The following is a 57,671-nucleotide window of genomic DNA, read 5'->3' on the forward strand; positions in this document are numbered from 1 at the left end:
ACGATCTGTTCGATCGCCCTATCCCCTAAGCCTTGCTGTATAAACCTTTTAGCTAATTATTCAGCAAGCCCTAATTAAGTTTGACAGCAAGGATGCTAATACTACTTCGCCGGATATTGCTTGCGATGCTTTGATTACTGTGGTAAAGTCAAGCATTGATGAGCTGCTGCTGCCTGTGGATGTTGGCGGAAGGGATGTGGTTATGGCAGAAAGGTTTGTACCTGTTGATGTTTGTCTCAGCCATAGCTGAGGGTAGCGTTTTTCTAAGTCTTTAACTTTGGCTGCTGCACCCCAGCGGAGATAAGAATAGCGGGCATTTTGCAGGTAGGTATTGGCAATCAATGTCTTATTTTTAGATAAGTAAAATTTGGCAGCTAGTTCGTAGGAGAGGGCTTCTTCGTTGATGTATTCGTTTTCTCCAGCGGTGGCAATCGCACGATCGTACCAGTCCATTGCTTCAAAGTTTTCCCCTTTAATGCGGCACAATTCTGCTTCTATTAGTTCTACTTTCTGCAAGTAATTCATCGGTGCGTGAGTTGCCAATACTTTCAGTTTATCCAGATTGACGGCTACTTCTTCTAAAATTTGTTCGCGATCGCTCTGGCTGACATCAAAGTAAACTGCAAGTCGCACCAGAGAATCATAGAAATAAAAGAGGGGCGCAACAAGCGAACCAACCACTCCAGCTAAATATGGCGCTGCTAAGTCAGCATATTTTACAGCTTCAGCAAATTCTCCAAAGAGATAACAGAGAAGCGTTTTTTGCAAGTAAATAATAAAAACTGCACTACGATTGTTTTTTTGCAGCATCATAGGCAACTGCGTGTCTTCATTATATGCTTCCCCCATTAGCTTGCAAGGATTCTCCGAGCGATCGATTAAATTGAGAACTACCTGCCGGATTACTTCATTGCCGGTCAAATCAAATTCTTGCTTGAGTTGGCGTATTATGCCATGGTAGGCAGCTATTTCTCTTTCCAATTCTGTGAGTTCTTTGCCAACAAAATAGCTATGCCAGCAGTACACACTGGCATTGTGGCAGGCATTTCCTATGTCTCCGGTTTCCAAACCGATTGCCCAACCATCATGCGACAGCTTTAAAGTTTTCCTAACCGATTCTTTGTAATGTTTGACAAAAGCATTAACGCAGTGAAGCGTGTGTGCTTTAACTGTGCCGGCGTTAATTCGCTCCAGCAAATTTAAAGCCAGTTCGCCAAATCGATAGCCAGATTCTATGTCGTTGAAAATCGCGCTAAAAAGCATTCCACAACGGGCATAAGCGGGCAAAGAATCAGGATTATTGCCATATTCCAGGGATAAATTTACCAGTTTAAAAATCAATAAAGGCTGGAGTTTGGGGAAGGAAAAATAGGCAACATCAAGAGTGCTGGATATCACCTGCATGGCTGCTAATTTGTCCGGGGCTGTCATCAGTGGTAAATCGATTAAATCTTCGATTTCTCTGCCTGTTAGCGCTGCCTGAGTTGCTTGCAGCGCCGCCTCAATATCTGTCGTATTGGGCTGTTTGGGAAAATGTATATCTAACAGTTCTAGCACTGATAAAGCTGTGTCTAATGCTTGCTGGAACTGGCTTTGGGCTAACTGAGAGCGAATTTTTACTTGATAGACTTTTACTTTATCGAGCACTGTTTTGGCTTGTTGCAGCACGGAAGTTGCTAATTCCTCCATCTGCTCGAAATCGGTACTGATGTAAGCGGCTTCTGCTGCTTCTTCGTAGAGATTCAGCGTTAAGTCGTATTGGGTTTGCCAACTGTCTGCACTTAATAATTTCCTGCCCGCCACGAAGTAATCTAGTGCTGATTTATAAGCAGCGGAAACTTTGGCTTTTTTGCCTGCTAAAAGGTTGAGCGCTGCCAGTTCATTGCGCTGTGGCTGCGTGGCAATTAATTCGCTGCCAAAGTTGAGGTGATTGACGATATCAAATATTTTCTGTTGTCGCTGTTCCGGCGCAGTATTTTCCAACAAAAGTTGTCCGACTCGATAGTGGACAACTTGCTTTTCTGGTTCGGGAATTAGAGAATAGGCGGCTTGCTGGACGCGATCGTGCAAAAATTTGTAATAAACAGTTAAATCTTCTGAACTTTGCTCTAATTCTAGAAATCTGTAATCATTCCCCACGGGAATAATTAAATTTTGCCTAACTGCTTCCAAAAGTTTCTCGTTAGTTGCTTTTACTGAATTTTCACTAACAATCGCCAACATTTTTACGTCAAATTGGTTGCCAATGCAAGCAGCAAATATTAAAATTTGCTGTGTTGCCTGGGACAGTTTTTGAATTTTTCCTGCCATCAGTTCGACTACATTGTCAGTAATTCCCTTGGCTTGAATTTGCTCTAAATCCCACTGCCAGTCTCCCTTTGCCCCCTCAATCTTCGGAGAGGTGGGTCCAAATTTCAACAGTTTCTCAGCATAAAGTGATTTGAGAAACTCGTTAATAAAAAAGGGATTGCCTTGAGTTTTTTGCAGGACTAACTCTGCTAAGGGCAGGGCTTTTTCGAGATGGCATTTAAGAGTATCTGCAATTAAATAATAATTGACATAATTTAACTTTAAAGGTAAGAGGGAAATTGAATTAATTACGCATCCAGTTTTCTGAATCTCATTAATTGTTAACATCAGCGGATGGGCGGCAGTGACTTCATTATCCCGATAAGCACCAATCAGAAACAGATATTGCATATCTGGGTCGGTGATTATCAATTGAAGCATCTGCAAACTTGCGGAGTCTGCCCACTGCAAATCGTCGAGAAACATGACTAAGGGATGTTCAGGCTTGCAAAATACGCGGATGAAGTTATGCAATACTAAATTAAACCGATTTTGGGATTCAGCGGAAGGAAGTTCGGATAATTCTGGCTGCTTGCCCACTATTAATTCTAATTCGGGAATTACATCAATAACGACTTGAGCGTTAACTCCAACTGCTGTTAATATTTTTTCGCGCCACTGTTGGAGTTTGACTTCTGTTTCTGCGAGCAATTGCTGCACTAATTCTTGAAAAGCTTTAATGACGGCGCTGTAAGGAATATTTCGCTGAAACTGGTCAAATTTCCCGGCGATGAAATAACCTTTTTTTCGGGTAATGGGTTTGTAAATTTCTTGTACTAATGCTGATTTGCCAATGCCGGAATATCCGAATACTAACATCATTTCGGAATGTGGTCGGCTGTTGGGGGATGGCTGAGTGTCTGAGGTTAGACTTTCTGCTTCTTCCTGCAAGCTACCTGCAACTCGCTCAAATGCCGCCAGCAGGCTTTCTATTTCTGTTTCTCGGCCGTAAAGTTTTTGAGAAATTTGAAACTTATCTGAAATATCGTGCTGACCAATAGGAAAGTCTTCTATCTTGCCTTGATTTTGCAGTTGAGTGAGACATAACTCTAAATCTGCTTGAATTCCCCAAGCGCTTCGATATCGCTCTTCTGCGGTTTTTGCTAACAGTTTCATTACGATATCTGAAACAGGTTTAGGAATCTCTGGATGGACTTCTTGGGGCGGAAGGGGTTGTTTAGCGATGTGACAGTGTACTAATTCGATCGCGTCATTACCTTCAAAAGGCAGTTGATTGGTTAGCAGTTCGTAAAAAGTTGCACCTAGGGAATAAAAATCAGCGCGGTAATCGATGCCGCGATTCATTCTTCCGGTTTGTTCGGGTGCTATATAAGCTAAAGTTCCCTCTAAAACGTTGGGACTTATTAGGGTAGGATTTTCTATAGACAAGACTGTCGAAATGCCGAAGTCAATAATTTTGACTTCCCCGGTTTTGGGGTTGATAATTATATTAGATGGGTTAATGTCTTTGTGGATAATATTAGCGCTGTGAATCTCACCCAACATCTCGACAGTTTTGATAGCGATGGGGAGAAATTCCGCTAAGGTTATCTGACGTTGCTGCCGCCATAAACTTAAAGATTCAGCGCCCTCATCCTCGAAGACGATGGCAAGAGAATTATGATATTTTTCTAAGCTGTAAGCTTTAACAAAGCCTGAGAAATTCAGAGTTTGACTGATTTGGTATTCCTGCTGGTATCTCAGCAGTTGTGCTGGCGTTGGCAATTCTTCTTTCAGCAGCTTGAGGATGATCGGTAGGGGTTCGGCGTAGCCGTCGCGTAGCGAATCGCGATCGCGAATTCCGCGATAAACTAAGGAATTTTCGCTTTCATAGATTTGGGTTAAAATCTGATATCCGGGAATGCCAAGCATAGTTTAAATTGTCCGTTTTGAGCTTTTGCGCTTTCTGTGCAGCAGTTGCAACCCCATCTTGCCATTATTGCTCATATATGAATGCAGTGGGAGATCGATCGCTACCACTGCATAAAAAACGACTGCTTGCAAAATCGGGATGCTTCCTAGTGCGAGAGATTCAAAAGTAGCGAGAGAAGAGCTTTGGATATTTTCGGAGATGTCTATTGTTAAAAAAGTTGATAGGCAATGGATCTTACTCCTGACTTCTGACTCTTGACTCAGGACGAATGCTAGATATACAAATATTTCTGCCTTCTCCCCATGATGTAGGGTGCGCGCTGCACACCTTACACCTGTGGAATCACCTATAACCTAATGATGGCAACTTAATTTCAACTACAAATACTTCTGCAAGAGCAAACCCATTTTCTCCTTAGTTGCGGCAGGCACTTGATCCAGCCGAGTCAGAATTGCATATTTCAAAGCTGAATGCGATTCGGAAACGGGGGGATTTTCTGTTAACCTCCGGACTGTTTCTTGAATGGCTTTTTGGGCATTTGCTGCATTGCGGTGCAAGTTGGCAACTACCATTTCTACAGTTACGCTGTCGTGATCTTCGTGCCAGCAGTCGTAGTCTGTGACTAATGCTAAAGTTGCGTAGGCAATTTCTGCTTCTCTGGCTAATTTTGCTTCGGGCAAATTTGTCATTCCGATGACTGTCGCCCCCCAACTGCGGTAAAGGTGGGATTCAGCTTTTGTGGAAAATGCGGGGCCTTCCATGCAGACGTAGGTGCCGCCCCGGTGCAGGGTAACGTCGGGGAGGTTCAAGGATTCGATCGCACTTGCCAATACTTTAGCCAATTCGCCGCAAACCGGATCGCCGAATGTGATGTGACCGACTATTCCTTCGCCAAAAAAGGTAGAAACTCGATTTTTTGTGCGATCTATAAATTGATCGGGCACTACCATATCTAAAGGTTTCGCCTCAGCTTTCAGAGAACCAACCGCCGACGCTGAGATTAAATACTCAACTCCCAAACTCTTCATTGCATAAATATTTGCGCGATACGGCACTTCGGAGGGCAAAAAAGTGTGGTTGCGGCCGTGTCTAGCCAGAAATGCTACTGGCGTACCGTCCAATGTTCCCACAATTGCGGCATCCGATGGCGCTCCAAAAGGTGTATCAATTTTCACCTCTTCAATATCCTTGAGGGCCTCCATTTTATACAAACCGCTGCCGCCGATTATTCCGATTTTTGCTTGTGCCATTTTTACCCTCTGCTTGAGTTTTACCACCGTGATTCTATCGGGCCATCGTTAAGTTGGCGTAAAGATAATTGAAGATTTCGTGACCACAGTCACCCCACATACACTATTTTGTCACCTATGATATGTGATCTGAATCACTAAATAGCTTCACAAAATCTTTAAAAATAAAGGTACATAGTTCTGTTATTTATTTTTAGCGTGTTAAGACCATGACAGTCAGCTCTGCTAATGTCCCCAAAATCTCGATCGAGGCGATCGTCCAGCGTATTTTTGCTTTTCGTCAAATTACCCCCCTTGACAGACGGCTGCTGAAATCAGCCATGCTAGCCCAGAAAGGTCTGAACGAAAAAGACCACTCTCACATCAACCGAGTGTGTCAGGGCATCCGAAACGGATTGATTTTAGTTGTAGAATAAATTTGCAGCACAATCTCTTGCTAACTCAAGAAGCTGTTTTAAAATTTGTGTTTGAGTCTGTATCGGCGGGAAATGAGTTCGGGCGGTGTTTTACTATTTTTAGGTGCGCGAACCCTCGACATGACAAATAATATTATTTACATCTTAAATTATCGCTCAAAATTCAATAGCCAAAAGCCTGTATAAGTCATGCCACTATCATCGGGCTGGACTAACAAAAAATGTAATCCTTTACTTAATTGCTTGCGCTGTTGGTAAATTTGGGCCGCGGCTTTCACCTCGCTATCTTCAAAAGTAGCCACAACCCACCTATCTACTAACCCAGCTTCTAATATCAATCCGTCTGGTTCTCCAGCAATATAATTCAAAGCGAAAGGTTTGGCATCCTGAAGCCATCTAGCCAACCGCATAGACTGGCGTCCGCCGTCAATTACAACTCCCGGTACGGGTACTGTTGAGGCCAAGCCCAAATTCAGCGGTAACAGAAATTCTGGCATTTCCAAAATTGGCAGGGGACGCCCTTGGAAAGCCTCTTCAATGTCGCCGGCGGGTAGGGAAGCAAAACGCCAGCCATCGCCCCAGAGGTTTTCGGGTAAGGGTACGGGCGGCGGCGAGTCGAGGGCGATCGCGCTGTAAGTTTCACCTGTATAATTAGGCATACTCAAATATTCTTTGGCGCGTTGTTGCAGCAGCAATTTCAGACTCGCAGTGCGCCGAGTCGCTTCCACCTTGACACCCAAAACTTTGCCCGCAGCTTCGATTAAGCCCAGAGACTGAGGCCTAAATACTTGAATCAAGTCGGGCAAATTCTGAGTTTGAGTTTGCTGCTGCAACTGCGAAGCTAGCCAATTAGAATTTGCGTCCCCTTGGCGGCAAACAGCGCTAAATTGAAAACTGCCTTCCGAGTCGCAAATTAAGAGTTCCCAGAGTGGTTTACCCGCCTCATTTTGGAGAGGACGGCGGTAAAAATCGGCTTGCCAAATACGCATAAATAATTAAAATTAAAAATATACAACTCGATCATTTTAATATAGTTTGGCGCACTGCGATACAATACCGAACTATGAAAAAAGAACTTCGAGCGATATGTTCTCAGTTCACAGTTGAGTTTTATTTGCATATCTAACACCAGTTAAAAAAAACTGCAACTGTAAGTCAGTGATCCAAACCGTCGTAAGCTGCTACGCATCTAAACTAAATTATATTTTTGGGCGGGCGGGACGCCCACCTCACAAGAATTTACTCGAATTTAATTGTCAAATTTAGATGCGCCTCAGCTTAGTAATCAGTAATTCCCAATTTCCAATTTTAAAATCTAAAATCTAAAATCTAAAATAGAATAACGGCTCGCTTAGCCATCCTCCATTAGCAATTAGCCATGCCCAAATTTATTTAATATGGCGAACCAAATACATATCCAATTCGCCCTTATCTTTAGCATAAATTTTTCCTCTGTATTCGCATTCAAAAAAATCTTTAACTAATTCAAACGTGTCGTGAGAGATATTGATATTTCCAGGTACGCCGGAAGATTCCATCCGAGATGCAGTATTAACTGTATCTCCCCAGACATCATAGGAAAACTTTTTATTGCCAATGACCCCAGCAAGTATTGGGCCTGAATGAATGCCAATGCGGATATCCCAATAAGGGATATTTTGTTGAGCTTTCTGTATTTTTCGCAGAGCCATGAACTGTCGAATTTCTATCGCAGCAAGTACAGCGTCAAAGGCGTGTGTTGGGCGAGGCGTAGGAATTCCCGCCGCGCACATATAGCTGTCGCCAATAGTTTTCAATTTTTCCATAGAGTATTTATCCATCACGCGATCGAAATAAGAAAAACAATAATCTAGTTCGTCAACCAACTCTCGCGGCGTCATTTTTTCAGATAACTGAGTAAAGCCTTTAAAGTCAGTAAATAAAACCGATACGTTATCATAATAAAGTGGTTCCACTTTGCCGTTATTTTTGAGTTCCTCGGCAATTTCAACCGGGAGTACGTTCAACAGTAGCTGATCGGATTTGTGCTTTTCGGCATCGAGATCGGAATAGAGCTTATTTATCTCTTTAAAACGTTCAGCATTGCGGATGGCTGAGGATAGTTGTAAAGCCAAAAGATAGCCAATTCGTAAATCTTCTTGAGTGTAAGCTCTCGACTTGGTTGTTGCAAAATTAATTGTCCCTAAAACCTTACCTTCGCTTTCCAAAGGAAGGATAATTTGCGAAGCGTAGGGGGATAAAATAGCAGTAGCACCCGCTTCTTGAATTAATTGAGGTTGACGTGTTGTGAAAGCCTTGTGAATAGGGCCACCCTCTGGGAGGGATCCAATATCTACAGGAATATGCCGGCCAAATAAGGTCATGCAAGTGTTAGTGCTGTGCAGGCAAACGCTACAGTGTTCAAAGTCGAGTAGCCATTTGGCTTGCTTGCCTAGTACCCGCAAAATCTGGTTGAGATCGAGGGTGCGGTTAATGGCAGTGGCAACTTCGTTGACAGCGGAAATGCGGATGGAAAGCGCTTGAGCTTCTGCTAACAAACGGCGGGCTGTCAACAGAAGTTCTTCTCGATCTTGATCTTCTAGCCGATCGCCCATAATATGGGTATAAAATATAGATTACAAAGCATCTATTTCGAGGGCTATTGCATCAGTATATCGGTTGACAAAGCTAAACAAGTCTGCTGTCGCAATAATCTCAAAGATTTCTGAATCATCAAGTCCTAAATCCCGCAGGTTTTGGTAATCAGTCTCTGTCATTTCCAGGGGTTTTGTAGCAGCCAGCAAGCCAAAGGTAATTACGGCTTTATCACGTTTTGGCAAAGGGCAGTTCGCAAAGTCAGAAACTAAGGTTCGCAATAGTTCTTCGCTCATCCCCAAGGCTGACAATCCGTGCAGGTGAACTTGGAGAGCGTACTCGCTATTATTTGATTGGGAAATAGCGACGCCGACCATTTCTTTAAGCGTGCGGGGTAAGTCTCCTTGCAGGATTGTCCCCCGGAATTTTTTCCAATTTGCTTCTAATATGTCAGGGTTGATTGCCATTGACTTGAACAGGTTGGGGACGATGCCAAACCCCAAGTCTGTCAAGATTTCTTCGTACACTGCTTTGGCTTTAGGATCGGTAAGTTGCTCGTATTCTATAAGTGGAAAGTGTGTCATTGTTGTGTTGAATTTTACGGCTGTTAATTGGGTTTGGAATTTACGTGTTTGTTATGTAACGCCCCTCAAAGGGCGACCTTACGACCTATCTTGGCTTTAGTCGGATTGATAATAAAATGCACCGCTGTCAGCAAACCGCGAATCATGAAAATGAGCTAGCAACAAATCTGATTCTTGAGGCTCGATTAAACCTGTAATTATAGCAGTAACAGGAGCCCATAAAATTCTGTTGCGATCGGGTTCTACGGCTAATTTTAGATTCTCCTAATGGTTGTTGTCAAGTATCGGCAATTCATCTGGCGCGACGGCGTGAAATCTTACCACAACTCTTGAATTAGAAATTGCTGTTCCGTCCGCTAATTTTTAGGCAAAAAACACTGTTCGATCGATCGATCCAGCTCCACAAATGCCCTGAATCTTATGATCCGGCGCGCGCACAGGGGAAAAAACAAAATGCAGTGCGATCGAGTTTATTGCATTAATCAGATGCTCGATCGATAATCCATGCCTCAGACAAGCTAGGCTAACGCCTGCGACTGGAGTTATCATGGGTAAACTGTAAACTTCTATCATTGTCGCTGCATTTGCTATGAACCCTGCCCTGACTCAATTTGGCGCTCAGATGTCCCACCTCACGGGAGTTCGGGCAATTATGAAAGATATTATTGAAACACTCAGAGCCGGCAGCGGGCAGGAGTTTATCAATTTGAGCGCCGGAAATCCGGTGATTTTGCCGGAAGTCGAGCAGTTGTGGCGCGACTGCACAGCGGAACTTTTGGCGAGCCCGGAATACGGCGAGGTGGTTTGTCGCTACGGTTCCAGTCAAGGTTATCAGCCATTTATCAATGCGGTATTGGCGGATTTCAACCAGCGTTACGGACTGAATTTGACCGATCGCAATATCCTAATTACTCCCGGCAGTCAATCGATTTACTTCTACGCAGCCAACGCTTTCGGCGGCTACACTACCAGCAAACAGCTTAAAAATATTGTTTTACCGCTGAGCCCAGACTACACGGGTTACGGCGGCGTTAGCTTGATTCCCGAAGCGGTAGTCGCCTGCAAACCCACCCTCGATATTGATGCAGCCGCCCACAGGTTCAAATACCGCCCGGATTTCAGCCAACTGTCGATCGACCAAAGCACCGGTTGCGTCATTTTTTCTCGTCCCTGCAACCCCACCGGCAACGTTCTCACCGACGACGAAGTTAAGAAAATTGCCGATTTAGCGGCCGCTTTCGACGTGCCGGTGTTCGTTGATTCCGCCTACGGCCCTCCGTTCCCGGCTTTGAATTTTACCGAAATGACGCCGATTTTTGGCGGCAATATCGTGCACTGTATGAGTTTGTCGAAAGCCGGATTGCCGGGAGAAAGAATCGGAATTGCGATCGGCGATGAAAAACTCATTCAAATATTAGAATGTTTTCAGACCAATATGTGCATTCATTCGCCAAGATACGGACAGGCGATCGCAACTCGTGCCATTACGTCCGGTGCTCTTGCCGATATTTCCATCAACGTAATTCGTCCGTACTATCAAAGTAAATTTGCGATCGTAGAAAGCACTCTAGAACAAGCAATGCCGAAAGATTTGCCGTGGTTTTTGCACCGGGGCGAAGGAGCAATTTTTGCGTGGTTGTGGCTGAAAGATTTGCCAATGACTGATTGGGAACTGTATCAAGAGTTGAAGAAAGTGGGTGTAATTGTCGTGCCTGGAAGTTCTTTCTTCCCCGGTTTGCGGGAAGATTGGCAGCACAAACATGAGTGTTTACGCATTAGTTTGACTGCAACAAATGATGAGATTGAAACTGCCATGAAACGGTTGGCTCAAATGGTAGAAAAGCTTTATCAGTCTTGATTTCTTATACCAAACCCGCAGAAATCCACCTCCTTTCTGGTTCGGCGGTGGAAATCGCTCTACAAGTCAAACTCTCCTCCGCCTCCGCATACAAGCGAGATCGAGGGGGTATTTAAGTTTGATTTGATATGATTTCTCAGTCTCGCGTAGGTGGAGTTAGTTTGTGTCGTTTGAGGTCAAAAGCGATTTCAATCGCCGACTACGATCGAGGAGTTTTTCACAATTAAACCACCCGATAAACAAAACTCAGAGTTGCCCAAACATTCACATCCAAAGCCCAATCATCGGTCGATATCCCCACTTTCTGCACCCCCGGAATGCTAGCGGCGTGCAAATCTTCGAGTACCGCCCGCGCCACATTTAAAGGATTCAACAACACTCGAATTGGCAGGGCATCCCTCGTTTGCTGCATTTCGGCTTCTATTGCAGCCAGAGTTTGAGCCAAAGGACTCTCACTAAATATAATCATAATTTCTGCAAGTCCGATCGGTCCAGATACCGCCCACCCGATCGCCCCAGCCGCCGGCACGGTCAAATTCTCCCCAGGAGCGATCGCCCGCGACATTCCCCCCACAGCCTCTTTGCCCTCAGTGCCGAGCACGGACAGCCGTCCCGCGCTGTCCGTGCAAAACACCGCAAAGTAAACCGGGCGAGCGCTGTCGTTATACAATCTGTACCGAACTCGGCTGCCTTCGGGCAAACTTAGTATATGAGCGCTTGCGGATTTCTCACTTTCCCCGCTCAGCGGTTCCAGCCGATAATCACCGCCGCCTCGCACCGGCTCTCGCTGCGCCACAGCCCGCGCTTGCGGTGCGAGAGTTGCCAATTCCGCCCGCACCTTCAGGCGCGAAGAACCCTCATTAACTGTCAGCCGCAGCAACTTCCCCGCCTGCAGCGCTTTCAACTGCGGAGTCAAGCGCTGCACCGCCACCTTGACTGCTTCTCCCCCGTCGCCCTTAGTATCGGGAATCAGCATTTGAGCCAAAGAAAATAAACCGTAACGGCTTTGAGGCAAAGCAGGCTCGTGAGGCGAGACTGTTTCGGCTAAAGTCGTTTCCGGGACTCTGCCGAACCGACAGTCAGCCAATTGCTCGCTGCCTACCGCCGAAACTTGCGGCACAGTCGCAAAGGCGCTGGTAGCGTCTACCCGCTCGATGCGTTCCAAACCCGAGTCCAAAGCTACTGTCAAACCGATGTTTCGCGGCAATACCCGAATTTCTTCCTTCACGAGTTCGCCGACTGTTAGTTGGCCGTCTGTTCGATCGAACCCGTCTACAACTTGGGCTTTAGCAGAGAGGCCCGTGCGTCCCCGCAGCAAAAGCTTCGCGCCCTCGGAGGAATCCACTGCAAACACAGAACCCCCTGACCACTCCAAAACCCCCGGCGACAACCCGCCCAGCCACAACTGCACAGTTTTGCCCCCCTCTTCCACTGCCGTCACAGCGCCGTCAGATGCAGGGGAATTCAAGATTAAATTTGAAAAATTCACCGCCGGCGCGGTTGTTAAATTGTGATTGAGAATTTGCGGTTGCTGCGATAACCCCGCCATTTGCTCGACATTACCCGTCGCGCGGCCGAAACTGACGCTGAAGCTGCTAGCGGGAGTTGCCCACCACAAAGTTTGGGTGAGGGCGTAGGTAAACAAACCTGCGGTAAATCCGTTCCACTCTTGTTCGGCGGCGAGTGCGGAATTCGCGCCCGCGGCAAGTAAGGCGGCGTCCGGACGGAGATTTGGGCGGGAGCCGAGGTCTTGGGCAAACGTTAATTCTGCGAGGCTAGGCTCGCCGATGGTGGGGCGGGGGCGGGACCGAATGCGAAAGTTGCCGTTTTTGGGGAAACCCGGATAGGTGTAGCTGGTGTCGAGGATGGCGATCGCATTTTCTGTCGCGAGCGATCGCATCAACAGCAACAGCGTTTCCTCTAAAATATCGTTTACCGCCCGGTTTGCTAACAACGGCAAAACATCATCCGCCGGCACCAAACTGTTTTGCATTTTTCCGGGAGACTCGCCCAAACTGACTCGGCTACCGCAGCCGCTAAAGTGAAAAACTACCACGTCACCGGGTTTGGCTTGTTGAGTCAAGTGAGTGACAAAAGCCGTCTCGATATTCTCCCTCGTAGCTTTAGCGTCAGTCAAAGTCAAAATGTCCGACGGCACAAACCCAAACCGATATATCAGGAGTTCCCGCTGCAATTCCACATCCGTGACGCAGCCGTGCAGGGGCGAGTCTGGATATTTGTCAACGCCAACCAACAAAGCCAATTTCCTGGCTGTCGGCTGCGCTAAGGCTTGGAGGTAGCGATCGCCCAACGGCAGCCACAGGGCCTCGCTGATTCCGATGGCGGCCAGCACCCGGCCAGCTTGCTGCAAAAATTCCCGCCGCTTGAGTCCCATTTTTAAATAGCTTTGAATTTTAAGTTTTGAATTTTAAGTTAAATTCCCCTCAATAATTTTAGGGGAATTAATTAGATTGTGAGTGTTTAGTATTAAGGGAGTTTTTAAGTTTTAACTTTTGAGCTTTAAGTTAAAAATTTCCCATTTAAAACTCAAAACTCAAAATTAAAAACTATGCAGAATGTCGCCCCCACCAAAGTTCAAGATTTAAATCTCGTAATTGAAAATATTCATTGCCTTGGCTAATTCTGCGGCGACTTCCGGTCTGGAAAACTGCGGCGGCGGCAATTTTCCAGCGCGCAGCATTTCCCGAACTTTGGTTCCAGACAAATGCACCCGTTGTTCGGGAGTGCTGGGACTTGTTTTAGTTGTAGCCATTTGTTCCGTCAGCGTGCAATAGAAAGCGTGCTCGAATTTCATCGGCACAATTCCCAATTCTCCCGGCTCAAATTCATCAAAAATATGTTGGGCATCGTAAGTGCCGTAATAATCGCCAACTCCCGCGTGATCGCGCCCCACGATAAAGTGAGTGCAGCCGTAGTTTTTGCGGATTAAAGCATGAAAAATTGCTTCTCGCGGCCCGGCGTAGCGCATCGCCGCCGGATTAATTGCCAAAATTACGCGATCTTTTGGATAATATTTTTCTAGCAGAATTTCGTAGCAGCGCATCCGCACGTCAGCGGCGATGTCGTCATCCTTAGTCGTCCCGACTAGCGGGTGCAGGAACAAGCCGTCTACTGTTTCTAAGGCGCATTTTTGAATGTATTCGTGTGCCCGGTGGATGGGGTTTCGGGTTTGGAAACCGACTATGGTTTTCCATCCTTTTTCTGTGAACAGCATTCTCGATTTCGCCGGGTCAATTTGGTATTGGGGAAAGCGGACATCTAGTTCGCGTTCCAGCAGCCAAATGTCGCCTGCGAGGTTAACGGGTCCTGATTTGTCTACTACTTGGACGCCCGGGTGTTTGAGGTCGTCGGTGCGGTAGACGTTGAGGGCTTCTTCTTCTTTACTGTAGTGATATTTTTCTGCAAGTTCCAAGAGCCCGACAAATTTGCCCGCCGGCGAGTCGAGGCGCACTAAAGTTCCTGCTTTCAGGGGGGCGGCGACTTCTTCTGTTACCGAGAGGGTGATGGGAACCGACCACGGAAGGCCGTTGGAGAGGCGCATTTGTTTAACGACCGATCGATAATCAGCTTCGTTCATGAACCCTTTGAGGGGACTCAGGGCGCCGATGGCGATCATTTGCAGGTCGGAGATCGATCGATCCGAAAGCTGGACTCGCGGCAAAACTTCTGCTTTGTCGAAAAATTCTTGTCTTTGGTCTAGTGTGGCAATGCGGTGGACCAGGGTGCCGCCGTGAGGGGCAATGCGGTCTGAATGCTGGCTCATGTCGATTTGAATTTGTGGGTTTTAGCTGCCAGAGTACATAGTATCAAGCGGTGGCTGCAATTCTACATTTTTTAATTGTTCTGGACTTGTGCAGAACGCTGCTTTTGTGGCGCTGTAATTCTTTAACTGTAAACTCGCGCGCTCAAACTCTAAACTTTCCCGTCAATCGATTTTAGATTTTAGATTTTAGATTTTAGATTAAAGCATTGACCCCACGGATAAATTCGGGGGCGTGTTTATCGAATACAGGTTTTTTATTTCTCCACGGATGAATCCGGGGGCTTGTATCCTGGATGCTTTCGGTCAAGTCTGGACTTGAAATTCTTCGGGATCTATTCCCCAATTTACCCAGCTAATCGCTTCTTTAGCAGATCGCACTTTTGGCGGCACTCGCAAAGCGTGAAGGTGTCCCGTACTCGGACAAGTCATCTTTAACAAATAAATTGGCTCTATGTCTATATTATTCTTAATTTTCAACAAAGTATATTCTTGCCAAGTATCCAATTCAGTTGCTTGCAATTCTTGACAAATTCTCGGATAGCCGATCGCCTGAATCAAAACTCGCCGCACTTCGGCATTCTGTTCTGTTAACAGCCATGAAGCTTGCCAAGACTGCGACGGAACTTGACCAATTATTTCCGGCAGTCGGACGCCGCGATAAGAGTATACACTGAACTTGTCAGCAAATTCAACCGCTGGTTGACCTTCTGCGTGGAGCAAATATTCGCTATCAAAATGAAGTTGGATCGGGCGATCGCACACAAAGCACTTTTTCTCGAACGGGTAAATCCAGCCGCAGTTTTCCACCAAGGATTTAAAGGCTGAGTATAAAGGGCGATCGTAGTCCAAATTTAACACGCCAATACAAAAATCCACCCAACTTCCGTGACAGGCTGACAGTTCTGAAACTATGCTGTTATTACGATCAGCTTGATCGATCAGGAATCTCTGAAATCTCCCGCCCAACTTCCTTACTAATTTGACGTAAACTTCGTCTTTAACATGAAGGTGCAGTTGATTCATCAGTTGAGTATACAGCGGATTATAGAGTTTGCTGTAAATTTGATTTTCCAGTTCCCTGTCGAGTTGACTTCGTAATATATCGTACAATTCATTATGAATTTTGTTTCTGATTTCGCTGCCCATTCCTAGACCAGAATCGCGTATCCTTAGCCGTTCAACAGCTTGCAAAGCTATGTAAGGGCTGTCACAGAAAATAATTTCCGGTTCAGGACAGCCGATGATGTTGTACGCGGTGTTGATGGCGGCTGTCGCTTGCGGGCGATCGACTGGTTTGATCGAAAGTCCAATTTGTCGCCACTTCTCGCGATAAATCGGAATTAGCGCTATTTGTTTTGGAGTAATTGCGACCATTTGTAGACCTAGATTATTTGATTTGCGGTCAAAAATTTTCGCGATCGCATCCGGTAAAAAATATTATTAAGTTTGCAAAAATAACAGAATTTTCCCTACAAACCTATTTTATTAAAGTTGTCAAATTATTGGTATAAATTAACGATTGTTTGCAACACACCTAAAATCATAGGAACATTATCGACACAATAAACATCAGCATCAATAATTAAATTATTTCCATCTAATTTAAGAAACCGCCAGACAACGCCAGTAGTTACGCAGCCAAATACGGCAGGTATGGAATTGTGTTCGCGTTCGTTAAATAGCTGAGCCGCTACCATTTGTGCTGCACACTGTGGCAGACAAGATTCTATTTTTGGGCCTTTCGTTTCTCTCAATGCAAAAACCGGAACTTTAATTTCAAAATCAAACGGCACGGAAGATAATAGAAAGTCGCATTCCCCATTCAATCCCTGCTCAACATCTACATCAAACGACCAACCAGAAAAAATAGAAAATTGTCTGTTGTTCCTTTCCCTAAATTCTAACAAAAGAGGAGAAATAATCCGTTCGGAACGTTCTTTTGCAGTTGTAACCGCAGTGTTAGAACTAATTTCGAGGGTTCTCCAAAGCCATTCGGATGGTTCTACAGGAACAATCTTGGCATTCAAAATAGGACTGAGTGACGGTTCCAATCCAAATCGCTCTTTTAATTGTTGGAAAGTAAAGGATTTGTAAGGCATATTTTTCAGATAAGTCGCTGAAACTCTAGATTACTTGGAGATAGAAAACGAGTTAATAAACGCTCAAATCCCTTGTAGAGCAACCGTTGCAGAATTTTGTAAACCTCTCTTTTCTTCCTTCTTCTCTCTTCCGTCGGACTTCAAGATCAATCCGTTAGTTAAATCCGTTACATAATCCGTTGCCGAACTTCCTTCTAAACATTTAACCACTCAAGGAGTACCCTGGGCGCCGGCAACAAAATCATTAACAAAAGCCCGATCGCCAACAACCCCAAAAAATCCCGCCGGTCGTCCAATTCGCTAACATCATTCAGCGCAGGTTCGTCGTTTAGTGGCGTGAAAAACAAAATAATCGCCCACAGCAGCAAACCCTGTTCCAAAAAAGAAAGCAGCAACATACAAAGTCTAGCAAATTGCCCGATCGCCATACTCGCTCGCTGGCCAAACATCGCGTGCACGATGTGCCCGCCGTCGAGTTGTCCCACCGGCATCAAATTAAACGCCGTCACGATCAAACCCAAATAACCCGCCACCGCTACCGGATGCAAATCGATCGCAGTTTCCGCATTGAAAGCGCCGCCCAAGGTTAACTTGCTCAACAAAGTCATCAACAGCGAAAAACTGGGTTTGAAAGACTCAAAATTTAACATTCCCGACTTGTCAGACAGCGGTACAATAGTCGAATGATTCAAACCCCAAATTAATAATGGCACTGTCGCAACTAAACCCGCCAGGGGGCCGGCAATGCTAACATCAAATAAAGCTCGGCGGTTGGGAATTGGACTCCGTATTTGAATGAAAGCCCCAAAAGTTCCTAAGAAAAAAGGAATCGGGATAAAATAAGGCAAAGTCGTGCGAATTTTGTAGAATCGGGCAGCTAAATAGTGACCGGATTCGTGAATTGCTAAAATTGTAATTAGAGCCAGCGAGTAAGACAAACCCTGGAGCAATATTGACGGGTTGGACTGCAAAGCTTGTTCAGTAACTCCGGCAAGTCGCGCCCCGACAAGTGTAGTCGTAAACACCGTGATCAGCAGCAAAGCTAATGCGAAAAATGGCCGGGTTACAGATTCGGTTTTCACAGGAGTTTCCCCTGATTGGTGGCTGGGATTGGGAACTATAGCAAAAAAAGGTTGACCGCTCAAGCTGTTTTGAAATACTACTAAAAAGCGATCGCCAAACAGCCTCTCCACATTCTCCCGAATCGCCTGATAAGCCGCCTCCGGGTTCGTCCGCAACTGTCCGCGACAAATTACAGCCTGCGGCCGAAATTCCAAATCTCGCAAAAAGTAAATTGACCAAGGAAAACAATCGCGCAAACTCGCTTCTTCCGCTGCATCGATCGGGCGCACGGGTGGTTTTGGCTTTACAGGTTCAGTCGCAGAGTTTGCTACCTGCTCTGCTGTTTCGGCGGTAATTTTCTTGCGCCCCAACTGTACCAAAAACCAATACAAAAAAGGGCAAACCAAAAAAGGTATAATTACCAACTCCGGCGGTACAGTTTTGCTGGTACCGTAAACTAAAATCCAACCACTCCAAATCAGCGCGGGCGCCATCATTACCAGCCACAGCAGCCATATCGGAGTTCTGGTGATGCGGCTGGTGCCGTTCTGCAACAAGTAGTACGATATCAGCCCCAATACGAACAACCATAGTAAAAAGAACATAATATTTATCCCATTCCCTTCTGAAATACTTCCTTGAAACAACAGACTTTAGTCTCCAAACAACCCAGGCCCGTGCTCGACAATATTCTTGCTTTCCCGCCTAACCGGGAAACTCTGGGTGCAACAGCCTATTTCATTGTAGAAAACCAAACTAACATCCTGGTGGATTGTCCCGCTTGGGATGAGATTAACCAAACATTTTTGCGGGAACACGGTGGCGTGCGACTGCTGTTTCTCACCCACCGCGGCGCTATCGCCAAGGCGCGGGAGATTCAGGAAGCCACGGGGTGCGAGATCCTGATTCAAGAGCAGGAAGCTTATTTACTGCCGGGTTTGAAGGTGACGGTTTTTGAGCGAGAATTTGTTGTGAGCGATCGAATGAAAGCATTTTGGACTCCTGGCCATTCTCCTGGTTCCTCTTGCCTTTATCATAGTGGCAGCGGTGGAGTGCTGTTTTCGGGTAGGCACTTGCTCCCCAACCGAGAAGCCGCCCCAGTACCGCTGTGGACGCCAAAAACTTTTCACTGGCCTAGGCAAATTAACAGCGTGAAGTCAATTATCGATCGATTTTCGCCAGAAACTTTACAGTATATTTGTCCCGGTGCAAATACTGGTTTTTTGCGGGGAAAAGGATCGATCGATCGAGCTTTTGAGCAATTAGCCAATCTGGATTTAGCTGTTTGTTTGCAGTCAAAACCTGAACCCTAAATGTATGCTGCAACATCAAAAAACGATCTGACGCGCTAATTATAGCGGTAAGGTGCGCCCTTACGCACCCTACATTATTCTTCAGTCTCTTAGAGAGGAAGTTCGTTGGTGAAGTAGCGGTTTCAACCGCCGATTCTTACCTTGGAAAAAACTGTGGAAAAAACCGAAAAACAAAAAATGCTCGCCGGCGAATTGTATTTAGCTGCTGATGAGCAATTAATTTTAGAGCGCCAACGAGCTCGCCGCCTCGCCAGAACTTACAATTCTACCCGCGAAGACGAACCAGACAAACGGTTAGAAATTCTCGCAGAATTGTTCGGTGCAGTTGGCCCCAAAGTTGAAATCGAGCCACCTTTCTACTGCGACTACGGCAGCAATATTTATGCGGGAAACGGATTGTACATGAATTTTGGTTGCGTGATTCTCGACTGCAATCGAGTTAACATTGGCGAAAATTTACTGTGTGGACCCAACGTACAAATTTACACCGCTCTTCACCCCACAGACCCGGAAATAAGGCTTTCTGGCCAAGAACTCGCCGCTGAAATTAATATTGGCAATAATGTTTGGATTGGCGGCGGCAGTATTATTTGTCCAGGAGTCACTATTGGCGACAATAGCACGATCGGCGCAGGCAGTGTTGTTGTCAAAGATATTCCCGCAAACGTCGTGGCGGCGGGGAATCCTTGCCGAATCATCCGGCATCTACCTTGATGTGGTACGATCGACACAATCGTGCGATCGGCTCTTTGGAGCTTAAGCCAAAAATTTTAGGTATTAGAACAGCCGGTTTGAGATTTTTCACGTAAAATCCCCGAAAAAACCCGTGGAATAAATCTAAAATCTCAAATCTCAAATCGCTTAATTTCTCGTTCCTGGTTTCCACACTACCAAGCTTTTCTTATGACGACTGCAACAGTTTATCCCAACGCTCCCGATCTCTGCACCGACGACTACATAGCAGTCGGTGTAGCTACCTGCTTCATCAAAGAAGAAGGCGAAGTTTTTGAAGTGCAAGTAATCGAAGCTATTCCCTCAGCAGCTTTGGAAGCAATTTTGAAGGGAATTCCCACATCTTATTTAATGATTTGCGGGACGACTTTGGGAGCAGTTCTCGACGGCGAAACACCCAAAATGTTGCCAGACTTCCCGACATCAGCTCAGTTTAGCGAAGAATTTGCCTTTCGGGCGATCGCTGCTGCCCGCACTTACAAAATCCGCCCCCAAGCTCAACTTCACATTCCCTTGGGAACAGTTCGCAACGACTTTACTTATTCCTTAGAACGCAAAAGAGTGCTCAACTCCGAGCGCGTCATTCGCACGGAAGACAATGTGAAACAGCACGAACACACTCACAAGGTTCTTTAAACAAATCGCGCAACTGGGGCAATTTAACAGTGCCTCAGCCAGCGGATGCACCGAAAATACTTTTGATTGTTGAGAGATAAATTAAAGATTTAACAAGTTTTTCCTTCATTAATAATGAACGAAAAATTTTTAATATTTCGTTATTAAGCAATACTGCGGACACTTTTTGATTACCAACTGTATAATAAGGGTTTCAAGACAATTCGGAAATAGAACTATCAACGGAATATCTAAGGTTTCAGAGTAGGAAATAAAAGCAGTCTGGACTATTGATTAAGACACACACCAAACATCTCAACCTAAAAAGTCTACTGCTCACATCACCTAAATAACATCAATTATTAACGACTGTAAAAAAGAATTAAGTAGTTGATGATTTTTTTTTATTGCTCAAAAATGTGGTATGATATTATTCCTGTTTAACAAAGTGATATCAAATCGGTAGCCTCGGAATTAATATTACCCACCGCTTTCGACACGGCAGTGCCGTGTCCCTACAATTAATCAGGGTATGGAAACGGCACGGCCCCGTGTCCTTTAGATCGTAAGGAGTGCAACCGCAAACGATAGGAGCCGCTCGGCGGGAAAAAATTAAAAAATCCCCGCAATTATTGAATGCTAGTAGTTTAAGACTACTGGCAGGCGGGCGAGTAGATCGTAGGTGAGCTAAGAATTTCAATCTCACAAATTGGTCAAACCATGCGAAGCTTTGCGAGAGTAAAGTGGTGGAAATTAACTCGACTATTGTCAGCGAGATTAAAGGGCGAATACCATCTTGGGTACCAAACTGCGCTCTTAATTTTGGGGGTAACTATTCTGGCAGCTAGCATCACTGGTTGTATTAGCTATCAAAGCGTTCGCCGCTTGATTCTCACCAAAAGCGAGCGAAATGCTTTGTTAGAAGTTAGGGATCGCGCCAACAAGATCGATCGCTGGCTCGGCACTAGAAAGGCTGAGATCGAAATCCTCGCCCACACTCCTCCCGTTCGTTCGATGAATTGGTCAGTTGCAGGGCCTTATTTAAAATCGGAAGTAAATCGACTGCAAGAATTCCAGCACTTCGCATTAATTGATCCCGACGGTTCTTATTTCACCACAAAAGTCGGCAGAGCGTTGATTACTGTGAGCGACCGCCAACACTTCAAAAAGGCAATGGCTGGGGAAGTCTATGTTTCCGATCCTACCATTTCTCGCACGCTCAAAGGACAAAGTATTGTTCCCATTTCGGCTCCGGTGTGGTCAAATTCGGCAAATTCTCTTGAGAAAAAAGCACAAAAGCCGATCGGAGTAATGAACGGCGTCATTAGCATTGACCGCATTGCCCAAGTAGTAAGAAAGCTGGAATATGCCCCCGGAACTTACGCTTTTGTTCTCAATTCTCAAGGAGTGCCGATTGTGCATCCCGACGCTGGATTAATCGGAAATATCGACAATTCGGCTCCCAGTCTTTTAGAGTCCGCAGATGCTAATTTGGCAAATGTAGCCAGGGAGATGGTTTATCAAAAAACGGGCATTGTGCTGACTCAAATCAACGACGCCAGAGTTTATGTTGCCTATCTTCCTTTAGAACAAGCTGAATGGTCGATCGCCCTCGTAATTCCCCGCGACAATCTCGAAAAAGAACTTTTTCCTTTCAAGATACTAGCAGTAGCCGCCGGCGTACTTGCCGCCGCAGCTATTTTCTCCGCAATTGTGGCGCTCAAGCTGTTTGCCCTAAATTGCATTCGCAGATGCACAGAAGCCCTTCTCCACCGCTTGACCGGCCGCATTCGGGCTTGCTTGCACCTCGATCGCATCCTCCAAACTACAGTAGACGAACTCGGTACTTTACTGAAGCTCGATCGAGCAATTTTCGCATGGTACGATCCCCGACAAGATACTTTAGAATTTGGCTGGGAATATTGCCGGGAAGGTTTGCCGGGGCGCTTGGGAATCTTTGGTGTTCCAGGAGGGCCCTCTGGAGATTTAGCTGCACGGCTTCACCGCTGCGAAACGATTCTGCTACATAAAACCGCCGCGCCTGATGCCACAGCATCTGAGGAACACGCCTATATCGAACTCACAAATAGTCACTACGCAGCATTACCCGTATTAACTCAGACTAATCGGCTGGGATATCTGTTCGCCTGTGCAAATCGGCGGTTTGCAACTCCCGACGAGGTGGAAGTTTTGGAAGCAATTGCCGACTCGCTGGCGATCGCAATTTCCCAATCCCAACTCCACGGGCAAATTCAAGAAGAACTCAAACTTTTGGAAGAAGTATTAGCCAAACTCAGAATCACCGAAGAGCATTTAGTACAAAGTGAAAAAATTACAATGGTGGGTCAACTAGCCGCCGAAGTTGCCCAGGAAATTAATAACCCCATTAACTTTATTTACGGCCGCCTGATTCACCTCAACGATTATATCAAATAGTTGCTCCATATAATTCGCCTCTATCGCGAACAATATCCCGAACCAGGGAGGCGAATTGCCAAAAAAATAGAGACAGGCGACCTAGATTTTATCAGCCAAGAGTTGCCGAACATTCTCAATTTTTTGAAAATAGGAGCCGATGGCATTCGCCAGATAGTCCTAGCTTTGAGGAAATTTTCACTTCCTGACGAAGCCAACAAAGAACACGCCAACGTTAATGAGAGCCTCGACAATATTTTGCTGTTGCTGGCTCACAGACTGGAACAAAAAATATTAGTAGTCAAGGAGTACAACAACCTGCCGTCAATTTTGTGTTATTCCAGTCAACTGAGTCTGGTATTCGCGACTCTCACGATCAATGCTATAGATGCAGTTAAAACGATTGAAAACTCGGCTCAAATTATTACAATCAAAACCGATATTGTCGAGGAATATACAGACCGATTTATTGTTGTATCGATCGCCCACAATGGCTCTATAATTCCGCCGGAAATTCAACCCAGAATGTTTGACCAGTTTTCCCCTACTCAATCCTTTAAAAATTTTACAGGGTTGGATCTGTCGGTGTGCTATAAAATTATTGTAGAATTGCACAGCGGCAGGCTGACAGTTGAATCTCCGGTTCAATCTCAAATTAAATCTCAAACTGGGGGGGGTGCTGAGTTTAGGGTAAAATTGCCGATCTTTTGATATCGCATTTTGCCGCCAGGGAAACCCGTCGCAAATCTTGCCCGTAAGCTCCGCGAAAAGCTTAATTTGGCTTTGCAGTGAAGACTTTAGTCCTCATAAAACGGAGGGCTGAATTCCTCACTAAAAACCTAACGATCATTTGTTAACCTAAATTGCTATAATAGGATTAGGGAAATAATAAAGGTGCAACCACAGCAAACAACCAACCTGCCATTACCAAGACTTCCGCAACAATTAATAAAATATTTCTGTTAATTTTCAAATTAAGCATTTTCACATTAAGAGCGATCGACCAAAGAGCGAATTTTCTTCCACCAAGCCGCCGGCGAATCTTCCGGGCGATATGCGGCATCAAACATCGACAAAATTAGTGGCAAACCCCCCACCTTCGCACTCCTCAACAAGTGCATTGCCAAACAAAACACCAATACCACCCAACCAGAAGCGTGTAAATAATACCAAACCTGCGTCAATTCCCCAGCCGGCAGCCATTCTTCCTTAACCATACTGCCAGAAGCAAGCGAAAAAGTCAGTGCCAGCAACATCAACGTATTCACAATCCGGTGCAAACTGTACCACCAAATCGGTTTTCCCAACTGCGTTAGTTTCCCAAAAGAATCCGGCTGCACCAAGCGTTTTTGACCTAGGTGAAAACTGTACAATGCAAAAGCAGGCATTATTCCTAACAGCAACATCTTGCCAAAAGTGCCGTGAATCCCGATAATATCTGCAATCTGAGGCACGGGGACTTTGCCAAACCGCCCATCGTAGGTGTTGTAAACCAGAAATGCGCTCAAAATTGCTAAAAGGGCGATCGCAGTATTAACCCCATGCAGTAACCTGAGCAGCAATGGCTGGTACGGTCTAGATGCCGCCATAGTCGATTCTGCTACTTTATAAATAATCTTTTAGAGAATACAGCTAAGCTCGGATTTTTTCAACCCTCGCCAATTGTGAAATAAATGTGAGTAAAAAATGAATAGATTATGATAAGAATGCAATTATATCAAAATTTAGTGTAAACTAAAACGGTCAAGATGAACACTTTATTTATAGCACATAACACCTTACAAAAATGGATGCAGCCACTACCATATTACTTTCCTTGGGACTCGCAGCAGATGCTTTTGCGGTTGCTGTTTCTAGCGGCTTAGCAATCAAACACATGAAGGTCAATAAAGCTTTAAAAATTGCTTTATTTTTCGGAGGCTTTCAAGCTTTAATGCCCGTAATAGGATGGTTAATCGGTCTTAGTTTTAGTTTTTTGATAACACCGATCGACCATTGGATAGCTTTTGGGCTTTTGAGTTTCATTGGCGGGAGAATGATTTATGAATCGCTGCAAAGCGAAGAATGCGAGAAAAAGTTCAATCCCTTAGATACAGGGACTTTAATAACGCTGTCGGTGGCGACGAGTATCGATGCTCTCGCAGTTGGCCTCGGATTTGCTGTCCTGAAAGATTCTATTGCTCCTGCGGTGACGGCGATCGGATTTATTACTTTCTTTTTAGCCTTTGCAGGCGTGTTTATCGGTCACAAATGCGGTAACTTGTTTGCAAATAAAATTGAGATATTGGGCGGAGCAATTTTGATTTTTATTGGCAGCAGAATCTTGTTTATTCACTTGACAGAAGTGCCATTAGTTATCGGCAATTAGTCATTAGTCATTAGTCATTAGTCAGTAGTTATTAGTGGAACAGTGACATCAAAGTCTCTGGTGGCTGCAATTACCAATTACCAATTACCAAAAAATGCTATAACAGCAATATTGCGTTAAAGGATAAAAATTTTGTGCTGAAACTTTACGGCGGAGCCCGCAGCAGGGCCTCAATTGTCAAGTGGTATCTAGAAGAAATAGCGGTTCCCTACGAATTCGTCATGCTGGATATGCAAGCGGGGGCACACTTGCAGCCAGAGTATCTCGAAATTAATCCGATCGGCAAAGTACCGGCAATTGTTGACGGAGATTTTAAACTTTGGGAATCCGGCGCAATTCTGCTGTATTTAGCTCAAAAATATGGTAAGATGCCAGACACTTTGGAGCAGCAAGCTCAAATCGTGCAGTGGGTCACGTTTGCTAACGCCACCCTGGGACCGGGAATATTTACAGAAGCAAGTCGCTCAGGCGAAACTCCCAAGTTGTTAAAACCGTTAAATGAAATCTTCGAGAAACAGCCGTTTTTAATGGGTGATGAATTTGGCGTAGCCGACGCAGCAGTCGGGTCAGTTTTAGCCTACATTCCGATGATGCTAAAACTAGACCTCAGTGCTTATCCGGCTGTTGTAGATTACATCAAGCGGATCTCAGAAAGACCGGCATTCAAAAGTGCGATCGGCGGTAGCTGAAGGCAGAAAGAAGAACGAAACAAAACTTAATAGCTAAAAGCAGGGGCAATTTGTAAATTGCCCCTGCTTTTGATGAAATCAAACTTATCTAAATCCGACAGCCGCCTGCCAAACAAAAGCCAGCAGCAAGAAAAATACGGGAATGACCGGCAAAACATTAACCAAAGGCTCAAAAATCGAATAAGCTTCGGGCAGTTTTGCTAAGAGTAATGCAGCTTCCATGAATCAACCTACCTATCCAACAGAATTTTCATAATTGTCGCATATCTTTACCCAAGGCAATCACGATCGATCGACTCTCGGTGCAAGCCAGTAGGCAAACTCTTCAGTAAATCGATCGGCCAAAATCGCCTCCCGCATCCTCCCCGTAAAGCGAATTAACTCCGTCACATTGTGAAGCGCCAGCAAAGTATACCCCAGGACTTCATTAGCCCGCGCCAAATGGGCCAAATAAGCCCGACTGAATTTTTGGCAGGTATAACAAGGACAAGACTCATCCAGCGGAGCAAAATCCTCCCGGAACCGAGCATTTTTCAAACTCCAGCGTTCCCCACCCACAAAAGCCGTCCCGTGGCGGGCCAGCCGAGTCGGAATCACGCAGTCAAACATATCTACGCCACTCGCCACCGCCAACGCCATTTCCCGATAAGTCCCAATCCCCATCAAATAACGCGGTTTATTTGCCGGCAACAGAGGCGCAGTCACCTTCACAATCTCTGCGATCAAATCCCCCGATTCCCCCACACTAACGCCGCCGATGGCGTAGCCTGGTAAATCCAAATCTACCAACTGGTTCGCCGCCCGCGATCGCAAATCGGGGAAAACGCCCCCCTGGACGATGCCGAACAAAGCTTGATCCGGGCGCGAGTGAGCTTGAATGCAGCGTTGCAGCCAGCGGTAAGTGCGATTTGTGGCAGCCTCCACCTCTTCCCGCGTAGCGGGGTAAGGGGGACACTCGTCAAAGGCCATAATCACATCAGCGCCCAACTCATTCTGAATTTCGATCGATCTTTCCGGCGTCAAATTAATCATGCGGCCATCGCGGGGAGAGCGAAAAGTCACCCCATCATCAGTAATCTTCCGCATTTGGCTCAAGCTAAACACCTGAAAGCCACCCGAATCCGTCAGCATCGGGCCCGGCCAAGCCATAAATTTGTGCAATCCACCCGCGCCTGCGACAATCGCTTCCCCCGGCTGCAAGTGCAAGTGATAAGTATTTGCCAAAACCATTTGAGAACCCGCCGCCTCAAGATGTGCCGGGGTCAAAGTTTTGACATTAGCTAGCGTCCCCACTGGCATAAATTTAGGCGTTTCCACAACACCGTGGGGAGTGGCAAAAACCCCTGCACGCGCTTGGGTATGGCTGCAATTAGCCTGACATTTAAAAGAAAATTTCGCCCTGTCCTCAGTCATTAGTCCCCGATGCTCGTTAACCGCTACTCGGCCGTCCGTGTTATCTAATCTATTGTTGTTGACATCGCGACAAAAAAAACCATGACCCCGCCCAAAAACGGATACAAGTTTCCGACAATCGTCGTGGAGGGCAAAAAATTTTAGACCTTAGTTCTAACTCCCAGATTGAATGCTGCAAGTAAATCTAAAATCTAAAATCGACTGACTGACGATTAAAACGGGGAATCATCGTCGTCCAATTGTAGATCCCAGTTGCCTGAGAGTACCTGATCGACAACCGCATCCAAAGCTGCAGCATTTAAATTCCGGGCGAATTGCTCTTGCAAAGGATTGGAGAGGGGAATTAACCGCAACTGCCGTCCATCTTGAATCAGGTCAAAATAAGCACCATCTTCAGGGGACTGTTTAAGTTCCAGGTAATCAAAACTATAGACGTTCAAATAAAGCGCATGATTGGCAATCAGCGTAGAACGGTGGGGGTTGGCGAAGACTTCGAGTACATAACCTTCCCCTTCGCTATAAATCTCGCCATCTTGTATGTGAAGGTAGCGAACACGTCCTAAATCAAACAGCAATCTTTTGATATCGCGTTTGTTGACGACAATCCCTGTATCGATGATGCAAGGAGCAACTACCCTGTTATTCAATTGATCGTGACTCATGGAGTAAAAGCCTCTGTTGTAGTATTTTCCCGTCTTGAACATCAGGGAGTTAGCTAGAATTCTTGGGAAGGGAAACGCGGATCTTGATTTTAGTCTTTTTAGATAGGGAGCTTTGGGATCGCTGCCGACAGAGGTTTTCCGGGGAAAAGAGCGGGCGACAGGAGGAATGCTCGATCCAAAAAACTAGGGTGTTACAGTCCAATTCTGGCACACGCTAATCGATTGACAACTGCCTACCAGATGAAAAATTTTCTATCTTATGGTGCATGATAAATGGGTTCGCTCTACGATCGACTTTTTCCGGAATCAAGGCGCTGCCATCGCAGCCGCAGTCGCTTTTTATACTTGTTTGCCGGTACCAGTGTCTTGGACTTTGGAGTTTCGGGGCATTGCCCGCTTGGCACCGGCGATCGGGCTTTTGATTGGGGGGATGGTCGGCCTGGCGGATGTTGGGTTGCAGTTGTTGGGAATGCCTGCTCTGACTCGATCGGCCTTGGTGGTAGTCTTGGGCATCGCGGTGACTGGCGGGCTGCACCTAGACGGGGCAATGGACGCGGCGGACGGGCTGGCTGTACCCGACCCCGTGCGTCGGCTGGAAGTCATGCGGGACAGCGTTACAGGAGCCTTTGGGGCGATGGCTGCGATCGCGATCGTGCTGCTGAAAACTGCCGCTCTCTCGGACTTGAATAACTATCGGTGGCTGGCTTTGATGGGTGTCGCCGGTTGGGGAAGGTGGGCCCAACTGGTGGCGATCGCCCGCTATCCCTATCTCCGGGCTGAGGGCAAGGGAGCTTTTCACAAAGAATCTATTTATTCTCCTTTTGATTTTATACCGGGAGTGCTGTTGCTGCTGAGTTTGAGCGTGGTGCAAGTTGTCTTGGAGGGCGATCGGTGGCTGTTGGCGGTGGGGATGGCTTTGGGGGGAAGTGCGATCGGAATTTTTGCCGGAGCCTGGTTTAACCACCGTTTGGGCGGCCACACGGGCGATACTTACGGTGCTGTAGTCGAGTGGACGGAGGCTTTGTTGCTGTGTCTTTTGGCGGCATTGGAAGGTTAAACAGTTGACAGTTGACAGCGAGTTTTTAGCATGGGGATTTAAACAATTGATATCAAATCCGATAGCATCGAAATTGTAAAATCGAGTCATATCAAATCCGCGCTTCATAGTCCTGTATTCATCTCTCTCTGATCTTCCTCTGTGTTCTCTGCGCCCTCTGTGGTTAAATCATTCCGATGCAACCAGAAACGATTTGATAGTTGATAGTTGATAGTTCACAGCGAAAATTATATCGGAGTTTTTGCTGTCCATTGTCCACAGTCAATTGTCCTAATTGTCCTATGTTAACCTTGAGCCCGATTGACCGCAGCCTGCAATTTTTCCCCCAGTATCCGAACGTGAGGTTCTTTTAACATCCCAAGGTGGTCGCTAGGAATCTCGTGAACCTCTATTCCTCCCGTAATTACCCTACCCCAACCTAATTCTATGTCAGCCCCAAACGCCTCCGCACTCTCAATTGCCTTGAAAACAGAGGCCCCACCCGTATAAACTCCCCCTGCATAATGTTTCAATGCCTGATGATTTAATTCCCTATGAGTGAAGTTTTCCAAATAAATTGGCAGGGGACGCCCCACCGCCCGGTACAAATTGCACAAAATTCTCCACTGAATCTCAGTGAGATTCTCGATTTTTCCGCTCAGATTGCTCTTCGCTTTATTCATAAATGCACCGGGGGTGAGACGTAAAATTCTCATTATGCCATCACTGCGCTTCATCTCAAACGAATTGTTGAAAGCATCCGGCCCGTAAGTGTCCAACAATCCCAGCAAAGCTACCTTCTCACCTAGATCGTGAAGTTGGCGAGCCATCTCAAAAGCTACCGTCCCCCCAAAAGATACTCCTAAGAGAAAATAAGGGCCGTGTGGCTGGAAAGTTTGCATTTCTTTTATGTAATAAGCTGCCAATTCCTCAACTCGATTGGGGGGAGCCAATTTTTCATCCATAATCTGGGTTGACAGTCCCAAAACAGGCTGCGATCGATCGATATAATTCATTAAAGGACGGTAAAATTCCAATCCTCTGCCGAGCACGTGGATGCAGAACAGAGGCGGTTTGTAACTTCCGGTTCCCGGTTGAATCACGACCATTGACGGAGAAGGCGAAGACCATTCAGGTTCGCGGAGAATGTCAGCCAATTGCTCAACTGTTGGCGATTGGAAAATAGCAGACAGCGGCAGCTTTTTGTCGAAGACTTTTTCAATTTCAGCTAACAGGCGCGCTGCTAGCAGGGAATGTCCTCCCACCTCGAAGAAATTGTCCCTGATTCCCATTGAATGGATGCCTAAAACTTGTTGCCAAATTTCTGTCACTTGGAGTTCTAATTGGTCGCGCGGGGCAACAGCAATTGTTTCATTGGGCGCAGCGTCGCTAGATTGCCACTTTTGAGTTGCCAAAGCGCGGCGGTCTACTTTGCCGTTGGGGTTTAAGGGCAAAGCGTCGAGGAACACAAACCCAGCAGGTATCATGTAGTCTGGCAGTCTTTCTTGCAGGAAACTGCGCAGGGTACCGGCTGCGAGAATTTGACCTGGGCGGGAAACTGCATAAGCTGCGAGACATTTGTTGCCGGAAGCATCTAACTGAACTGCGATCGCCGCTTGGCTGACATCTGGATGTCCGGCGAGCACAGCCTCAATTTCTCCCACTTCTATGCGGAAGCCGCGAATCTTTACCTGATTGTCGGTGCGTCCGAGGTACTCGATGTTACCGTCGGGCAGGTAGCGCGCTAAATCCCCTGTTTTATAAAGATTTGAGGCAGGAAGCAGGCTTGAAACCGATCGATTTTCTGCATTTTCCAATCCATCTTCTTTGCTTGTAAAAGGATTCGGAATAAACCTTTCGGCTGTCAGATCGGGGCGGTTGAGATAGCCTCTGGCCAAGCCGGCGCCGCCTGCATATAATTCCCCCGGAACGCCGATCGGCACTGGCTGCAAATACCGATCGAGTATGTAAACTTGAGTATTGGCGATCGCCCGCCCGATGGGAACGGAATTGCTAATTTCACTGGCAGAGTCGATCGGCGCGCAGCAAGTAAAAGTCGTATTTTCGGTCGGCCCGTAACCGTTAATTAATTTGCAGTTTGGAACTTCTCGCAGCAACTTCTGGACGTGGGGAACAGATAAAACGTCGCCGCCTGCCAACAGTTGGCGCACACCCTTTAAATCCTCAATGCGATCGTCCACCATCAAGTGAAACAGTCCGGCGGTCAGCCACAAAGTTGTCACTTTGTATAAGCGAATTGCCTCTCCCAACTCTGCCAAAGACGGGCTGCCGGGAGGGAATACCGCCAATTTCGCCCCGTTCAGCAGCGCTCCCCAAATTTCCAAAGTCGAGGCGTCGAAGGAAATGGGAGCCAGTTGCAGGAAGACTTCTGCTGCGGTGAGGCTGGCGAAATTAGTGTCTTTGACTAACCGGACTACGCCCCGGTGGACGACGCAAACGCCTTTGGGCTTGCCTGTCGAGCCTGAAGTATACATTACATAAGCCAAATTTTCGGCATTAGCGAGATTCGCCGGATTTTCCTCACTTTGGGCGTTTATTTCCTCCCGGGCCGCATCCAGGCAAATTACTTTCGCTCCGCAGTCGGGAAGTCTTTCTACTAGGTTCTGTTGAGTCAAAAGCACCGATATTTGGGCGTCTGACAGCATGAAATCCAGTCGCTCTTTGGGATAAGCGGGGTCTAAGGGCAAGTAAGCCGATCCGGCTTTGAGAACAGCCAAAAGTGAGACGATCGCCTCGATCGAGCGATCTAAACAAATGCCCACTAACACTTCCGGGCCAGCGCCCAAAGTTTGCAAGTAATGTGCGAGTTGATTGGCGCGACAATTTAGATGTTGGTAGGTTAGCTGTTGCTCTCCAAACACTACGGCTACAGCGTCGGGAGTTTGTTCTGCTTGAAGTTCAAATAGTTGGTGAATGCAGGCAGATTCGGGATAATTTGTTTGAGTGTTATTCCACTCAACTAATAGCTGTTGCCGTTCCGCTGCCGTCAAAACTGGCAAGTTTTTCAGCGGGTGCTCTGGATTAGCAACTATCCCCTCTAACAGCACCTCAAATTCAGCCATGCGGCGGCGGATTGTCGCAGCATCAAATAAGTTGGTATTGTACTGGCACTCCAGCACGAGTTTGTTTTTTGTTTCGCTGGCATTTACTGCCCATTCAAAGTTTTCAAAAGTTCTTGGATTCGAGAAGACTTCAGCTTCAAAACCGTCAAAATTAAGTTGCTCTTCTGCAAGCTGCACGTCCAGATTAAAAGTTACAGGCACTAGCGGAATGCGGCTGAAATCCCGCGGCACTGCTAGTTTTTTTACCAGAGTACCGAAGGTTAGCTGCTGGCAGTCAAGAGCATCTAAAATTGCCGTGCGGCGCGATCGCAAATAATCGATAAAAGATTGTTCCTCGTTAATGCGGGTGCGGAGCGGCAACAAGCTCACGCAGTGTCCCGCAAGCTTGTCTTTTCCCCCAACCAGTTGTCCCGCCGCAGGCATTCCGACAACCAAATTTTCTTGCCCGCACAAGCGGTACATAAAAGCTTCAAATGCAGCAAACAGAGTTGTAAAAAAACTGCATCCTGCTTTTTTTCCCAGGCGTTTGAGGTTAGCAACCAAATCAGGATTGAGTTCCCAATCTTCCCGCGAACCCTCGTAAGTTCTCAAAGCAGGTCGCGATCTGTCTGTCGGCAAATCTAGCACCGGAATTGTGCCTGAAAACTGCTCCAGCCAATACTTCTCAGCCTCAATTATTTCGGCTGTTGTTGAGTTTTCTTCTTGTGAAATTGCGTATTCTATAAAACTTTCTGGTTGTGGAAGATTAGCAGCTAACCCTTGCTGTCTGGCAGAATAAATTGCACCTAAATCCGGGAATAGTATGCCCCAAGACCAGCCATCGCAAATGATGTGGTGGCCGGTGAGAATAACGATGTGTTCCTGCTCTTGCAGCTTAATAATTTGACTGCGAAACAGCGGCCCGCGCACTAGATTGAAAGGGCGATCGACTTCTTGACGGCGCAAATGTGCTAATTTAGATTCGCGATCGCGAGCGTCCAAAATTGACAAGTCAATTGTGGGAATGTCAAGGGCGATCGACGACGCAATACAAAGAGTCGATCCGTCGGGGCTAAATGTTGCCCGCAGCGCCTCGTGCCGCTGTACTAATTCCTGGATGGAAAATCGGAGAGATTCAACGTCGAGGTTTCCTTGCAATCGCAGACACATCGACTCGTTGTAAGCGCAATTTGCCTCGTCTCCCATTTGCACGGCAATCCAGATTTCTTTCTGCGATTCCGTCGCGGGTACGCAAGCAAAAAGTTCTCCGCCGGCGAAAGGATTGAAGTCTACAGCAGTTAGTTTTGGTTGTAAATCTGTGGCTATTTTCATTGGCTATTAACGGTAGTGCAACTAAATAAATTAAATTGTCTTTGTTGTATGGGAGATTTGTTTTAAAGAGGTCGATTGGGATTTACCGTTGGGTAGGAGCGGATTTATGAGATTATTAGTCAGAGACAATTATTGTTGGTCAAAACCGCCCCTAGGGGATTTACAGCAGATTCAATTGATCGAGGGAGTAACTAACCAGAATTTGGTATTACTCCGTCCCCATCGATCTTTCGCGAGCACTCAGCAAAGCACCTGCACTCGTCAGATAAGCATTAATCATCTTGGCTTTGACCGAATTGTTGCCTCTGGAGATGCAACATTCGTTAGTAAAAAATTTCCAATTTGATTCGCAAAGTTGGTCAAATGCTACAGAAATTGTTAAAGTCAGCGACCTTGCGGTGTGATACCAGCCGCAGGGAATAAATAGCGTTTCACCGGCTGAAATTGTAATCGTTGTGGGTGTAGCTTCAGCCAAAAGCGGATATTTTTTTAAATCTGGATTGTGATGGTTTTCAATCTCAGATAGCCAAGGAGCACCTGGTTTTGGGTAAAGATACTTTTGCTGATCCGGCGGAAAAATTGTAAATTCTTTTTCCCCGTAAATTTGATTAATATACGCATAAAGCCCGAGAAAATCGTAGTGCAAATAAGGAAATTCTCCGCCCGGCCCGCCGAAGAATATTTCTAAGTCGTACAAATCATTGAGCAGCATCTTCGGAATTAAGCTGCTGTGCGTGCGATCGGGTGTGGCAATACTCGGTCTGGGAGAAATATCTGGTTCTAAATCGGCAAAATCTTTGCGGACATTTAGTTTGAAAGGATAGGGAGCCGGATTCTGTTTTGTGGAATTTTTTAGTAAATCGAACAATTTGTTGATCGTGTAAATGTTACCACCTATTTCAATTTCTCGATCGCCAAATTTTTCCTGAAAATACTCCGGCGTAAATTTCGTTTTTGCAGGCCAATCTTTTGATAAATCCGTGAAAATCACTGGCTTGCCTGGGTTGCGATACTCGTGAATAAATTCCCGGTGAGTAAGATTTGTGCGGCGGTCTACTTGAATCGTTTTTGCTGTTTGGAGCATTTTAGTTTTTCCTAGCTTTGTTAGTTGAAATTGATTGCCGATTTGAATAGATTTATCGTGTTCGTGGTGCGGGTTTACTAGATTGTTTGTCTGAGGCAATTATTGTTGGTCAAACCCGCCCCTACAGGTAGATTGAGATTTACCATTGGGTGGGGGCGGGTTTGCGAAATTGTTTGTCTGAGGCAATTACGGTTGGTAAAACCCGCCCCTACAGGATTTAATTACCAACCCTAACCGTCAATTTGATAGACTATCTCCTACTTGTAAATGTTTTCCTGGACGCTCTGGGTCTACTATGTACCAAGCTGGATTGCCATTAGAATCTCGCCCTAATTTGGCACCGGGTACGGGAGAATTGTTCGAGAAAGCAATTGACGATTTCGATCCATTTGTATTGCCATTTTTGTGGAACTCGATCGCCTTAACAGTCCCACCAGACGGAGCGGCCAAAAATCCGGCTGACTGCAATTCGGCAATGCTGTTTTTAAATGCTTCCTTGGCAAAAGCAATATCTGCGTCGGAATGCGCTAGCGTCAGAAAACACGGGCGGTGATCCCAAATGTGAATTCCTTTTTCCCGCAGCGAGTAAAAGAGCAGTTCTCCATGAGTAAAATCTTGCGGGTAGGTGATTTTGAACAGGGAACCAAAGTTTTTAACTGTGAAAGGTGCTTGCTCTCGATCGAAGATAGCGTTCAATTCAGCAACGAATTTGTCGGTTTTGGCATTGAGTTCGCGCTGCAATTTCGGCCCGCCGCGCTTCAAATATTCGAGAGATGCCTTGGCCGCTGCTAAAGTCAGGGGATGGCGCACAAAAGTCCCTGCAAAATAGGTAACGCCAACTTCAGGGAACGAGTCGTCGCCGAACTGCCAAAAACCGCCGTCTAAAGCGTCCATCCAGGCTGATTTGCCCGCGATTACCCCGATCGGCATCCCGCCGCCGACAACTTTGCCGTAGGTGCCGATATCCGCTTGTACGCCGAAATATTCTTGGGCCCCGCCCGGTGCAATGCGGAATCCGGTAATTACTTCGTCCATAATGAAGGCGCAACCGGCTTGCTCGGTAATCCGGCGCACTTCGTGGAGGAATTCTCGCGGTTGCCAGTCGGGGCGGCGGCTTTGTACCGGTTCTACCATGATGGCTGCGAACTCGCCTGCCCGCGCTTTGAGGATTTCCAGGGATTCTGGTTCGCCGTAGTCGAGGATTAGGGTATTGTCAACAGCGGATTGGGGAATGCCCGGTGCTGCGGCGAGCGATCGCAGTTTTTTGGTGCCGCGCACGATCACTTCGTCGAAAATTCCGTGATAGTCGCCCGTAAACATGACGATCGTACTGTTGCCGGTGACGGTGCGGGCTAGGCGCATTGCGCCCAAAACTGCCTCAGAACCCGTGTTGCAGAAGGCGGCGCGATCGTGTTTCGTCATCTCGCACACGAGCTCGGCAACTTCCCCGGCTAGCGGTGTTTGCGGGCCGATTTCATACCCGCGCTGCATTTGGGCTGCGATCGCTTCTGTAATAAATGCAGGCGAATATCCGAAAAAGTTCGACCCGAAACCGTTGGTTAAATCCACGTACTCGTTACCGTCTTCATCCCAAAGTTTAGAACCGGACGATCGCCCCACCACGATCGGATAAACCAACTCTTTCATCGTCCGGTTAAACCCGGAAACTACCCGCGGATCGGCGAGGTGGTGGCGGTGAGTCTGAGTGTACTGTTTGGATTTCTGAGTTCGCGCCGTATATCGCTTGACAAATGTTTCTAAATATGCTGATTGCGACGGAGTTAATCCGTCGCGATCGGAGGTGTCGATGCGGGCGGCGGCACCGAACACCTTTTTTGGTTCTGCTGTTGGTTCTGCTGTGGGTGCTGCTGTTGGTGCGATCGCGCTGCCGTTAGTCTGGGATGGAGGGATATTTTGAACGGGTGCCGGCGGCTGCGGCATAACTTGACCGTTGGCTGCAGGTGTCGGCTGTGCGGGAACCAAACCAGCGCCGCCCAACAGTTCTAGCTGTCGCGACATAATTTGCAACTGCTGCCCGATCAGGTATTCGAGATTGCCAGACTGTACGGGATTCAAAATTTGAGGCCCAGGGCTGGGTAAGGGCAGATTTACAGGGGCGCTGACTGCAACGGGAGTGGCAATGGGCGCAGGAGGTGCTGCTGTCGGTGCGATCGCCGCTGCTGGTACGGGCGCGGCTTGTTGAACGACAGGAGTTGCAGGCAAAACCTCCGGCGGCAGAGCACTATCGATAAATTCAGATAAAGTGCCGAGAGTTGGCACAGTTTCTAATAGCTGGCGAAAGGTAATTTTGATGCTAAATTCTTTTTGCAAATTCAGCGCTACTTGAGTTAAAGACAGAGAATCTAAACCCATTTCTAGGAAAGTCAAGTCCTCATCAACACTGCCTAAATCCTCGCCAGAAGTTTCTTCTAGTATATTTTTAATTACAGGAATCAGTCGGTATTTGCGCGCTGCTTGTTGGGTTTCAACCTGTGAATTTGGCATCGGTAAGTGGGAATTGGTAGTTGCTAATTGGGAATTGGTAATTGGTAATTGAGGAACGGGCAATTCCTCGACTATTTCACTCTTGCCCTCTGACACTTTTGGTTCGATCCAGAAGCGCTTGCTCTCGAACGGATAAGTTGGCAAGGGAAGGCGATCGCGCGTTTCCTCCTGATAAAAACTCTGCCAGTCGATCGATACTCCGCAGAGCCAAAGCTGTCCGGCTGCACTCAACAAAGCCGCCCATTCAGTTTGATTTTCATGGCTGTCGCTGAGGGAAGAAATGGCAACTTGTTTTTTCAAATCTTTGGCTTGTTTGCGAGCTAAAGTAGCAGCCGTTGTTCTCGGCCCAACTTCCAAAAGTATCCGATTCGGATCTTGCCAAAGCTCTTTGATCCCGTCTGCAAAACGCACTGTCGCCCGCAAATGCCGCGCCCAATACATCGGATCGGTTGCTTGCTCCCCTGTTATCCAACTAGCAGTTACAGTCGAAACAAATGGAATAGTTGGCGCTGACAACTGCACTTTTTTGACATATTCGGCGAAAGGTTCGACGATCGAATCTACCATCGGCGAATGAAAAGCGTGGGAAGTGTGCAGTTGTTTGCAGACAACGCTTTCGCTTTCTAATTGCTGCTGGAAAAGTGCGATCGCCTCCGTCGGCCCGGAAACCACGCACAAATCCGGCGCATTCACCGCCGCCACTGCCAAATCCGCACTCAAGCGCCCTTCTACTTCGGCAGTCGGCAAGCGCACCGACAGCATCGAACCCCCCGGCAAATCTTGCATCAAGCGCCCTCTCGCTGCCACCAGCATCAAGGCATCTTCCAGGGAAAACACGCCTGCGATCGTTGCCGCTACAAATTCGCCGATGCTGTGCCCGATCACACCTTGGGGAATGACGCCCCAACTCTGCCACAGCTTGGAAAGCGCGTATTCTACGGTAAATATCGCAGGCTGAGTCAAGAAAGTTTGGCGCAGCGATTCGGTGGCTGTCGCTTCATCGCTGCCGGGATACAGCACTTTCCGCAAATCTCGGCCGAGGTGCGGCTGCAAAATTTCGGCGCAGCGATCGACTGTTTCGCGGAATAAAGGCTCGGATTCGTACAAATTCAAGCCCATATTGACGTATTGCGACCCTTGTCCCGGAAACATGAAGATTACTGCCGGATTTCTCGATTCGGTGCAGCGGGTTGCAGTACGCAGCGGTGGCAGGGATTCGAGTAACTGCACGGCATCGGTGCGATCGCTGCAAACGGCGAAGCGCCGGTAATTGAAGGCTTGCCGCCCGGTTTGCAGGGTGTAAGCAGCATCGGCGAGATCGATCTCCGGGTTTTGGGCGAGGTGCGATCGCAAATTTGCGGTAGCTGCGTCCAAAGCAGATGGAGTTTTCGCCGACAGCAGCAGTAACTGCCGGGGGCGAGAAGGACTTGACGGTTCCAGCGCGGGCGCTTCTTCGAGGACAACGTGAGCGTTGGTGCCGCCGACACCAAACGAACTGACACCCGCTCTTCTGGGCGTTTTGCCGGCTTTCCATTCCGAGAGTTCGGCGTTGACGTAGAAGGGGCTGTTGGCAAAATCAATGGCTGGATTCGGTTGCTCGAAGTGCAGAGTGGCGGGTATTTTCTGGTGTTTGAGGGCTAAAGCTGTTTTGATCAGCCCTGTGACTCCCGCTGCGGCGATCGTGTGTCCGAAGTTGCTTTTGACGGAGCCGATCGCGCAAAATTGTTTGGCTGCGGTTTTCAGGGAAAAAGCCTGAGTTAGCGCTTCTATTTCGATCGGATCGCCCAGGGGGGTTGCCGTGCCGTGGGTTTCGACGTAGGATATCGTTTCGGGATCTACGTCCGCCATCGCGTGCGCCATCGCGATCGCGTCTGCTTGGCCGTCTACGCTGGGTGCGGCAAAACTGACTTTGGCTGCCCCGTCGTTATTGAGTCCGACTCCGCGAATTACGGCATAGATTGTATCTCTGTCGGCGATCGCTTCTTCCAAACGCTTGAGTACAACAGCCCCGGCAGCGTTGCCGAACACGGTTCCTTCAGCCTTGGCGTCGAAAGGTTTGCAGTGTCCGTCGCTGGAGAACATTCCCCCTTCTTGATACAAATAACCGCTATTTTGGGGCACCGTAATTGATATCCCGCCGGCCAGGGCTAAGTCGCACTGGTAGCTCATCAAAGCATAAAAAGCTTGACAAACTGCAACTAATGATGTAGAGCAAGCGGTATGTACGCTGACGCTCGGCCCTTTGAGATTCAGCTTGTAAGATGTGCGGGTAGCAATGTAGTCTTTTTCATTGGCTACCATCACCTGAAATTCGCCCGCGCGGGAAATTACATCCGATCGTCCGGCGATGTTGTTGGGAAAATAAGTATTGTTGCCCGTGCCGGCGTAAACTCCGATCGAGCCGTTGAAAGTATTCGGATCGCAGCCTGCATTTTCTAGGGCGGCCCAAGCTATTTCTAAAAAAACGCGCTGCTGCGGGTCGGTAATTTCGGCTTCGCGGGGGTTCACGCCGAAAAATGCTGCATCAAACCGATCGGCCCCGTCAATAATTCCTCTAGCTTTGACGTAATTGGGATTTTGTCTGAGATTGTGGTCGATGCTGGGGTCTAGTTCTGCGTCGCCGAACAACGTTGTAGACTCCACTCCGCCGCACAAATTCTGCCATAATTCAGCGACACTGGCAGCGCCGGGAAAGCGGCCCGCCATGCCAATAATCGCAATGCCGTCAAGTTCTGAGTTTTCCTGCGAATTTGTCATAAATTAGGGTTTTTTGGTAGATTGCTTTTGCCGTTTAAAAGCAGCTTTTTGCCGATCGGCCCTGTCTTGAAATTTGTTGTTGGACGGGCTCGCGCTTTGTCCCTCGTTTAAATAATTTGCCAATTGGGCGATCGTCGGGTGCTGGAACAACTTCACCACTGGCAAGTCTTTACCTAACAGACCCCGAACTTGGACTGCAACTTGCAGCGTCATCAAAGAATTGCCTCCAATCTCGAAGAAATTGTCGTGAATGCCGACGCGATCGAGCTTCAGCAGCTTAGACCAAACACCCGCCAGCAAAAGCTCCAACTCGCTTTGGGGTGCAGCGTAACTCTGGGACTGTTCTTGTCGCTGCGAGTCAGGTGCCGGCAGGGCGCGGCGGTCGATTTTCCCGCTGGGCGTCTTCGGCATTGCCTCAACATTTACAAACACCGCAGGCACCATGTAATCTGGGAGTTGCCCTTGCAGGTAACGGCGGAGGTCGGCTATTGCCAATTGCTCCTCTGGATTGGCAACTATGTATGCAACCAGTCGTTTGTCCCCCGGTGCGTCTTCCCGCGCCAGCACCACAGCTTGTTTGACGGCGCGATGTTTTGCCAGCGCGGTTTCGATTTCTCCCAACTCTATGCGGAAGCCGCGAATTTTGACTTGACCGTCAATCCGCCCGATGTACTCGATGTTACCGTCGGGCAGGTAGCGAGCTAAATCTCCTGTTTTGTATAGGCGATCTTCGGAAGGCAGAAGGGAAAGATCGGATTCGATCGCGCTTATTTCATTGTGTTTAAAAGGATTGGGAATAAATTTTTCAGCAGTCAAGTCCGGGCGGTTGAGATAGCCCCGGGCCAAACAGATACCCCCGATGTACAGTTCTCCCCCTACTCCTAAAGGTATAGGCTCACCATCTTTTTGTAACAGATATATCTCCGTGTTGGCAATAGGGCGGCCGATCGGAGGCAGTGCGGGCCAATCTCCGGGCGGACCTGCGAGGGTATAAGCTGTTACAACGTGGCTCTCGGAGGGGCCGTATTGATTGTGCAGGGTACAATTTTCTAGCTGCTGAAAGAAACTGGCTATGTAACGGTTGACTTGCAACTGTTCACCGGCGGTGATTACTTCGCGCAGCGATTTCGGTACTAGCTGATAGGTATCGGCTGCTTCGGCTAAGTGTTGCAGGGCGATGAAAGGGAGAAAGAGCCTTTGAATTTTTTCTTGGTCGATTAGCTGCAACAAACTCTGGGCATCTCGCCGGATTTCTTCTGTGATGAAAACGAGGGTGCCGCCGGCACACCAAGTACAGAACATTTCTTGAAACGAGACATCGAAGCTGAGAGATGCAAATTGCAGGGTTTTGGCTGGGCCCTCAAGGGTGGAGTTTTGCAGTTGCCACGCTATTAGGTTGACTAGGGAACGGTGCGGGAGGGGAACTCCTTTGGGTTTGCCTGTGGAACCGGATGTATATATTGTATAAGTTAAATTTTGGGGAGAGACGCTGCTAGCTGGGTTTTCCGTGGTGTGACTGCTGATTGTTTCCCAGTCTGCGTCCAAACAAACGGCGCGGGCTTGATGTGCGGGCAGCCCCGCCACTAAGTGAGATTGAGTGAGGATAACGGGAGCTTGGGTGTCGGCTAACATGAAGGTCAGCCGTTCTTGGGGGTAGGCTGGATCGAGGGGAACGTAAGCTGCGCCTGCTTTGAGAACGCCTAAAACGGCGATCGCAATTTCTAAGGAACGTTCCATGCAAATAGCTACTAAAACATCGGGGCCGACGCCTAATTGCTGCAAGTAATGGGCTAGTTGATTGGCTTTGGAATTGAGTTCTAGGTAGGTGAGTTGCTGTTGGAGATTTTGGGAAAAAACAGCGGCAATGGCATCGGGCGATCGCTCGACTTGTGCTTCAAATAATTGGTGAACGCATTTGTCTTGCGGATAATTTGCTTGAGTTTGGTTCCACTCCTGCAACTGAGCAAGTTCGGCTGCTGTCAGCATTGACAATTTGCTGATTTTCTGCTGGGGATTCGCAGCTATACTTTCTAGCAAAGTTTGCAGGTGTCCCAACATTCGGGTAATGGCGGTCGGATCGAAGCGCTGGCGATCGCCCGCAATTTTCAACAGCAGTTCGGTTCCCCCGTATGCGTAAACAGTTAGGGGAAAACTTGTCTGTTCTAAAAGCTGAAATTCTCGGTTTTGCCAGTTGCCACCCAGAGCTTGCAAAGCAGAGTTAATGTGATATTTTTCAACTACTAGCAGGCTTTCAAATAAAGCTGTGCCGCGGGAAATCTCGCTCCATTCTTGAGTTTTTGCCAGCGGCACGTTCCCGTATTCTTGAAATGCCGTCCACTGAGTTTGCAGTTGTTTGAGCCAGTCTATCGCTGATAAATCGGGAGATACAATTACCCGAAACGGCAAAGTATTTATGAATAATCCTACCGCTGATTCTGCGTTTTCTAGATTCTGCGATCGGCTGTTGTAAATAGTTCCAAATACTACATCTTCAGAACCGGAACAGCGGCTCAAAAGTAAAGCCCACGCTCCTTGCATCAGGGTATTTAGGGTTAGTTGCTGTTCTTGAATGAGGGAGTTTAAGGCTGCGGTTACGCTGCTAGAAAGCCGGATTTCTGGTTCTGCTGATAAATTTTCTGTTGGTGTCACGAACAGGCCAGATGCCTGTTCCACAACTGATGAATTTCCTGGTGGGGCGGGCATCTTGCCGGCCCTTGAAAAATCCCCAACCAAAGGGGTAGGAGCGCTGAAACCCCTTAAGTATTGTTTCCAGAATGTTTCGGCTTTTGAGATGTCTGGCTGCTGCGTCCACTCGATAAAATCTCGATCGCAACGGGGCGGTTGTAATTCTAATGGTCGATCGGCACACAGAGATTCGTACAAGCTAAAAACTTCTTGCAAAACAAGGATTGCAGAGGTACTGTCAAGCAAAATGTGGTGATAAGTCCAGATCAGTTTGTACTCGGTTTCCGAGCAGCGGAACCAAGCCAAACGCATCAGTGGGGGTTGAGTTAGGTCAAAGCCTTGCAGGCGATCGGCTTGCAAATAGGTTTCGAGTTGGTGGGCGCGATCGCCCTCCGACAAATTGCGCCAGTCTTGTTCAACGCTTGGAAGTTCAACTTGTTGGTGTAATGTTTGCAGCGGAACTTCTTCACCTGACCAACAAAAACTCGTTCTCAAGATGGGATGCCGCTGCACTATTTGCTGCCAAGCTTTGAGGAAAGCTGAAACATTCAAATTTTCCCGGATGCTACAGATAGCTTGTTCGATGTCTATCCCTGATTGTTGACCCGAAAGGCTGTCGAACAACATCCCCTGCTGTATCGGTGAAAGTTGATAGGAAGATTCACTATCAGTGGTTGCGGACTGCGGGCGATCGTCTGCTGGCAATGACATATTTATTTATATTTAAGTATTGATGGAAAAGACTTTTGAGCAACTGTATGGGGATTTTTAAGGCTTTTTTAAGTAACTATTCATCCCCAAGCACGGTAAAATAATCGATCGCGTGCATCTGACATAATATTTTGTTTTTGGCTGTAATATTTTGTCACTTCAGCCGATGTTAACTCACACTCTACCGCCCTGTAAAGTACCTATGATACATTTTACGGGTAGTGCCATCTCATAGCATTTCCCGTTCAGCAACCGTGTAATTCCCCAGCCTGTAAATAGGAAAATTGCTTAATATTATGTTGACGATCGACTTTCTTCTCTCAAGAATAACTAAAGCCTTCAACATCTGCTATAAAAGGCTGACATCCGCACTCAACAGCAATGATTTGCATCCTGTCTGCTGGCAATCGCTGCCCTAGATTAGCTACAGCCAACCTCAACCTTTAAAGAAAGCTATGGGATATTTGATTGGTGCGATCGTCCTCGGAATGTTAATTTGGGCTGGGTTCGAGATTGTCCAAACAATCCGCAATTGGGAAACGAATCCCGAAGAGACCACCAGCAAAATTCAAGCTGAAATGGTCCAAGAAACATATCGCGGTCAATTTGGTGCCGATGCGCTGGAGGGAGGGAGTCAAGCTGTCGGAAACGCACTCCACGCCGGCCAGTGCGCCGCCGAAGCAGCAGCTTGCGAAGCTGCTCCAAATGCGATCGGTCATGTGGTAGAAGGCTTGTTGCACGTTCTACACCATTAATATCGTGTCTGCTAGCGTAAGTTGTGCAAATGTTTTTAATGCTGTAGCGGCGGGTTTTACCAATAATATTTACCCACACAAACAATCTCCTAAACCCGCCCCCCACAACTAATAACCTATATCAACCTTGACTTTTATCAAAGGGAAAAAATGTACATTCAGGTTTACCGTTAAGCGGCGGGTTTAGGAGATTATTAGTTTTTGGCGTAGATAGTTGGTAAAACCCACCCCCCTACCATCGCCCAAATCATACAAAAACCAACCAATCCCCAATGATATAAAAACACAAAATGAATGGAAAAAGCCATTTAAAATTTTCCATTCATTCTCAATTTTTACGCTTTCGGCTCAACCCAAACCGTCATCCCCTCAACCCTCAAACCTTTGCCGCGAGTGCCGCAATATTGACCGTTAGCAGTAACAGGAGTATCGCCCACATTCTGGATGTGAGCCGTATAAAATACGTCGTATTTATCAGCTTGCGGCCCTGTCAGGCGGGCGGCAAATCCCTCAATGCGCTTGGCTTTGCCCCGGAAACCGGCCAACTCCCCTTCTGAGATCCAAGCAGTATCGCCAACTCCTTCAACGTGAGCCATGTACTGCAAATTTAAACCGGCAACGGGAGGCTCTATTTTAATTTGAAATCCTTCGACGCGGCGGCCTTGAGCTTTAGTACCCGCATATTCTCGATCGCTAAAAGTTCGATCGCCAATTCCTTGAATATGCGCCAACACTTTTAAACCCACAGGCGCCACTGTTTGGGAACTCGCAGACGGCGCGATCCAAACTTTGATGCCCTCTATTCTCAAAGCTTTGCCGCGAGTGCCGCAATATTCGCCGTTGGAGGACACGTCGGTGTCGCTGATATTCTGAATGTGAGCGCTATAAAATACGTCGTACTTATCAGCTTGCGGCCCGCTCAACCGCACCGCAAATCCTTCAATTCGTTTCGCTTGACCCCGAAAACCCGCCAATTCTCCCTCGCTAAGCCAAGGAGTATCGCCAACACCTTCGACGTGAGCCATGTACTCGACATTTAAGCCGGGAATTGGCGGATCGATATTAATCGCAAATCCTTCGACGCGCAGCCCCCGCCCCTTAGAACCCGCGTATTCTTGAGCACCGAAAGTTCGATCGCCAATTCCCTGAATGTGCACCAAAACTTTGATTCCCAAACCGCCCTCTACAGGAGCTTGTTGAATGTCCCGAGGTGCCCCAAAGACAATGTTCCCGGAATCGGTTGTCTGAAGAGACTTAGGTACTTCCACGCTGGGAACAATAATCACCTCGTGCATGGGGACAGAAGGTGCGGGGGATTCCAAAATCTGGATTTGTGGCGCAACTGTAACTTGTTTAGGTGCCACATTTCCTGACGGGATGACAATCACTTCTGGCAAAGGTTCGGCGCTGATTTTTTGTTCGGGCGCTGCTTTAAATGCGGGTTCGACTTTTGCAGGTGCTGCTTTTACCATCTCAGCAATGGTTAATTTGCCTCTGGAAATGGCTACGGCTATTTGTTTGCCAAAAGCGGCGCTGACTGTTTCTTCGAGAATTACCCACTGTTCGTCATCTAATTTGTCTTGCTGTTCCACCAGGGCGAGCACTGCTGAAACTGGGTGTTTGCCGCTGATTAAGGATTCTGCGTCAGAATGCAGTTGAGTTGGGGTTGATTCGGAAATCGCGCGCTGCAGTTCGCGGGCTTTGGCATGAACTGATTGTAAGGGTGCGAAGTCGCTTTGTTCGCGGTGGGCGATCGCCAATACTCGCTCGATCACTTTCAATGCTGCATCGCGAATTTCTGCTTTACCTTCGGAAGCTGCGGCAGTCTCGACTAAGTTTTGAATGTCTTTGAGGGAAGCAATTTCCCCCGGTGCGATCGCGGATTTGTTGAGTTCGAGAGCTTGTTTTTGCACACCTGCAAAGTTGCGGCTGTAGGCTGCTACTTCTTGCAGCAAGCTGTCAGAGGGAGGAAGGCCGGAGTCTTGCAGTTGTTTTGCTGCTTGGGAGAGGCGATCGGCCAAATTAGCATAAGTTTCCGATAGTCGGGCTATTTGTTGTAGCAAATCTTTATGAGCTAGTTCCATATGTCTTGCCGTAAATATTTAACTTGCTGATTATAGACGTTGAGCGTCTTCTGAAGGTAGAAGGCAGTAGTCATCAGTGATTAGTCCCAGGGAAAAAGAAAAATGCTTCCCCTCTCCGGCTCCTCCACTCGGACACTCTCCGACTTCCCCATGCAGACACCCGGACACTCTCCGACTCCCCAGTCTCCGACTCCGCCTCTGGCATCCCCCGCGTGATCGCCGTCACAACCGTGCAAATACTTAGTCACACTCTCCGACTCCGGTTGTCACGAGTGCCCCGTAACAATGTCACAGATATCGAGCAATAGCCGTCACTGCTGATCCTGTGAAAACAGTTGATACTGATGCTTGAACCAATAAAACCCCGAAGTGTTATGGTACTAATTCGCGATCTCGCCCAGCAAGCTCTGGCTCTAGGCTATCTAACCATTGAAGCCGAAAATCAACTGCGGCGGATGTTAACTACCACCACGTATGACTTAGAAGACTTAAATGCTTTTATGGCTTTGCAACTAGCAGCTATGTCCGGAGGAGTGAAACAAGAGTCTCGCGAGCTGAAAAAATTTGAAATCTTTGGCGAGACGGCTTCCGAAACTTCCTGTTAGTAACTTGTTTGCTTTTGATTAGTTCAAATTTAGTAAGGGAAATTTCTACCGTGCAGATTCGTGAAGTTGTAAAACAAGCTATTGCCGCTGGATATCTGAGTTTGGAAGCGGAAAATGAAATGCAGAAGATTTTTTCCTCAGCCAAGTGTGATTTGGAAGATTTGAATGCTTTTATGAGCTTGCAGTTAGCTGCCATGGCGGGTCGCGTAAGGCAAGAGTCTTTGGAATTGATAAAAATGCCAAGTTTTCCCGAAACGAATTAACTAGCTTTATTCATTCATGTGGTTTCAGGCAAAATAAATATTAATTAATCAATTTACTAAAAAAAGTTTATTTAAGAGTTAATTTTTCTAAGGTATAACTAATTAATTTTACCACTCTTGCTATCTTGCTTCACTCGGTAGTAAGCCAATCAACTCTAATTTAAATGATTTTTAAAATAAATGTTTAAGTTTGTAGGCAGGACTTAGCTCCTCAAAGGCAAGGCGGGAATGACCAGACCTATCACCCTGTTTGCCGACTAACCGTCGATCATTATGATTCAAAGGTTATTTCTTGTTATATCAATTCCGGTTGCACTCCTTATGATAGGTTTGAGCAACTTTTTCACTACATTGACAGGTCTGGCGGGGAGGATCGCCAACAATTTATGATAAGTGATTAACTCGAATTGGTATGAAAAAGCTAATATTATTTACCCTCGATTAATCGCAATCAAATTGGTTAGTAGTGAGACCGTGAACCTTCATCAAACGAGTTGGTAATTTCGGTATCACTAGCAACATCGTAAGGTTATTTTGCCAAATTTAATATACTCCATGAAACTATTTCCTACGACTCCGACGCTCTAGCTCTTTTATTACTCTCAGAACAAACAGCGACATTAAAGCGCCAATCAATGCCAGTTGCCACAACCCGCATCCTGCCGCAGTTCCTAAAGCTGCTGATACCCAAATAGCGGCGGCAGAGGTGAGTCCGTGAACTTCAACTTTACCTATTTCCTCTTGATTTTGCCGCAGGATTTCTCCGCCTCCCAAAAACCCAATCCCGGCAGCAATGCCTTGAATTACGCGCGCTACAGCATCTCCTCCGTTTTCATTTTTACCAATTGCCAGCGGCATTAAAACAAACAGTGCAGAACCCATACTAACTAGCATATGAGTTCTCAATCCCGCTGGTTTGTTTCTGAGTTGGCGCTCCCATCCAATAATTCCGCCAACAAACATGGCTAGGCACAACCTTAACATTATGCCTAGCCAATTATCGGGAGACCACAAGTTAGCGATCGACAATGTTTTACTGCAAATAATTAATCCGAAGATTCCAATATTAGCGGAGTACGATGTCCGATCGCAATCTTACTGCTAAATCTTGTTCCGGGCGAATCACGAGTACGTCAACGCTGCGCCGCCCCAACAATACTCCAGCTAAAGCGCCGATCCCAGCGCCTCCTAATACTTCTTCCGTGGCGATGGCTTTGTCGCCGGTAATGCCTGCTAGTGCTGCTGCTGCTGCTGCACCCAAGGCTGCACCTTGGGCTACTGAACCTGTACCAGCACCTTTTTGGACTCTTTCGGTTCGGGTAATAATTCCCGAATAGCCATCAATCCGATAGCGTTGGCGGCGGCTGATAATTAACTCTCTGGCAACAAATTGAGTACCACTTTGATTGCCTCTTCTGACAGGTTGCAGTGCCCCGACTATCTGGCTGCCTGCGGGGATTAATACTCTGCCTTGAGGTGTGCGGATGTCTCGCGCTACTGTTAAAGTTAAAGGTGCAGTTTCTTCGCGGGTGACAATTATTTTGTCTTTTTCATAGCTAACTGGAATTACACTGCCCGATGGAATTCGGATGCTATCAAATTGGGAAATTCGTTGTTGAGCTTCTGCGGGATTAGCTACCACTAGGGGCGCGCTGGTTCCAACTGTAATGCCCAGTGAGAGGATTGCTGCTGTTGCTGAACGCCATTTTTGAGAAGTAATCATATAAATTGTCTCCTTGCTTCGGTTTTTGTTTACTTAGGAACGCACTACTGCTAAATTTGTTTCTTGTTTCGCATTCATCTGATGTTTTGATTATGGCAGGCTTGAATTCTACCAGTTGGGAAGATAAGGTCGATAATCCAGAAGTTGAAAATTTAGAAAAATCGAGAAAATCGGCAATACAGGGGCGATCGGGAAGATAAGGAAGATAGTCAAAAGTCAGCATTCAACAGTCAACAGTCAACAATTAATTGTTGAGAGCGTTTAAGGCTAACAATCCAGCACCGAAAGCTGGTTCGTATCGGGGCGAAATTACCTTAGCTTTTGGGGCGATCGCACTTATTGCAGCTTCAAACCGACCTCGGCAATTTGCCTCGCCGCCCCACACACCTCCTACGAGCACAATTTCAAATTCTTCTGTTTGGTTAAATAGCGCTGAAATGGCTATTTTTGTTGAATAGATTAATTCTGCCACAGCATTATTGATAATGCCGTCAGCGACGCGATCGCCCTCTGCTGCTGCTCGATCGACTATCGGCGCTAAAGTTGCAATTTCTTTGACTCCCCAACCGCGCCCGTAAACGACTTCTACCAATTCTTCTAGGTTATTGAGGCCTAAATGCTTTTGAAATTTTTCGGCAAGCAGGGTAAAATCTTCGCGTCCGTCATAGAACTTCAAAGCAGCTTGCAAACCCTGAATGGCGATGTTATATCCGCTGCCTTCATCGCCTAAAATATATCCCCAACCGCCGACTCGTTTAGTTTTCCCGTGACGGTTTTGCCCGAAAACAATCGAACCGGTTCCTGAAATAACGGCGATACCCACTGGATGACCTGTACCGCCAGCAAGTGCGATCGCGCAGTCGCTGCAAATTACTATATTCCTGGGCAAGAACGATCGGGTTACTGGTAAAGTATTTGTCAACTGCAAGTTCTGCACTACAAATTGCACTATTTCACGATCTTTTGGACGCCCGACACCTGCTAGTCCCACACCAATTGCTTCTATGTTGAGATTGCCTACTGCCTCGACCTGAGCGGACAGAACTGCTCGTTCGATCGCCAATTGGATGGATTGTTTTGCTGTCTCAATTCCCAGGGTTTGATAATTTGACGGCCCTGCTTCACCCCGTCCTAAAACAAGGTGGTTGTCATCCATTAAAAGGCAGATAGTTTTAGTGCCGCCGCCGTCAATGCCGAATACATAACTCATGAATAATTTAGAGAATAATAGAGCAACCCAGATTAACAGAGATATCTCTATTCTAGGCTTTGTACAATCCGAGTGAACAGAGATGTTGCACCATTGTCAATAAGCCTTTTATGAACAGGCAAGATGCCTGTTCCACAAGAAAATCTACTCTTTTTGGAACAGGCATCTTGCCTGTTATTGAAAATGGTGCAAGATGTGAGATTAAATCGACAGAGCAATGCTAATAATAATTAAACCTAATAAAGCTAACCAAACGAGATGGCGCTGACACCAATTTTTGATTGATTGCGGCCAGCCGCTGCTGATGTAATGGCTCGTCTGTGGCACAAGTGGCTCAGCTCGATCGTGATAAAGCGTGCATTCTTTGGCAAAGGGACGCTGCGGGTAGTTGCAAGTGTCGTCTTCGTGATAAATACAGGTAGGGCAGAGAAATTCTTCGGGTTTCGATCGATAAAGAGGGATACCCGGATGACCGAAAGCTTTGAGGGGGATTTTGCAGTGTGGACAGGCGAGCGCTTGGGCGTCTACAGGTTGGTGACAGCGGGGGCAATCAGGCATAGACAGCAAGGTTATGGGGTAATGTGGTGGGTAGGCTCATTAGCGGGTTTTCCGAACGCCGATTAGCGCGATCGGCTCGCCATCAGGCGGCTGGATGCTCCAAAATAGAAAGGTAGTTGTGCGCTGATGTAACTTTAAGTTTACAGATGGTTTCGCAGCGACAGCAGGCGACCTGAGCCGATCGGGTATGAAAGGGCAAACATTAGGAAAAATCTATGGATAACAATAGCAACTTACTCAAACAACTGGTAATGCTGGGCATTGGTACTACCTCCCTGGTGGCAGAGAAATTGCAGGAAGTCAGCGAGCAATGGGTCAAAGATGGCAAAATCAATTCCGAGCAAGCCAAAACCTTTGTGGATGACATGACCGAGCACCTCAAGTCTGAACAAGGCAATTGGGATACGCAGTTACAGCGGCAACTACGGAATATGCTGCAAGATATGGGAGTTCCCCGACAGTCCGAAATGGATGAGTTGCGGGGAAGGCTCGATCGTTTGGAACGTCAGATGCGGGATTTAGAAAACCGTAACTGGCGCTGAGGTCGATCCTCTTCGAGGGCTTCGCTAACGCCCGCGAGGAGTTCGCTGCTATCTTGTGATAAAATTGTCACCCAAAGGCAGAAGGCTAAAAAAGGCACTTATGTAGAAGCCACTTATGTAGAATTACAAACATTCTGACTTCATACTTTTGCCTTTAAAATTATCTGAAACCTGCCGTTTTTTGGTGGAAAAGTTCAGATAACATTTGGTAGTTCTTGTTGTACTAGATGTCTTAGATATCTGAGATATCGCGGTTAAAAGTATCAGGAGGATTAATTTTGCGAGGAGTTCTAGTCAGCTTGGGGGTAATGCTGGTTTGCTTTTTGTTTTTGATAGTCGCTCAAATGGGCGGTTCTGGGTCCCAAGCAGTTGCCGCCGAATTGAACAATCTTTTACCCGAGACTGCTATTGAGAAGTTGTCAGCACAGTCTTTGAATGAAAATAACTTGCTAGTAGCTGATGCTACTTTACCGAAGGTACCAGCTACTATCGCTGGCAATAACATGACTGATAATACTGAGAAAACTGTCACCACCGATTCCGGTCTGAAATATGTGGAATTGAAACAGGGTGATGGGGCGACTCCAAAAACCGGCCAGACAGTTGTGGTACACTACACTGGAACTTTGGAGGATGGCACGAAGTTTGACAGTTCGCGCGATCGCAATTCTCCTTTTCAGTTCAAAATTGGCGTAGGTCAAGTAATTAAGGGTTGGGATGAAGGTGTCGGTACGATGAAAGTTGGAGAACGCCGCAAGTTGATTATTCCCCCTGAACTCGGTTACGGTGCTCGCGGTGCGGGCGGGGTGATTCCTCCTAATGCTACGCTGATTTTTGATGTGGAATTGTTGAAAATCGCTGGCTAGGTAGCTCAAAACCTAATTCAACGTAAAACTTTTACGGTGTTTAGAAACCCGGTTTTTTTAAGAAACCGGGTTTTTGGGTATGTTCTGGTGGATTTACGATCGCTTCGGAGATGCCAGATTGCGAAAGCAGGTAAATTGGGCGTCAAATAATAGTTTGATGATTCCTGTGGGGCCGTTTCTGTGTTTGGTAATAATTACTTCTGCAATTCCGCGATCGGGCGAATCAGGGTTATAGTATTCATCGCGGTAGAGCATAATTACTAAATCCGCGTCTTGCTCGATCGATCCGCTTTCGCGTAAATCAGACATCATGGGCCGCTTGTTTGTCCTCGCTTCCACACCGCGACTCAACTGAGATAAGGCAATAATCGGCACGTTGAGTTCGCGGGCTAAACCTTTAAGACTTCTGGTAATTCGAGATAGTTCTTGCACGCGGTTGTCGCTGGTACCTTCCATTAATTGCAGGTAATCTAGCAAGACTAATCCTAGGGTTCCGCCTTGTTCTGCTTGGAGGCGGCGGACTTTCGATCGTATTTCTGTGACGGTAATATTGGGAGTATCGTCAATAAATAGGGGTAGTTCTGATAAATTGCCAATGGCTGTACTGATTGGTTCCCATTCGTTTTGACTGATTCTACCCGATCGCAATCGGTTACTTTCTATTTTGGCTTCGCTGGACAGGATACGCTGCACTAGCTGTTCTTTCGACATTTCTAAGCTGAAAACGGCAACCGGCAATTTTTGCTGTCCAGCGGCGATGTGGTGGGCGATGTTGGTACAAAAGGCCGTTTTTCCCATCGCCGGCCTAGCTGCAACGATGATTAAATCCGATCGCTGAAAGCCTCCTGTCATAGCATCTAAGTCATAGAAACCGCAGGGAATACCGGGAAGTGTCAGGCCTTCATTGCGATTTTCTAGGTCTTGAAATGTTTGGTTTAATGTTTCGCCGATCGACACTAAATCCTGTTGTGGGCGTTCTTGAGTTATGCTGAAAATTTCTTGTTCGGCGCGGTCTAAGACTGTTTCTAGCGGTGTTGCCGTCTCGTAACCTAATTGTACTATGTTGTTGCCAGCTTCGATTAATTTGCGGCGCTGATATTTGTCTTCAACTAAAACTGCATATTGGTCGATGTTGACTGCGGAAACTGTGCGATCGACTAATTGTGCTAATTTAGTTAGTCCTCCTACTTGCTCTAACTGGTTGCGGTCTGTTAGCGCCGTTGTTACCGTCATTAAATCGGTAGGTTGACCCTGTAAAAATAGCCCTAATGCCGATCGATAAATGACTTGATGAGCGGTGATGGCAAAAAACTCCGGTCGCAGCAGTTCGGCAATTCGGGAAATAGCTTCGGGGTCAATTAAAATCCCGCCCAAAATTGCTTCTTCTGCCTCTATATTTGTCGGCATCAAATCGCTCATTAGTCAATATTTCTCAGTCATTAGTTATTACTTGCCAGTTATTAGTCGTCTGTTCTCAATCTGTCAGGAAGGTGTTACTCACTTCGCAAGTTAGCAGTGCTTAGTTGTTAGCTAATGACTAATGACTAACAACTAATGACTGATGACTGATGACTGATGACTCTTAATTACATCGGAACAACTTGAATATCAACTTCGGCGGTAACTTCTGCGTGTAGTTTGATTTCAGCTTTGTATGTACCAGTTTGGCGAATTTCGGGCAGAGTGATGCCGCGCCGATCGACTTCTTGACTGGTAGAGTTGAAAATCAGTTCTGCTACTTCTTGGTTGGTGACAGTACCAAAAATCGCGTCAGCTTCGCCAACTTGCTTGGAGATGATAAAAGGCCCAGCCGATTGGAGGGCGGTTTTGCGGACTTCAGCTTGCTGCTTGAGCTCTAGCTGGCGCAGTCTTTCTTCTTCACGGCGGCGTTCTGCTTGCTTCAGAATGCCAGGAGTGGCTCTAAATCCCATTCCTTGGGGTACTAGGTAGTTGCGGGCGTAGCCCGGGGCTACTTCTACTACGTCGCCAGCTTTACCGAGTTTGCTGACATCTTTATTTAAAACTAATTGGACGCGCTTGGCCATGATCGTGGGTTCTGGGATTTTAACTGCAACTTTTTATAATAGCGAAGTTTGAGGGGCGATCGCAAGGAAGTTCGGCAACGGATGTAACGGATGTAACGGATGGATGTTGAGATTGGAGGTTCCAGCGAAGAAACAGGAATAATATTTTTAACAAGCAAATTCAGTTTTAAATTACGCAAAAAGGGGGTGCTGTAATGAGCCAAATCAACTGCAGTGCCATGTATTACCTAGCACTCAGGCTTTATTTTCAAGGCGCTGGGCGACGATCGATCGCGCTACAGTAGCAACTAACTGGGTCGGATCGATCGGCTTGGCTAAGTGTTTGTCAAATCCGGCTTGCAAAACTTGGCGCTCGTTCGCTTCTCCAGCATAGGCCGTTAAGGCGATCGTCAACAACTGCCGATACTCAGGCGCAAGCTGAGTGCGGATGCGATTTATCAACATATATCCGTCCATCTGGGGCATTCCAATGTCGCTGACGAGCAAATCCGGTGCAGTTTGTTCGATCGACTGTAGCGCCTCAGCACCAGATGACAGCGAAATAACCTCTGCACCCGCTTCCTCAAGCACGAAAGCGACAAAATCTCGCGAGTCGAGTTCATCATCTACCACCAAAATTCTCAATCCAGCTAGCGGCAAGGATGGCATATCGGGACTAGCAGCTCCATGACGTTCTTCCTCCCCCTGCCTTCTAGAATCATCATTTAATAGCGGTAATCTCACCGTAAACGTCGCTCCTTGACCTTCTCCGGCGCTTTCTGCAAACACGGTTCCGCCGTGAAGTTCGATCAGTTGGCGGACGATCGCCAATCCCAGTCCCAAGCCTCCAAATTTGCGCGTTGTAGCGCCATCTTCTTGTCGGAAATGGTCAAAAACATAAGGCAAGAAATCGGGAAGAATACCTTTACCCGTGTCCGTGACTTGAATTTGAGCTTGGCGTGCGATTTGCGCTAATCGAACTTCAACTTGACCGCCTTCGGGTGTGAATTTCACCGCATTTGATAACAAATTCCACACAATTTGTTGCAAGCGACTTGTATCGCCGAGAACTTGCCCGACATCGGGATTTAATATTGTTTGAATTTGAATTTTTTTAGCTTCGGCTGCTAATTGCACGGTTTCCACGGCAGACGGAATAATGGTTGCCAGATTCACCGGAGCAACATTCAATCTGAGTTTTCCTTGCAGAATCCGAGACACGTCAAGCAAGTCTTCGATTAATTGAGATTGCAGTCTGGCGTTGCGCTCGATCGTCTCAAAGGCCTTGGCAGTTTGAGCCGGCTTCAGCTTGCCGCCGACGAGCAGTTGCGACCAGCCTAAAATCGGATTTAAGGGCGATCGCAACTCATGAGAAAGCACCGCCAGAAATTCATCTTTAATGCGGTTAGCTCGCTCGGCTTCCGCGCGGGCAGTTTGTTCTAATTGGAGAACCATATCGCGCTCGGTTTCCACTTGTTTGCGCTCTGTAATGTCGATAACAGAGCCGATATAACCCTCAAATTGTCCCCTTTCGGAAAATCTGGGAGCCGCCGCATCGATCACCCAAGAATATCCGCCATCCTGGCGCCGGAGGCGAAATTCTACGCGGTACGGTTCCTGGCGTTCGTTGGCGGTCAAGAACGCATTTTTGGCCTTTTCTCGGTCTTCTGGATGCGCCGCGTTTACCCAACCCAATCCCAAACCTGTTTCCTCAGTTTGACCTGTGAATTCATACCAGGTTTCGCTCAAGAAAGTGCAATAGCCTGTGGAGTCTGTTACCCATACCATAAATGGAGCATTGTTAGCCATATTGCGGAATCGTTCTTCGCTTTCTTGCATCGCTGCTTCTGCTTGTTTGCGTTCTGTGATATCCCGACAGACAATCACTCCGCCTTTGATTTCGCTGCTAGCATCAACTACTGGATAACCGCTGATACTGATCCAGCGACCTTCGGAATCTTCGCGGCGCACAAATACCTCTACATCATTGACATATTCACCTTTGATTGCTCTGGCTAGAGGTAGTTCAGCGTTGGGGAAAAGGGTTTTTTTGTCAGGCAAAAATAGTCCGTAGGTGCTCGACCATTCCTCATGGGATTTTTCATTCGATAGCGGGCCGAATATGCTTGCGGCGGCTCGGTTAAACAACACCAACTCCCCTTGTTGGTTGGCGAGAATCAAACCGTCACCAATGCTGTCAATGATTACTTGCAATAACTTAGTTTGTTCTTGCATGGCGACTTCTGCTTGTTTGCGATTTGTGATGTCGCTGGAGATGCCAATCAAGCCGATGACTTCTCCCGCCTGATTGCGGTAGGGGGCTTTCATTACCAGAAATGTCCGAATGCCATCGTGAGATTCTTCGAGGACTTCTGTTTGTCCAGACTCCATAATGCGCCGATCGTTTTCCGTGACTGTGACTGCAAGTTCTGTTACTGGGTATAAATCCAGATCGCGACCACCAATTACTTCAGAAGCAGGTTTGCCCATTATTTCCAGCGTGGCTGGATTTGCATAAATAATCCGTCCTTCTCGATCTTTGACAAAAATTGGCGTGGGTGCTGACTCGTTAATTACGTTCAAAATCGCATTCTTTTGCCGCAGTTCTTCTTCAGTGCGTTTGCGATCGCTAATATCGCTCCAATAAGCCGTAAATCCTTCGGCGGCTGGATAGGCGCTCACTTCTATATACATTTGGAGCGACGGCGAAAACTCTTCAAACTTGACAGAAACTTGCTCGTTAACGACTCGATGAAATTCTTGATATGCCCTCGAATTAGATTCTTTCTCGGCGGGGAATACCTCCCAGATCGATCGACCTAGCAAGTCTGATCGAGAGCGAGAAAGCAATTTTTCTGCTGTGGTATTAACGTAGGTATAGCGCCATTGTGAATCGATAGCCATAAAGGCATCAGTAATACTTTCTATAATATTGCTGACTTGCTGGGAGGCCGCTAGCACCGCGAGTTCAGCGTTTTTGCGATCGGTGATGATTTCGCAAAAAATCATGATGCCGCCAATCTCATTGGTATTGGTTCGCCAAGGGTGAATTTCCCACTGCACCCAGTCGATTAAGCCATCAGGCCGGGGAAACAGATCTTCTTTGCAGAGTTCGACTGCTCCCGCCAGACAGCGCTGGTGGATTTGTTTGAAACGATCGGGCAAATTGGGAAAGATGTCGTAGTGCGATCGACCCACAATGTTTTGATCGCCGAGCCCGTAACTTGATAGCCAGCGGTCGCTCACCAGCATATACCGCATCTGGCGGTCAAACATCGCCACCCCCGCAGGCGAATGTTTAACGAACAGCCGCAGTTGTTCTTCCTGTTGCCGCAAGCGATTCTCTGATTGTTTGCGATCGCTGATTTCTTTGAAAAGTAAGGCGACTTTTCGGCTGTGTGGCTCAGGAGTGCGGAACGCCAAAACCTCGAACCAGCGGTTCATGACTTCCGAGCCGTGCTCGAAGCGCAAGGACTCCCCCGTCAGCGCGACTTTGCCGTACATCTCAAACCAATAATCTTCGAGATCCGGAACGAGCTGCCGCGCCGTTTTACCCGCAGGTTGTTCGAGTCCGGTTTGTTTCAAGAAGGCCGGATTGACTTCCAAAAAGCGGTAATCGATCGGCTTTTCGTTGGCGTCAAACAGCATTTCGATGATGCAAAAACCTTCGTCTAGGGACTCAAACAAAGTGCGATAGCGTTCCTCGGAACGGCGCAAAGCAGCAATAGCTTGTTTCCGCTCGCTAATATCCATAAACGCCGCCACACAGCCACGAACTGCACCCTGCTCGTCAAATAACGGCACCGCATTCAC

The 57,671-nt window shown here is 47.1% G+C and carries 42 protein-coding genes (1 of these 42 running past the window's edge); 15 read left to right on the top strand and 27 right to left on the bottom strand.

Annotation, left to right across the window (positions count from 1 at the left end; all coding sequences use genetic code 11):
• Window positions 1-60: 60 nt before the first annotated feature.
• A complete protein-coding gene (locus QUA23_RS15275; protein ID WP_333076813.1) occupies window positions 61-4,221 on the bottom strand; it encodes a serine/threonine-protein kinase PknK in 4,161 nt (1,386 codons plus the stop codon).
• A 378-nt stretch (window positions 4,222-4,599) separates the two neighbouring features.
• Window positions 4,600-5,472, bottom strand: a complete 873-nt coding sequence (locus QUA23_RS15280) for an S-methyl-5'-thioadenosine phosphorylase (RefSeq protein ID WP_333076812.1) — start codon at window positions 5,470-5,472, stop codon at window positions 4,600-4,602.
• Window positions 5,473-5,681: 209 nt separating this feature from the next.
• Here QUA23_RS15280 and QUA23_RS15285 point away from each other — a divergent pair, with 209 nt between their 5' ends.
• Window positions 5,682-5,888 carry a hypothetical protein gene (locus QUA23_RS15285; RefSeq protein ID WP_333076811.1) on the top strand — a complete coding sequence of 69 codons (207 nt, stop codon included), beginning with the start codon at window positions 5,682-5,684 and terminating at the stop codon, window positions 5,886-5,888.
• Between the two features lie 149 nt (window positions 5,889-6,037).
• On the opposite strand, the gene QUA23_RS15290 is transcribed toward QUA23_RS15285, so the two are convergent.
• From QUA23_RS15290 to QUA23_RS15300, 3 genes are all read right to left on the bottom strand, one after another.
• Complete coding sequence (locus QUA23_RS15290; RefSeq protein WP_333076810.1) at window positions 6,038-6,877, bottom strand: Tab2/Atab2 family RNA-binding protein; 840 nt, start codon at window positions 6,875-6,877, stop codon at window positions 6,038-6,040.
• 399 nt (window positions 6,878-7,276) lie between these two features.
• A complete protein-coding gene (locus QUA23_RS15295; protein WP_333076809.1) occupies window positions 7,277-8,482 on the bottom strand; it encodes an adenylate/guanylate cyclase domain-containing protein in 1,206 nt (401 codons plus the stop codon).
• A 21-nt stretch (window positions 8,483-8,503) separates the two neighbouring features.
• On the bottom strand, window positions 8,504-9,046 hold the full coding sequence (locus QUA23_RS15300; RefSeq protein ID WP_333076808.1) for a peroxidase-related enzyme: 543 nt from the start codon (window positions 9,044-9,046) through the stop codon (window positions 8,504-8,506).
• 589 nt (window positions 9,047-9,635) lie between these two features.
• Here QUA23_RS15300 and QUA23_RS15305 point away from each other — a divergent pair.
• Entirely contained in the window at window positions 9,636-10,904 is a 1,269-nt protein-coding gene (locus QUA23_RS15305) for a valine--pyruvate transaminase (protein WP_333076807.1), read from the top strand.
• 223 nt (window positions 10,905-11,127) lie between these two features.
• Here QUA23_RS15305 and QUA23_RS15310 read toward each other — a convergent pair whose 3' ends face one another.
• The 5 genes from QUA23_RS15310 to QUA23_RS15330 all read right to left on the bottom strand — a co-directional run bounded on the left by QUA23_RS15310 (window position 11,128) and on the right by QUA23_RS15330 (window position 18,454).
• On the bottom strand, window positions 11,128-13,299 hold the full coding sequence (locus QUA23_RS15310) for a caspase family protein (RefSeq protein WP_333076806.1): 2,172 nt from the start codon (window positions 13,297-13,299) through the stop codon (window positions 11,128-11,130).
• A gap of 207 nt (window positions 13,300-13,506) precedes the next feature.
• A complete protein-coding gene (gene sat / locus QUA23_RS15315; protein WP_333076805.1) occupies window positions 13,507-14,688 on the bottom strand; it encodes a sulfate adenylyltransferase in 1,182 nt (393 codons plus the stop codon).
• A gap of 303 nt (window positions 14,689-14,991) precedes the next feature.
• On the bottom strand, window positions 14,992-16,062 hold the full coding sequence (locus tag QUA23_RS15320) for a DUF6745 domain-containing protein (protein WP_333076804.1): 1,071 nt from the start codon (window positions 16,060-16,062) through the stop codon (window positions 14,992-14,994).
• A gap of 125 nt (window positions 16,063-16,187) precedes the next feature.
• On the bottom strand, window positions 16,188-16,787 hold the full coding sequence (locus QUA23_RS15325) for a hypothetical protein (RefSeq protein ID WP_333076803.1): 600 nt from the start codon (window positions 16,785-16,787) through the stop codon (window positions 16,188-16,190).
• Window positions 16,788-16,981: 194 nt separating this feature from the next.
• On the bottom strand, window positions 16,982-18,454 hold the full coding sequence (locus QUA23_RS15330) for a site-2 protease family protein (protein ID WP_333076801.1): 1,473 nt from the start codon (window positions 18,452-18,454) through the stop codon (window positions 16,982-16,984).
• Between the two features lie 33 nt (window positions 18,455-18,487).
• On the opposite strand from QUA23_RS15330, the gene QUA23_RS15335 reads away from it, so the two are divergent.
• From QUA23_RS15335 to QUA23_RS15355, 5 genes are all read left to right on the top strand, one after another.
• The gene (locus QUA23_RS15335) at window positions 18,488-19,162 is read left to right on the top strand and encodes an MBL fold metallo-hydrolase (RefSeq protein WP_333076800.1); all 675 of its coding nucleotides are present in this window, start codon (window positions 18,488-18,490) and stop codon (window positions 19,160-19,162) included.
• Between the two features lie 153 nt (window positions 19,163-19,315).
• Window positions 19,316-19,876 (top strand): sugar O-acetyltransferase, encoded by a 561-nt coding sequence (locus QUA23_RS15340; protein WP_333064026.1) that lies wholly within the window; start codon window positions 19,316-19,318, stop codon window positions 19,874-19,876.
• Window positions 19,877-20,065: 189 nt separating this feature from the next.
• Complete coding sequence (locus tag QUA23_RS15345) at window positions 20,066-20,530, top strand: hypothetical protein (protein ID WP_333076799.1); 465 nt, start codon at window positions 20,066-20,068, stop codon at window positions 20,528-20,530.
• 744 nt (window positions 20,531-21,274) lie between these two features.
• Window positions 21,275-22,945, top strand: a complete 1,671-nt coding sequence (locus tag QUA23_RS15350) for a cache domain-containing protein (protein ID WP_333076798.1) — start codon at window positions 21,275-21,277, stop codon at window positions 22,943-22,945.
• On the top strand, window positions 22,946-23,635 hold the full coding sequence (locus tag QUA23_RS15355) for an ATP-binding protein (RefSeq protein ID WP_333076796.1): 690 nt from the start codon (window positions 22,946-22,948) through the stop codon (window positions 23,633-23,635).
• A 278-nt stretch (window positions 23,636-23,913) separates the two neighbouring features.
• Here the strand turns inward: QUA23_RS15355 and QUA23_RS15360 are convergent, their stop codons facing one another.
• Window positions 23,914-24,513 (bottom strand): cytochrome b/b6 domain-containing protein, encoded by a 600-nt coding sequence (locus tag QUA23_RS15360; RefSeq protein ID WP_333076795.1) that lies wholly within the window; start codon window positions 24,511-24,513, stop codon window positions 23,914-23,916.
• A 197-nt stretch (window positions 24,514-24,710) separates the two neighbouring features.
• On the opposite strand from QUA23_RS15360, the gene QUA23_RS15365 reads away from it, so the two are divergent.
• Both QUA23_RS15365 and QUA23_RS15370 read left to right on the top strand, forming a co-directional pair.
• Complete coding sequence (locus QUA23_RS15365; protein ID WP_333076794.1) at window positions 24,711-25,292, top strand: manganese efflux pump MntP family protein; 582 nt, start codon at window positions 24,711-24,713, stop codon at window positions 25,290-25,292.
• 134 nt (window positions 25,293-25,426) lie between these two features.
• A complete protein-coding gene (locus tag QUA23_RS15370) occupies window positions 25,427-25,981 on the top strand; it encodes a glutathione S-transferase family protein (RefSeq protein WP_333076793.1) in 555 nt (184 codons plus the stop codon).
• 84 nt (window positions 25,982-26,065) lie between these two features.
• Here the strand turns inward: QUA23_RS15370 and QUA23_RS15375 are convergent, their stop codons facing one another.
• The 3 genes from QUA23_RS15375 to QUA23_RS15385 form a co-directional block, all read right to left on the bottom strand.
• Window positions 26,066-26,203 (bottom strand): photosystem II reaction center protein K, encoded by a 138-nt coding sequence (locus QUA23_RS15375; RefSeq protein WP_006634808.1) that lies wholly within the window; start codon window positions 26,201-26,203, stop codon window positions 26,066-26,068.
• Between the two features lie 60 nt (window positions 26,204-26,263).
• Entirely contained in the window at window positions 26,264-27,394 is a 1,131-nt protein-coding gene (gene tgt, locus QUA23_RS15380; protein WP_333076792.1) for a tRNA guanosine(34) transglycosylase Tgt, read from the bottom strand.
• A gap of 212 nt (window positions 27,395-27,606) precedes the next feature.
• On the bottom strand, window positions 27,607-28,056 hold the full coding sequence (locus tag QUA23_RS15385; protein ID WP_190662161.1) for a hypothetical protein: 450 nt from the start codon (window positions 28,054-28,056) through the stop codon (window positions 27,607-27,609).
• A gap of 259 nt (window positions 28,057-28,315) precedes the next feature.
• Here QUA23_RS15385 and cobS point away from each other — a divergent pair, with 259 nt between their 5' ends.
• Entirely contained in the window at window positions 28,316-29,113 is a 798-nt protein-coding gene (cobS, locus tag QUA23_RS15390; protein WP_242722367.1) for an adenosylcobinamide-GDP ribazoletransferase, read from the top strand.
• 284 nt (window positions 29,114-29,397) lie between these two features.
• On the opposite strand, the gene QUA23_RS15395 is transcribed toward cobS, so the two are convergent.
• From QUA23_RS15395 to QUA23_RS15410, 4 genes are all read right to left on the bottom strand, one after another.
• Window positions 29,398-33,486, bottom strand: coding sequence for an amino acid adenylation domain-containing protein (locus QUA23_RS15395; protein WP_333076790.1), 4,089 nt, complete (start codon window positions 33,484-33,486; stop codon window positions 29,398-29,400).
• Between the two features lie 208 nt (window positions 33,487-33,694).
• The gene (locus tag QUA23_RS15400; protein WP_333110417.1) at window positions 33,695-34,669 is read right to left on the bottom strand and encodes a cupin-like domain-containing protein; all 975 of its coding nucleotides are present in this window, start codon (window positions 34,667-34,669) and stop codon (window positions 33,695-33,697) included.
• Window positions 34,670-34,807: 138 nt separating this feature from the next.
• Entirely contained in the window at window positions 34,808-39,832 is a 5,025-nt protein-coding gene (locus tag QUA23_RS15405; RefSeq protein WP_333076788.1) for an aminotransferase class III-fold pyridoxal phosphate-dependent enzyme, read from the bottom strand.
• 3 nt (window positions 39,833-39,835) lie between these two features.
• On the bottom strand, window positions 39,836-43,228 hold the full coding sequence (locus QUA23_RS15410) for an amino acid adenylation domain-containing protein (RefSeq protein ID WP_333076786.1): 3,393 nt from the start codon (window positions 43,226-43,228) through the stop codon (window positions 39,836-39,838).
• A 455-nt stretch (window positions 43,229-43,683) separates the two neighbouring features.
• On the opposite strand from QUA23_RS15410, the gene QUA23_RS15415 reads away from it, so the two are divergent.
• Complete coding sequence (locus tag QUA23_RS15415) at window positions 43,684-43,983, top strand: hypothetical protein (protein WP_333076785.1); 300 nt, start codon at window positions 43,684-43,686, stop codon at window positions 43,981-43,983.
• A gap of 335 nt (window positions 43,984-44,318) precedes the next feature.
• Here the strand turns inward: QUA23_RS15415 and QUA23_RS15420 are convergent, their stop codons facing one another.
• Window positions 44,319-46,067 (bottom strand): hypothetical protein, encoded by a 1,749-nt coding sequence (locus QUA23_RS15420; RefSeq protein ID WP_333076784.1) that lies wholly within the window; start codon window positions 46,065-46,067, stop codon window positions 44,319-44,321.
• Between the two features lie 80 nt (window positions 46,068-46,147).
• The gene (locus tag QUA23_RS15425) at window positions 46,148-46,315 is read right to left on the bottom strand and encodes a hypothetical protein (protein ID WP_333076782.1); all 168 of its coding nucleotides are present in this window, start codon (window positions 46,313-46,315) and stop codon (window positions 46,148-46,150) included.
• Window positions 46,316-46,441: 126 nt separating this feature from the next.
• On the opposite strand from QUA23_RS15425, the gene QUA23_RS15430 reads away from it, so the two are divergent.
• Together QUA23_RS15430 and QUA23_RS15435 are read left to right on the top strand one after the other, a co-directional pair.
• The gene (locus QUA23_RS15430) at window positions 46,442-46,672 is read left to right on the top strand and encodes a hypothetical protein (RefSeq protein WP_333069764.1); all 231 of its coding nucleotides are present in this window, start codon (window positions 46,442-46,444) and stop codon (window positions 46,670-46,672) included.
• Between the two features lie 50 nt (window positions 46,673-46,722).
• Window positions 46,723-46,935 (top strand): hypothetical protein, encoded by a 213-nt coding sequence (locus QUA23_RS15435; RefSeq protein ID WP_333076781.1) that lies wholly within the window; start codon window positions 46,723-46,725, stop codon window positions 46,933-46,935.
• A 561-nt stretch (window positions 46,936-47,496) separates the two neighbouring features.
• On the opposite strand, the gene QUA23_RS15440 is transcribed toward QUA23_RS15435, so the two are convergent.
• The 4 genes from QUA23_RS15440 to QUA23_RS15455 all read right to left on the bottom strand — a co-directional run bounded on the left by QUA23_RS15440 (window position 47,497) and on the right by QUA23_RS15455 (window position 50,426).
• A complete protein-coding gene (locus tag QUA23_RS15440) occupies window positions 47,497-47,919 on the bottom strand; it encodes an MgtC/SapB family protein (RefSeq protein ID WP_333076780.1) in 423 nt (140 codons plus the stop codon).
• Between the two features lie 82 nt (window positions 47,920-48,001).
• Window positions 48,002-48,658: a hypothetical protein gene (locus QUA23_RS15445; protein WP_333076779.1), complete on the bottom strand. Its 657-nt coding sequence runs from the start codon at window positions 48,656-48,658 to the stop codon at window positions 48,002-48,004.
• A 244-nt stretch (window positions 48,659-48,902) separates the two neighbouring features.
• Window positions 48,903-49,868 carry a BadF/BadG/BcrA/BcrD ATPase family protein gene (locus QUA23_RS15450; protein ID WP_333076777.1) on the bottom strand — a complete coding sequence of 322 codons (966 nt, stop codon included), beginning with the start codon at window positions 49,866-49,868 and terminating at the stop codon, window positions 48,903-48,905.
• Window positions 49,869-50,069: 201 nt separating this feature from the next.
• Window positions 50,070-50,426, bottom strand: a complete 357-nt coding sequence (locus QUA23_RS15455) for a zinc ribbon domain-containing protein (protein ID WP_333070452.1) — start codon at window positions 50,424-50,426, stop codon at window positions 50,070-50,072.
• Window positions 50,427-50,641: 215 nt separating this feature from the next.
• On the opposite strand from QUA23_RS15455, the gene QUA23_RS15460 reads away from it, so the two are divergent.
• Both QUA23_RS15460 and QUA23_RS15465 read left to right on the top strand, forming a co-directional pair.
• Window positions 50,642-50,968 carry a phasin family protein gene (locus tag QUA23_RS15460; RefSeq protein WP_333036214.1) on the top strand — a complete coding sequence of 109 codons (327 nt, stop codon included), beginning with the start codon at window positions 50,642-50,644 and terminating at the stop codon, window positions 50,966-50,968.
• A 278-nt stretch (window positions 50,969-51,246) separates the two neighbouring features.
• On the top strand, window positions 51,247-51,834 hold the full coding sequence (locus tag QUA23_RS15465; protein WP_333076776.1) for an FKBP-type peptidyl-prolyl cis-trans isomerase: 588 nt from the start codon (window positions 51,247-51,249) through the stop codon (window positions 51,832-51,834).
• A 93-nt stretch (window positions 51,835-51,927) separates the two neighbouring features.
• On the opposite strand, the gene dnaB is transcribed toward QUA23_RS15465, so the two are convergent.
• The 3 genes from dnaB to QUA23_RS15480 form a co-directional block, all read right to left on the bottom strand.
• A complete protein-coding gene (gene dnaB / locus QUA23_RS15470) occupies window positions 51,928-53,253 on the bottom strand; it encodes a replicative DNA helicase (protein WP_333076774.1) in 1,326 nt (441 codons plus the stop codon).
• A gap of 167 nt (window positions 53,254-53,420) precedes the next feature.
• The gene (gene rplI, locus QUA23_RS15475) at window positions 53,421-53,879 is read right to left on the bottom strand and encodes a 50S ribosomal protein L9 (protein ID WP_006634794.1); all 459 of its coding nucleotides are present in this window, start codon (window positions 53,877-53,879) and stop codon (window positions 53,421-53,423) included.
• 234 nt (window positions 53,880-54,113) lie between these two features.
• Window positions 54,114-57,671 carry the 3' portion of a PAS domain-containing protein gene (locus QUA23_RS15480; protein WP_333076773.1) on the bottom strand. Its footprint extends 1,542 nt past the window's final position, so only the last 3,558 of its 5,100 coding nucleotides appear in the window; its start codon lies beyond the right edge, outside the window — the gene reads right to left on this strand; the stop codon is at window positions 54,114-54,116.

It is taken from the genome of Microcoleus sp. Pol1C5 (genome assembly GCF_036701115.1).
In the GTDB taxonomy this organism is placed as follows: domain Bacteria; phylum Cyanobacteriota; class Cyanobacteriia; order Cyanobacteriales; family Microcoleaceae; genus Microcoleus.

What these genes read in the sequence shown, in the direction of transcription:
- QUA23_RS15275 (WP_333076813.1), bottom strand. Translation starts at nt 4,221, where the DNA reads ATGCTTGGCATTCCCGGATATCAGATTTTAACCCAAATCTATGAAAGC.
- QUA23_RS15440 (WP_333076780.1), bottom strand. Translation starts at nt 47,919, where the DNA reads ATGTTAAGGTTGTGCCTAGCCATGTTTGTTGGCGGAATTATTGGATGG.
- QUA23_RS15430 (WP_333069764.1), top strand. Translation starts at nt 46,442, where the DNA reads ATGGTACTAATTCGCGATCTCGCCCAGCAAGCTCTGGCTCTAGGCTAT.
- QUA23_RS15300 (WP_333076808.1), bottom strand. Translation starts at nt 9,046, where the DNA reads ATGACACACTTTCCACTTATAGAATACGAGCAACTTACCGATCCTAAA.
- tgt (WP_333076792.1), bottom strand. Translation starts at nt 27,394, where the DNA reads ATGACTGAGGACAGGGCGAAATTTTCTTTTAAATGTCAGGCTAATTGC.
- QUA23_RS15445 (WP_333076779.1), bottom strand. Translation starts at nt 48,658, where the DNA reads ATGATTACTTCTCAAAAATGGCGTTCAGCAACAGCAGCAATCCTCTCA.
- QUA23_RS15320 (WP_333076804.1), bottom strand. Translation starts at nt 16,062, where the DNA reads ATGGTCGCAATTACTCCAAAACAAATAGCGCTAATTCCGATTTATCGC.
- QUA23_RS15305 (WP_333076807.1), top strand. Translation starts at nt 9,636, where the DNA reads ATGAACCCTGCCCTGACTCAATTTGGCGCTCAGATGTCCCACCTCACG.
- sat (WP_333076805.1), bottom strand. Translation starts at nt 14,688, where the DNA reads ATGAGCCAGCATTCAGACCGCATTGCCCCTCACGGCGGCACCCTGGTC.
- QUA23_RS15415 (WP_333076785.1), top strand. Translation starts at nt 43,684, where the DNA reads ATGGGATATTTGATTGGTGCGATCGTCCTCGGAATGTTAATTTGGGCT.
- QUA23_RS15285 (WP_333076811.1), top strand. Translation starts at nt 5,682, where the DNA reads ATGACAGTCAGCTCTGCTAATGTCCCCAAAATCTCGATCGAGGCGATC.
- QUA23_RS15375 (WP_006634808.1), bottom strand. Translation starts at nt 26,203, where the DNA reads ATGGAAGCTGCATTACTCTTAGCAAAACTGCCCGAAGCTTATTCGATT.
- QUA23_RS15310 (WP_333076806.1), bottom strand. Translation starts at nt 13,299, where the DNA reads ATGGGACTCAAGCGGCGGGAATTTTTGCAGCAAGCTGGCCGGGTGCTG.
- QUA23_RS15325 (WP_333076803.1), bottom strand. Translation starts at nt 16,787, where the DNA reads ATGCCTTACAAATCCTTTACTTTCCAACAATTAAAAGAGCGATTTGGA.
- QUA23_RS15450 (WP_333076777.1), bottom strand. Translation starts at nt 49,868, where the DNA reads ATGAGTTATGTATTCGGCATTGACGGCGGCGGCACTAAAACTATCTGC.
- QUA23_RS15365 (WP_333076794.1), top strand. Translation starts at nt 24,711, where the DNA reads ATGGATGCAGCCACTACCATATTACTTTCCTTGGGACTCGCAGCAGAT.
- QUA23_RS15385 (WP_190662161.1), bottom strand. Translation starts at nt 28,056, where the DNA reads ATGAGTCACGATCAATTGAATAACAGGGTAGTTGCTCCTTGCATCATC.
- cobS (WP_242722367.1), top strand. Translation starts at nt 28,316, where the DNA reads ATGGTGCATGATAAATGGGTTCGCTCTACGATCGACTTTTTCCGGAAT.
- QUA23_RS15280 (WP_333076812.1), bottom strand. Translation starts at nt 5,472, where the DNA reads ATGGCACAAGCAAAAATCGGAATAATCGGCGGCAGCGGTTTGTATAAA.
- QUA23_RS15290 (WP_333076810.1), bottom strand. Translation starts at nt 6,877, where the DNA reads ATGCGTATTTGGCAAGCCGATTTTTACCGCCGTCCTCTCCAAAATGAG.
- QUA23_RS15330 (WP_333076801.1), bottom strand. Translation starts at nt 18,454, where the DNA reads ATGTTCTTTTTACTATGGTTGTTCGTATTGGGGCTGATATCGTACTAC.
- QUA23_RS15345 (WP_333076799.1), top strand. Translation starts at nt 20,066, where the DNA reads ATGACGACTGCAACAGTTTATCCCAACGCTCCCGATCTCTGCACCGAC.
- QUA23_RS15460 (WP_333036214.1), top strand. Translation starts at nt 50,642, where the DNA reads ATGGATAACAATAGCAACTTACTCAAACAACTGGTAATGCTGGGCATT.
- QUA23_RS15395 (WP_333076790.1), bottom strand. Translation starts at nt 33,486, where the DNA reads ATGAAAATAGCCACAGATTTACAACCAAAACTAACTGCTGTAGACTTC.
- QUA23_RS15455 (WP_333070452.1), bottom strand. Translation starts at nt 50,426, where the DNA reads ATGCCTGATTGCCCCCGCTGTCACCAACCTGTAGACGCCCAAGCGCTC.
- QUA23_RS15420 (WP_333076784.1), bottom strand. Translation starts at nt 46,067, where the DNA reads ATGGAACTAGCTCATAAAGATTTGCTACAACAAATAGCCCGACTATCG.
- rplI (WP_006634794.1), bottom strand. Translation starts at nt 53,879, where the DNA reads ATGGCCAAGCGCGTCCAATTAGTTTTAAATAAAGATGTCAGCAAACTC.
- QUA23_RS15295 (WP_333076809.1), bottom strand. Translation starts at nt 8,482, where the DNA reads ATGGGCGATCGGCTAGAAGATCAAGATCGAGAAGAACTTCTGTTGACA.
- QUA23_RS15360 (WP_333076795.1), bottom strand. Translation starts at nt 24,513, where the DNA reads ATGGCGGCATCTAGACCGTACCAGCCATTGCTGCTCAGGTTACTGCAT.
- QUA23_RS15405 (WP_333076788.1), bottom strand. Translation starts at nt 39,832, where the DNA reads ATGACAAATTCGCAGGAAAACTCAGAACTTGACGGCATTGCGATTATT.
- QUA23_RS15410 (WP_333076786.1), bottom strand. Translation starts at nt 43,228, where the DNA reads ATGTCATTGCCAGCAGACGATCGCCCGCAGTCCGCAACCACTGATAGT.
- dnaB (WP_333076774.1), bottom strand. Translation starts at nt 53,253, where the DNA reads ATGAGCGATTTGATGCCGACAAATATAGAGGCAGAAGAAGCAATTTTG.